Origin of the sequence: Pantoea rodasii (assembly GCF_002095465.1) — a bacterium.
Taxonomy (GTDB): domain Bacteria; phylum Pseudomonadota; class Gammaproteobacteria; order Enterobacterales; family Enterobacteriaceae; genus Pantoea; species Pantoea rodasii.
Genome location: NZ_MLFP01000007.1, coordinates 1 through 57,671, shown reverse-complemented (window position 1 = coordinate 57,671; position 57,671 = coordinate 1). Strand labels below are relative to the sequence as shown.

Annotated in this window: 45 protein-coding genes, 2 pseudogenes and 1 other annotated feature (1 of these 48 running past the window's edge); of the genes and pseudogenes, 21 read left to right on the top strand and 26 right to left on the bottom strand. The window is 55.3% G+C overall.

Features of this window, described 5'->3' with window-relative positions:
- Together rapA and rluA are read left to right on the top strand one after the other, a co-directional pair.
- On the top strand, nt 1–1,151 hold the 3' end of the coding sequence (gene rapA / locus HA45_RS11500) for an RNA polymerase-associated protein RapA (RefSeq protein ID WP_100704560.1). 1,756 nt of this gene lie to the left of the window's left edge; the window shows 1,151 of its 2,907 coding nt (coding positions 1,757–2,907); its start codon lies off the left edge, out of view; it ends in the stop codon at nt 1,149–1,151.
- A gap of 20 nt (nt 1,152–1,171) precedes the next feature.
- The gene (gene rluA, locus HA45_RS11495) at nt 1,172–1,831 is read left to right on the top strand and encodes a bifunctional tRNA pseudouridine(32) synthase/23S rRNA pseudouridine(746) synthase RluA (protein WP_100704559.1); all 660 of its coding nucleotides are present in this window, start codon (nt 1,172–1,174) and stop codon (nt 1,829–1,831) included.
- A gap of 67 nt (nt 1,832–1,898) precedes the next feature.
- Here rluA and djlA read toward each other — a convergent pair whose 3' ends face one another.
- The gene (gene djlA, locus HA45_RS11490) at nt 1,899–2,708 is read right to left on the bottom strand and encodes a co-chaperone DjlA (protein WP_100704558.1); all 810 of its coding nucleotides are present in this window, start codon (nt 2,706–2,708) and stop codon (nt 1,899–1,901) included.
- A gap of 181 nt (nt 2,709–2,889) precedes the next feature.
- Between djlA and lptD the strand changes: the two genes are divergently transcribed.
- Genes lptD through apaH form a run of 6 tightly spaced genes read left to right on the top strand, consistent with a single transcriptional unit; the run spans nt 2,890 to nt 9,720 of the window.
- Nucleotides 2,890–5,268: an LPS assembly protein LptD gene (gene lptD, locus HA45_RS11485; protein ID WP_100704557.1), complete on the top strand. Its 2,379-nt coding sequence runs from the start codon at nt 2,890–2,892 to the stop codon at nt 5,266–5,268.
- A 54-nt stretch (nt 5,269–5,322) separates the two neighbouring features.
- Nucleotides 5,323–6,618: a peptidylprolyl isomerase SurA gene (gene surA, locus HA45_RS11480; protein WP_100704556.1), complete on the top strand. Its 1,296-nt coding sequence runs from the start codon at nt 5,323–5,325 to the stop codon at nt 6,616–6,618.
- Nucleotides 6,608–7,600, top strand: a complete 993-nt coding sequence (gene pdxA / locus HA45_RS11475; protein ID WP_100704555.1) for a 4-hydroxythreonine-4-phosphate dehydrogenase PdxA — start codon at nt 6,608–6,610, stop codon at nt 7,598–7,600. Before surA ends, pdxA begins: the two co-directional genes overlap by 11 nt.
- The gene (gene rsmA, locus HA45_RS11470; protein ID WP_100704554.1) at nt 7,593–8,417 is read left to right on the top strand and encodes a 16S rRNA (adenine(1518)-N(6)/adenine(1519)-N(6))-dimethyltransferase RsmA; all 825 of its coding nucleotides are present in this window, start codon (nt 7,593–7,595) and stop codon (nt 8,415–8,417) included. Before pdxA ends, rsmA begins: the two co-directional genes overlap by 8 nt.
- A gap of 4 nt (nt 8,418–8,421) precedes the next feature.
- Nucleotides 8,422–8,799 carry a Co2+/Mg2+ efflux facilitator ApaG/CorD gene (apaG, locus tag HA45_RS11465; RefSeq protein WP_100704553.1) on the top strand — a complete coding sequence of 126 codons (378 nt, stop codon included), beginning with the start codon at nt 8,422–8,424 and terminating at the stop codon, nt 8,797–8,799.
- A gap of 51 nt (nt 8,800–8,850) precedes the next feature.
- Complete coding sequence (gene apaH / locus HA45_RS11460; protein ID WP_100704552.1) at nt 8,851–9,720, top strand: bis(5'-nucleosyl)-tetraphosphatase (symmetrical) ApaH; 870 nt, start codon at nt 8,851–8,853, stop codon at nt 9,718–9,720.
- A 185-nt stretch (nt 9,721–9,905) separates the two neighbouring features.
- Here the strand turns inward: apaH and folA are convergent, their stop codons facing one another.
- From folA to ribF, 10 genes are all read right to left on the bottom strand, one after another.
- Nucleotides 9,906–10,385, bottom strand: a complete 480-nt coding sequence (gene folA, locus HA45_RS11455) for a type 3 dihydrofolate reductase (RefSeq protein WP_100704551.1) — start codon at nt 10,383–10,385, stop codon at nt 9,906–9,908.
- A gap of 287 nt (nt 10,386–10,672) precedes the next feature.
- Nucleotides 10,673–11,815, bottom strand: coding sequence for a porin (locus HA45_RS11450; protein WP_100704550.1), 1,143 nt, complete (start codon nt 11,813–11,815; stop codon nt 10,673–10,675).
- Between the two features lie 241 nt (nt 11,816–12,056).
- Nucleotides 12,057–15,281: a carbamoyl-phosphate synthase large subunit gene (gene carB, locus HA45_RS11445; protein ID WP_100704549.1), complete on the bottom strand. Its 3,225-nt coding sequence runs from the start codon at nt 15,279–15,281 to the stop codon at nt 12,057–12,059.
- Nucleotides 15,282–15,294: 13 nt separating this feature from the next.
- Nucleotides 15,295–16,443 carry a glutamine-hydrolyzing carbamoyl-phosphate synthase small subunit gene (gene carA / locus HA45_RS11440; protein WP_100704548.1) on the bottom strand — a complete coding sequence of 383 codons (1,149 nt, stop codon included), beginning with the start codon at nt 16,441–16,443 and terminating at the stop codon, nt 15,295–15,297.
- A gap of 468 nt (nt 16,444–16,911) precedes the next feature.
- Nucleotides 16,912–17,727 (bottom strand): 4-hydroxy-tetrahydrodipicolinate reductase, encoded by an 816-nt coding sequence (gene dapB, locus HA45_RS11435; protein ID WP_100704547.1) that lies wholly within the window; start codon nt 17,725–17,727, stop codon nt 16,912–16,914.
- A gap of 222 nt (nt 17,728–17,949) precedes the next feature.
- On the bottom strand, nt 17,950–18,903 hold the full coding sequence (gene ispH / locus HA45_RS11430) for a 4-hydroxy-3-methylbut-2-enyl diphosphate reductase (protein WP_100704546.1): 954 nt from the start codon (nt 18,901–18,903) through the stop codon (nt 17,950–17,952).
- Nucleotides 18,884–19,354 (bottom strand): FKBP-type peptidyl-prolyl cis-trans isomerase, encoded by a 471-nt coding sequence (gene fkpB / locus HA45_RS11425; protein ID WP_100704545.1) that lies wholly within the window; start codon nt 19,352–19,354, stop codon nt 18,884–18,886. The genes ispH and fkpB overlap by 20 nt, the downstream gene beginning before the upstream one ends.
- 3 nt (nt 19,355–19,357) lie before the next feature.
- The gene (gene lspA, locus HA45_RS11420; protein WP_100704544.1) at nt 19,358–19,861 is read right to left on the bottom strand and encodes a signal peptidase II; all 504 of its coding nucleotides are present in this window, start codon (nt 19,859–19,861) and stop codon (nt 19,358–19,360) included.
- Nucleotides 19,861–22,680, bottom strand: a complete 2,820-nt coding sequence (ileS, locus tag HA45_RS11415) for an isoleucine--tRNA ligase (protein WP_100704543.1) — start codon at nt 22,678–22,680, stop codon at nt 19,861–19,863. The genes lspA and ileS overlap by 1 nt, the downstream gene beginning before the upstream one ends.
- A 27-nt stretch (nt 22,681–22,707) precedes the next feature.
- Nucleotides 22,708–23,646 carry a bifunctional riboflavin kinase/FAD synthetase gene (ribF, locus tag HA45_RS11410; RefSeq protein WP_100704542.1) on the bottom strand — a complete coding sequence of 313 codons (939 nt, stop codon included), beginning with the start codon at nt 23,644–23,646 and terminating at the stop codon, nt 22,708–22,710.
- Nucleotides 23,647–23,964: 318 nt separating this feature from the next.
- Here ribF and rpsT point away from each other — a divergent pair, with 318 nt between their 5' ends.
- Entirely contained in the window at nt 23,965–24,228 is a 264-nt protein-coding gene (rpsT, locus tag HA45_RS11405; protein ID WP_034826107.1) for a 30S ribosomal protein S20, read from the top strand.
- A 101-nt stretch (nt 24,229–24,329) separates the two neighbouring features.
- Here rpsT and nhaA read toward each other — a convergent pair whose 3' ends face one another.
- The 6 genes and pseudogenes from nhaA to tal all read right to left on the bottom strand — a co-directional run bounded on the left by nhaA (nt 24,330) and on the right by tal (nt 32,097).
- Nucleotides 24,330–25,508, bottom strand: a complete 1,179-nt coding sequence (gene nhaA / locus HA45_RS11400; protein ID WP_100704541.1) for a Na+/H+ antiporter NhaA — start codon at nt 25,506–25,508, stop codon at nt 24,330–24,332.
- A gap of 143 nt (nt 25,509–25,651) precedes the next feature.
- Nucleotides 25,652–26,791, bottom strand: coding sequence for a molecular chaperone DnaJ (dnaJ, locus tag HA45_RS11395; RefSeq protein WP_100704540.1), 1,140 nt, complete (start codon nt 26,789–26,791; stop codon nt 25,652–25,654).
- A 103-nt stretch (nt 26,792–26,894) separates the two neighbouring features.
- Nucleotides 26,895–28,804: pseudogene (gene dnaK / locus HA45_RS11390) on the bottom strand (molecular chaperone DnaK).
- Between the two features lie 213 nt (nt 28,805–29,017).
- Complete coding sequence (locus HA45_RS11385; protein ID WP_100704538.1) at nt 29,018–30,319, bottom strand: MFS transporter; 1,302 nt, start codon at nt 30,317–30,319, stop codon at nt 29,018–29,020.
- A gap of 113 nt (nt 30,320–30,432) precedes the next feature.
- Nucleotides 30,433–31,020 carry a molybdopterin adenylyltransferase gene (gene mog, locus HA45_RS11380; protein WP_100704537.1) on the bottom strand — a complete coding sequence of 196 codons (588 nt, stop codon included), beginning with the start codon at nt 31,018–31,020 and terminating at the stop codon, nt 30,433–30,435.
- 123 nt (nt 31,021–31,143) lie between these two features.
- Entirely contained in the window at nt 31,144–32,097 is a 954-nt protein-coding gene (gene tal / locus HA45_RS11375; protein WP_084933821.1) for a transaldolase, read from the bottom strand.
- A 213-nt stretch (nt 32,098–32,310) separates the two neighbouring features.
- Between tal and yaaA the strand changes: the two genes are divergently transcribed.
- Nucleotides 32,311–33,087 carry a peroxide stress protein YaaA gene (gene yaaA, locus HA45_RS11370; RefSeq protein WP_100704536.1) on the top strand — a complete coding sequence of 259 codons (777 nt, stop codon included), beginning with the start codon at nt 32,311–32,313 and terminating at the stop codon, nt 33,085–33,087.
- 63 nt (nt 33,088–33,150) lie between these two features.
- Here yaaA and thrC read toward each other — a convergent pair whose 3' ends face one another.
- From thrC to HA45_RS11345, 5 genes are all read right to left on the bottom strand, one after another.
- Nucleotides 33,151–34,434 (bottom strand): threonine synthase, encoded by a 1,284-nt coding sequence (gene thrC / locus HA45_RS11365; protein WP_100704535.1) that lies wholly within the window; start codon nt 34,432–34,434, stop codon nt 33,151–33,153.
- A gap of 3 nt (nt 34,435–34,437) precedes the next feature.
- The gene (gene thrB, locus HA45_RS11360; protein WP_100704691.1) at nt 34,438–35,367 is read right to left on the bottom strand and encodes a homoserine kinase; all 930 of its coding nucleotides are present in this window, start codon (nt 35,365–35,367) and stop codon (nt 34,438–34,440) included.
- A gap of 2 nt (nt 35,368–35,369) precedes the next feature.
- Nucleotides 35,370–37,832: a bifunctional aspartate kinase/homoserine dehydrogenase I gene (gene thrA, locus HA45_RS11355; protein WP_100704534.1), complete on the bottom strand. Its 2,463-nt coding sequence runs from the start codon at nt 37,830–37,832 to the stop codon at nt 35,370–35,372.
- Nucleotides 37,833–37,858: 26 nt separating this feature from the next.
- Nucleotides 37,859–37,981: a sequence feature (Thr leader region), on the bottom strand.
- The gene (gene thrL, locus HA45_RS29015; RefSeq protein ID WP_100704690.1) at nt 37,917–37,988 is read right to left on the bottom strand and encodes a thr operon leader peptide; all 72 of its coding nucleotides are present in this window, start codon (nt 37,986–37,988) and stop codon (nt 37,917–37,919) included. Its footprint overlaps the feature before it by 65 nt.
- 201 nt (nt 37,989–38,189) lie before the next feature.
- Entirely contained in the window at nt 38,190–38,879 is a 690-nt protein-coding gene (locus HA45_RS11345; protein WP_100704533.1) for a tRNA/rRNA methyltransferase, read from the bottom strand.
- Between the two features lie 608 nt (nt 38,880–39,487).
- On the opposite strand from HA45_RS11345, the gene arcA reads away from it, so the two are divergent.
- Entirely contained in the window at nt 39,488–40,204 is a 717-nt protein-coding gene (gene arcA / locus HA45_RS11340) for a two-component system response regulator ArcA (RefSeq protein ID WP_008108686.1), read from the top strand.
- 47 nt (nt 40,205–40,251) lie between these two features.
- Here arcA and creA read toward each other — a convergent pair whose 3' ends face one another.
- Entirely contained in the window at nt 40,252–40,725 is a 474-nt protein-coding gene (creA, locus tag HA45_RS11335) for a protein CreA (RefSeq protein WP_100704532.1), read from the bottom strand.
- Between the two features lie 194 nt (nt 40,726–40,919).
- On the opposite strand from creA, the gene robA reads away from it, so the two are divergent.
- Nucleotides 40,920–41,801, top strand: coding sequence for an MDR efflux pump AcrAB transcriptional activator RobA (robA, locus tag HA45_RS11330; RefSeq protein WP_100704531.1), 882 nt, complete (start codon nt 40,920–40,922; stop codon nt 41,799–41,801).
- Nucleotides 41,802–42,021: 220 nt separating this feature from the next.
- On the opposite strand, the gene gpmB is transcribed toward robA, so the two are convergent.
- Nucleotides 42,022–42,669: a 2,3-diphosphoglycerate-dependent phosphoglycerate mutase GpmB gene (gpmB, locus tag HA45_RS11325; protein WP_100704530.1), complete on the bottom strand. Its 648-nt coding sequence runs from the start codon at nt 42,667–42,669 to the stop codon at nt 42,022–42,024.
- A 51-nt stretch (nt 42,670–42,720) separates the two neighbouring features.
- Here gpmB and yjjX point away from each other — a divergent pair, with 51 nt between their 5' ends.
- The gene (yjjX, locus tag HA45_RS11320; RefSeq protein WP_100704529.1) at nt 42,721–43,239 is read left to right on the top strand and encodes an inosine/xanthosine triphosphatase; all 519 of its coding nucleotides are present in this window, start codon (nt 42,721–42,723) and stop codon (nt 43,237–43,239) included.
- On the opposite strand, the gene trpR is transcribed toward yjjX, so the two are convergent.
- Nucleotides 43,240–43,563: a trp operon repressor gene (gene trpR, locus HA45_RS11315; RefSeq protein WP_100704528.1), complete on the bottom strand. Its 324-nt coding sequence runs from the start codon at nt 43,561–43,563 to the stop codon at nt 43,240–43,242.
- A 44-nt stretch (nt 43,564–43,607) separates the two neighbouring features.
- Nucleotides 43,608–45,527 carry a murein transglycosylase gene (sltY, locus tag HA45_RS11310; protein ID WP_100704527.1) on the bottom strand — a complete coding sequence of 640 codons (1,920 nt, stop codon included), beginning with the start codon at nt 45,525–45,527 and terminating at the stop codon, nt 43,608–43,610.
- 256 nt (nt 45,528–45,783) lie between these two features.
- Here sltY and atzF point away from each other — a divergent pair, with 256 nt between their 5' ends.
- The 8 genes and pseudogenes from atzF (at nt 45,784) to urtE (ending at nt 57,555) form a co-directional block, all read left to right on the top strand.
- On the top strand, nt 45,784–47,580 hold the full coding sequence (atzF, locus tag HA45_RS11305) for an allophanate hydrolase (RefSeq protein WP_100704689.1): 1,797 nt from the start codon (nt 45,784–45,786) through the stop codon (nt 47,578–47,580).
- 2 nt (nt 47,581–47,582) lie between these two features.
- A pseudogene (gene uca / locus HA45_RS11300) lies at nt 47,583–51,199 on the top strand (urea carboxylase).
- A gap of 9 nt (nt 51,200–51,208) precedes the next feature.
- Nucleotides 51,209–51,907: a GntR family transcriptional regulator gene (locus HA45_RS11295; protein WP_100704525.1), complete on the top strand. Its 699-nt coding sequence runs from the start codon at nt 51,209–51,211 to the stop codon at nt 51,905–51,907.
- A 28-nt stretch (nt 51,908–51,935) separates the two neighbouring features.
- Nucleotides 51,936–53,204: an urea ABC transporter substrate-binding protein gene (gene urtA, locus HA45_RS11290; RefSeq protein ID WP_100704524.1), complete on the top strand. Its 1,269-nt coding sequence runs from the start codon at nt 51,936–51,938 to the stop codon at nt 53,202–53,204.
- A gap of 225 nt (nt 53,205–53,429) precedes the next feature.
- On the top strand, nt 53,430–54,995 hold the full coding sequence (gene urtB, locus HA45_RS11285; protein ID WP_100704523.1) for an urea ABC transporter permease subunit UrtB: 1,566 nt from the start codon (nt 53,430–53,432) through the stop codon (nt 54,993–54,995).
- Nucleotides 54,995–56,071, top strand: a complete 1,077-nt coding sequence (gene urtC, locus HA45_RS11280; protein WP_100704522.1) for an urea ABC transporter permease subunit UrtC — start codon at nt 54,995–54,997, stop codon at nt 56,069–56,071. The genes urtB and urtC overlap by 1 nt, the downstream gene beginning before the upstream one ends.
- Nucleotides 56,064–56,855 (top strand): urea ABC transporter ATP-binding protein UrtD, encoded by a 792-nt coding sequence (gene urtD, locus HA45_RS11275; protein WP_100704521.1) that lies wholly within the window; start codon nt 56,064–56,066, stop codon nt 56,853–56,855. Before urtC ends, urtD begins: the two co-directional genes overlap by 8 nt.
- Before the next feature lies 1 nt (nt 56,856).
- On the top strand, nt 56,857–57,555 hold the full coding sequence (gene urtE / locus HA45_RS11270) for an urea ABC transporter ATP-binding subunit UrtE (RefSeq protein ID WP_100704520.1): 699 nt from the start codon (nt 56,857–56,859) through the stop codon (nt 57,553–57,555).
- Nucleotides 57,556–57,671: the final 116 nt, after the last annotated feature.

Here is a 57,671-nt window from a genome sequence, read left to right as displayed (position 1 = left end):
ACCCGGATCTGCTGGAACAGCGCATCGGTCGTCTCGATCGTATAGGTCAGATGCATGACATCCAGATTCTGGTGCCGTGGCTGGAAAAAACCGCCCAGGCTGTACTGCTGCGCTGGTATCACGAAGGTCTGGATGCGTTTGAGCATACCTGCCCCACCGGCCGCACCATTTATGACAGCGAATACAGCAAGCTGATTGAGTATCTTGCCGCACCTGAAAATCCACAAGGGCTGGATGAGTTCATCACCGAAAGCCGTAAACAGCATGATGCACTCAAATCACAGCTGGAACAGGGCCGTGACCGCTTGCTGGAGCTGAACTCCAATGGCGGAGACGCGGCGCAAGCGCTGGCCAATGCGATTGCCGATCAGGATAACGACACCGATCTGGTTAACTTCGCGCTGAACCTGTTCGATATCGTTGGCATCAACCAGGAAGATCGCAGTGACAGCCTGATCGTGCTGACGCCATCCGATCATATGCTGGTGCCGGATTTCCCAGGCTTGCCTGAAGATGGCTGCACCGTGACCTTTAACCGTAATCAGGCGCTGTCGCGCGAAGATACCCAGTTTATTACCTGGGAACATCCGCTGATCCGCAATGGCCTTGACCTGATTCTGTCCGGTGATACCGGCAGCTGTGCGCTGTCGTTGTTGAAAAACAAAGCGCTGCCGGTGGGTACGCTGTTGGTGGAGATGATTTACGTGGTTGAAGCACAGGCACCGAAGAGCCTGCAACTCACCCGCTTCCTGCCACCAACGCCGGTGCGTCTGCTGATGGATCGTGCGGGTAACAATCTGGCCGGCAAAGTCGAGTTTGAAAGCTTTAACCGTCAGCTGAATGCCGTTAATCGTCATACCGGCAGCAAACTGGTCAACGCAGTACAGCAGGAAGTGCACGAGATTCTGACGCAAGCCGAGAAAGTGGTGATTCCAGAAGCCCAGGCGATCATCGCTGCGGCGAAGGTGGAAGCGGATGAGAAGCTGAGTGCCGAGCTGTCCCGTCTGGAAGCGTTGCGTGCGGTCAACCCTAACATCCGTGATGATGAGGTTGAAGCGCTGGAAAGCAATCGCGAGCAAGTGCTGGACAGTTTGGGCGATGCGGGCTGGCGACTGGATGCACTGCGTCTGATCGTTGTTACGCACCAATAATCGCTGAAGGCCACTACGACATGTTGATGGAAGCATACAATCCGCCGCTCGAACCCTGGTTACATATTCTGTATCAGGATGAGCATATTATGGTGGTGAACAAGCCAAGCGGCTTGTTGTCGGTGCCAGGCCGGCTTGAGGAGCACAAGGATAGCGTGATGACGCGTATCCAGCGTGATTTCCCCCAGGCAGAATCGGTACACCGACTGGATATGGCCACCAGCGGCGTGATCGTGGTGGCGCTGAATAAAGCCGCTGAACGAGAGTTGAAGCGGCAGTTCCGCGAACGTGAGCCGTCAAAGTACTATGTGGCTCGCGTCTGGGGCCATCCGGCGGCGGAAGAAGGGTTGATTGATCTGCCGCTGATTTGCGACTGGCCTAATCGGCCAAAGCAGATGGTGTGCTATGAAAATGGCAAAGCGGCGCAGACGGAATATCAGGTGCTGGAGTATGAGGCGAGCAACAGCGCCCGCGTGCTGCTCAAACCCATTACCGGACGCTCGCATCAGCTGCGCGTCCATTTGCTGGCACTGGGTCATCCGATTTTAGGTGACCGCTTCTATGCGCACGAAGAAGCACTGGCAATGGCACCGCGTCTGCAACTGCACGCGGAGTCATTAACGATTACGCATCCGGCGTTTGGCAACAGTATGACGTTTAAACAGCCAGCGGATTTTTAATCTGCAGGTTATAAAAAGGGCCATCAGCAATGACGGCCCTTTTCAATTTTCATCTCGATGTACCAGGCTATTTAAATCCCTTCTCCTTACGAATTAAATCGTAAGCGGCCTGAATCTCCTGCGCTTTCTGCTTCGCCATTTCCATCATTTCTGGCGGTAAACCTTTCGCCACCAGCTTGTCAGGATGGTGCTCACTCATCAACTTACGATAAGCGCGCTTAATGGTGGTGCTGTCATCGCTGCTTTTCACTCCCAGCACGCTGCAAGCATCTTCCAGCGTCGGGCCGCGTTGCGCCTGTTGATAAGCACCACCCTGCGATGAACCCCCGCCAAACTGCTGGCCGCCTTCCATCATGCGCAGGAACTGATCGAACTGTGCTCGAGAGATCCCCAACTCTTCAGCAATCACATACAACACCTGCCGCTCATTGGGGTGCAGTGAACCGTCCGCAAAGGCCGCCTGAATCTGAATTTCCAGAAACATCCGAATCAGGTCAAAACGGCCAAAACAGGCGCTGCGCAGTTCACGCAACTTATTACGCAGCGGATAGTCGCTCTGTTTGCCTTCACGAAATGCACGTTGTGCCGCAGTTCGCGCATCACCGTGCAGTTGCATGCGATCCATAAATAAGGAAGCAATCTGGATATCGGCTTCCGTGACGCGCCCTTTTGACTTGGTCAAATGGCCCATCACCTGAAAAGTGGTACTGAAAAACAGGGTTTGCCGCGCCTGGTTATTGGCGAAATAGCCCTGTCCTTTTACGCTGCGCACTTTGTCAAACATGTGGCCAATGATCAGACCCAGTACAATGCCCCAAAAGCCTGCCCCGGAAAGCAAGCCGAGAGCCAGACCAATAACTTTTCCCCAGTAGCGCATAAACTCCTCAATTCGCCATGCTTGCGGCTGAAAATTGCATTATCATACCTTTCATTTACTTCAGTGCCTAACAGCAACGCGATCAGACAAGGATTAACACTGGCACAACGCCGGGCAGTAAGTTAGTCTCTGAGCCGATTGTCGGCATGATGCCCGTTTTCATGGAAATCCCGAACCGCGTATGAAAAAACAGATCCCTACCCTGCTGGCAACCATGATTGGTGCAGCGCTCTACAGTCAGCAGACGTTCGCCGACGACCTCATGTCGCAGTGTATGCTGGGCGTGCCGAGCTACAACCGTCCACTGGTCAGCGGCGACACCAATTCCTTGCCTGTCACCATCAATTCTGACTCGGCCAAAGGTAATTACCCGAATGACGCGGTTTTCACTGGCAATGTTGATGTGCAGCAGGGCAACAGCCGCTTGCGCGCCGACGAAATGCAGCTGCATCAGCGCCAGCAGGATGGGCAAACCACACCGGTTCGTACCGTGGATGCGCTGGGTAATGTGCACTATGACGACAATCAGGTCATCCTGAAAGGTCCGAAAGCGTGGTCCAATCTGAACACCAAAGACACCAACGTGTGGAACGGTGATTACCAGATGGTGGGCCGTCAGGGCCGCGGCGTTGCCGATCAGATGAAACTGCGTGGCGACAACCGTTACACCATCCTGGAAAACGGCAGCTTTACCTCTTGTTTACCGGGTTCCAACAGCTGGAGCGTAGTGGGTACCGAGGTGATTCAGGATCGCCAGGAAGAAGTCGCTGAGATCTGGAACGCCCGCTTTAAACTCGGCAATGTGCCGGTGTTTTACAGCCCCTATTTGCAGTTGCCGATTGGCGATCGTCGCCGTTCCGGTTTCCTGATCCCGAATGCGAAGTACGGCAGTAATAACGGCTTCGAGTTTATGCTGCCGTATTACTGGAACATCGCACCGCAGGCCGATGCCACCATTACGCCGCATTACATGAGCAAACGTGGTCTGCAATTGCAGAACGAATTCCGCTATCTGACCGTGTTTGGTGCCGGTCTGATGGAGCTGGATTATCTGCCTTCAGATAAGCAGTACGATAACGATAAAGCGGTGCGTGGCATCGCCGAAAATGACAGCTCCGATCGCTGGCTGTTCTACTGGCAGCATGCCGGTGTTTACGAGCAGCACTGGCGCTTCAACGCTAACTACACTAAGGTCAGTGACCCGTATTACTTCAACGATCTCGACTCGAAGTACTACAGCTCAACAGATGGTTATGCGACGCAGAAATTCAGCTTTGGCTACGCGGATACCAATTGGGATGCAACGCTGTCGACCAAGGACTTCCAGGTCTTTGGCAGTACAGATTCTTCTAATATTTATCGCGCGATGCCGCAGCTCGACCTGAACGCCTATCAGAACGATATTGGACCGTTTGATGGCCGCATCTATGCGCAGGCAGTGAAATTCACCAACGTGAATAGCAAAATGCCTGAAGCAACGCGTCTTCACATTGAGCCAACGTTAAACTTGCCGCTTTCGAATGGCTGGGCCAGCCTGGATACCGAAGCGAAGTTCCTGGCGACGCACTACCAGCAAGACAATATTGATCGTTATAACAATAACGAAATCTCTGGTGTCGACAGCACGGGCAACCGGTTAGACAGCTCAGTCAACCGCACCCTGCCGCAATTCAAAGTTGATGGCCGTTTGGTGTTTGACCGCGATATGAACTGGGAACCGGGTTACACCCAGACGCTGGAACCGCGCGTTCAGTACCTGTATGTCCCGTATCGCAACCAGAGCAATATCTACCCGTACGACTCAACGCTGCTGCAAACTGACTACACCGGTTTGTTCCGCGATCGGACCTACAGTGGTCTGGATCGCATCGCTTCGGCTAACGAAGTTTCAACCGGTGTGACCACGCGAATTTATGATAACGATTTGGTTGAACGTTTTAACGTTTCTGTGGGTCAAATCTACTCGTTTACCCCGTCTCGTACCGGCGTAAACCAGACGAGTGAAGAAGATGATACCGGCAGCCTGGTGTGGGCCGGCGATACCTACTGGAAAATCAGCGATCGTTGGGGCGCGCGTGGCGGACTGCAGTATGACACGCGTCTCGATAACGTCGCACAAGGCAACGCCATCCTTGAATACCGTGAGGATGCCGATCGTATGGTGCAGCTGAGCTACCGCTACAGCAGCCCGGAGTACGTGGCACAGGCGTTGAACAACTCCAGCCTGCTGACAAACCCGATCTACAAAAACGGGATTTCACAAGTTGGCGCGACCGCGAGCTGGCCAATTGCTGATGCCTGGTCTTTGGTTGGCGGTTATTACTACGATACCCGCAACAGTCGTCCGGCTGAACAGCTGGTAGGCCTGCAGTACAGCTCGTGCTGCTACGCCATTCGTCTGGGTTACGAGCGTAAGATCAACGGTTGGGAAAACAACGACAGTAAGTATGACAACCAAATCTCATTCAACATTGAGCTGCGTGGTCTGAGTTCCAACTATGGCTTAGGCACCAATGAAATGCTGCGTCAGGGCATCATCCCTTACCAGCGCGCTTTCTGATGTTGTGATATTTGACAGGCTATCCCGCAGTGCGGAAACAACAATGGATAAAGTATGAAGAACTGGAGAATGCTGATTCTTGGTGTGGCGATTACCGCTAACACTGCGTTCGCAGCCCCACAAGTGGTTGATAAAGTTGCCGCCGTCGTGAATAACGGCGTGGTGCTGGAAAGTGACGTTGATAACATGATGCGCACGGTGAAATCACAGGCGCAGCAGGCTCATCAGCAGCTGCCAGATGATAAAACCCTGCGTCATCAGATCCTTGAACGTCAGGTTATGGATAACATCATTCTTCAGATGGGCGAAAAAGCCGGCTTGCAGATCAGCGATCAGCAGCTCGATCAGGCTATTCAAAATATTGCCGCACAGAACAAGATGAGCATGGATCAGCTGCGTAGCCGTCTGGCTTACGACGGCATGAACTACAACGATTATCGTGGTCAGATCCGTAAAGAGATGCTGATTTCTGAAGTACGTAATGGTGAAGTGCGCCGTCGCGTGACCATTCTGCCGCAGGAAGTCGATACGCTGGCAACGCAGATTGGTTCGCAGAATACGCAGGGCACCGAGCTGAATGTCAGCCAGATCCTGCTGCCATTGGCAGAAAACCCGACTCAGCAACAGGTTGACGATCAGGAAGCGCTGGCGCGCCAACTGGTAGGACAGCTGAAAGGCGGTGCGGACTTCGGTAAACTGGCGGTGACCTACTCTGCTGACCCGCAGGCGCTGAAAGGCGGCAACATGGGTTGGGCAAAAATTGAAGAGCTGCCGACCCTGTTCTCGCAAGCGCTGAGCACCGCGAAAAAAGGGGATATCGTTGGTCCGATTCGTTCTGGCGTCGGCTTCCACATCCTGAAAGTGAACGATCTGCGCGGTGAGAGCAAAAACATCTCTGTCACTGAGATGCATGCACGTCACATTCTGCTGAAACCTTCTCCGATTCTCACTGACGCGCAGGCACAAGCGAAGATCGAACAGATTGCAGCTGATATCAAAAGTGGTAAAACCACCTTTGCTGCGGCGGCAAAACAGTTCTCTGATGATCCCGGTTCTGCCAACCAGGGCGGTGATCTCGGTTGGGCGACACCAGACATCTACGATCCTGCCTTCCGTGATGCGTTACTGAAGCTGCAGAAAGGCCAAATCAGCGAGCCGGTGCACTCTTCATTCGGCTGGCATCTGATCCAGTTGATGGACACGCGTCAGGTTGATAAGACCGATGCGGCGCAGAAAGATCGTGCTTATCGTCTGCTGTTCAACCGTAAATTCGCGGAAGAGGCACAAACCTGGATGCAGGAACAACGCGCCAGTGCCTACGTGAAGATTCTGGACAACAATGGTCAGTAATTACCGTGTGGTGATCACGCCCGGCGAACCTGCCGGGATTGGTCCTGATCTGACCGTTCAACTGGCCCAGCGTGACTGGCCGGTTGAACTGGTGGTGTGCGCTGACGCTAATGTGCTGCGTCAGCGCGCCCAGCAACTCGGATTGCCGCTGACGCTGCGCGATTACCAGCCCGATGTAGCTGCGCAACCGCAGCAAGCGGGCACGTTAACGCTGCTGCAGGTTGATACAGCACTGCCTGTTACGCCCGGTGCACTCACTGTGGCGAATGGTCACTATGTGCTGGAAACGCTGGCGCGCGCCTGCGACGGTTGTCTCAACGGTGAATTTGCCGCATTGATTACCGGCCCGGTGCACAAAGGCGTGATCAACGATGCGGGGATTCCGTTCACCGGCCATACCGAGTTTTTCGCTGAACGCGCCGGTGGCGATCGCGTGGTGATGATGCTGGCAACCGAAGAGTTGCGCGTTGCCCTTGCGACCACGCATTTGCCGTTGAAAGATGTCTCTGACGCCATTACCCGCGACAGCTTGCATGAGGTGATTACGATTCTGCATCAGGATTTACAGCAGAAATTCGGTTTACCGCATCCCCATATCTTCGTCTGCGGCCTGAATCCGCACGCGGGCGAAAGCGGCCACATGGGCCGCGAAGAAATTGATACTATTATTCCGGCGCTCGACGAACTGCGTCAGCAAGGTATTCAGCTCACCGGCCCACTGCCGGCCGATACGCTGTTCCAGCCGAAATACTTACAGCATGCCGATGCCGTTCTGGCGATGTATCACGACCAGGGCTTACCGGTGCTAAAATTTCAGGGGTTTGGTCGCGCGGTGAATATCACCCTTGGCCTGCCCTTTATCCGGACTTCTGTCGACCACGGTACCGCGCTGGAATTGGCCGGTCACGGCAAGGCAGAACCGGGCAGCTTTATCACGGCGCTTAATCTCGCCATCACTATGATCAAGAGCAGTAATGAATAATCGCGTCCATCAGGGGCATTTTGCCCGTAAACGTTTCGGTCAGAACTTCCTGAACGATCAGTACATTATCGACAGCATTGTCTCCGCCATTCACCCGCAGAAGGGAGAAGCGATTGTGGAGATTGGTCCCGGCCTGGGTGCCTTAACTGAACCGGTGGGCGAACGCCTCGATGAACTGACCGTTGTTGAGCTGGACCGCGATCTGGCTGCACGTTTGCAGACCCATCCGTTCCTCGGGCCTAAGTTAACCATCTTCCAGCAAGATGCCATGACCTTTGATTTCTCGGCGCTGGCGCAAGAGAAAGGTCAGCCGCTGCGTGTCTTCGGCAACCTGCCGTACAATATTTCGACACCGCTGATGTTCCATCTCTTCAGCTATACTGGTTCGATTAAAGACATGCACTTCATGCTGCAAAAAGAAGTGGTAAACCGTTTGGTTGCCGGACCGGGCAGCAAAGCCTATGGTCGTCTTAGCGTGATGGCGCAGTACTATTGCCAGGTGATTCCAGTGCTGGAAGTGCCACCTGAATCCTTTACGCCGGCGCCGAAAGTCGATTCAGCCGTGGTGCGTCTGATGCCGTACGCACAGCCACCGCATCCGGTCAGCGACATGCGATTACTGAGCCGTGTCACCACGGAAGCCTTTGGTAAACGTCGCAAAACGCTGCGTAACAGTCTTGCTCATATGTTTGCCGCAGGTGCGCTGGATGAACTGAACATCGATGCCTCGCTACGTGCAGAAAATGTCACGGTGGCGCAGTATTGCCAACTGGCGAACTGGCTGGGCAAATATCAGGCAGAAAACCCGGAGAACTAAGTGTATGAGTGAACTGGCCCGCGTCTGTATCCATGTATTGAGCCAATATGTGGAATCGCAATCCTTGCCCGATGAGGATCGCTACGTGTTTGCCTACACCATCACCATTCGAAATCTGGGACGTGCCAACGTTCAGCTACGTAGCCGCTACTGGCTTATCACCAATGGCAACGGTCGTGAGACTGAGGTTCAGGGTGAAGGCGTGGTTGGCGAACAGCCGCACATTGCAGCGGGCGGCGAGTATCAATACACCAGCGGCGCGATCCTCGAAACCCCGATGGGCACCATGCAAGGGCACTATGTAATGGTCGACGATCAAGGTGAAGAGTTTCACGTTGAGATCCCGGTGTTCCGACTCGCCATTCAAACCCACATACATTAATCCCCCTCCGCCCGGCCTGTCCGGGCGGCGCGTTTTGATCGGACTGACGTAATGAGTACATACCTGATTGGCGATATTCACGGCTGTTATGATGAGCTACGTGCGCTGCTGGCGCAGGTCGATTTTGACCCACAGCAAGACGAATTGTGGCTGACCGGCGACTTAGTGGCGCGTGGTCCTGGCTCACTGGATGTGTTGCGCTATGTGAAATCGCTGGGGGATTGCGTGCGCGTGGTGCTGGGCAATCACGATCTGCATCTGCTGGCTGTGTACGCCGGCATCAGCCGTAACAAGCCGAAAGATCGCCTCACCCCGCTGCTGGATGCGCACGATGCCGATGAACTGATCAACTGGCTGCGTCGCCAGCCGTTGTTGCAAGTCGATGAAGAGAAAAAGCTGTTGATGGCGCACGCAGGCATCACGCCGCAGTGGGATCTCGACACCGCGAAACTGTGCGCGCGTGAGGTCGAAGCCGTATTGGCCAGCGATACCTACCCGCTGTTTCTTGATGCGATGTACGGCGACATGCCGAACAACTGGACACCAGAACTCAGCGGCCTGGCGCGCCTGCGCTTCAGCACCAATGCCCTGACGCGCATGCGTTTCTGTTTCCCCAATGGTCAGTTGGATATGATCTGCAAAGAAGCGCCCAATTCTGCCCCTCCTCCGCTGAAACCCTGGTTCCTTGTGCCGGGTAAAATCGGCACTGAGTATACGCAGGTATTTGGCCACTGGGCTTCACTGGAAGGCAAAGGCACACCCGATCACATCGTTGGCCTTGATACGGGCTGCTGTTGGGGCGGGACGTTGACGCTGCTGCACTGGGAGACACAGCAATACCATGTGCAGGCATCGAACCGGGAAAAGGCGATGGCAGAGAGCGCCGTGAGCGCACATCCCCCCTTGAGCGATATGCATTAAAAAAGCCCCACCAATTCACCATTGCGCGACATGCCATAAACAAAAAGCCCCGCAACCTGAGCGGGGCTTTTTTTTATTCACCGTCAATGATGATCCTGAAATTTCCCGGTTGCCATACATGGCGACACGACGACGAAATGACACGATTTTCATAGCGTGCGCATGGGTGCGCATCGGGACAAACATCAACGGCGGTCTAAAATCTCAAAGCAGTAGCTGTGCGAGTTCTGCTCATCGTTGTCGTGAAACTCACTGAAGGTTGACTGCCATTCATCCGGCTCGTAATCCGGGAATTGCGTGTCACCTTCCACTTCTGCATCGATGTGGGTCAGGTAAAGACGATCGGCACGCGCCAGCATCTGCTCGTAAACACGACCACCGCCAATCACCATGATCTCTTCCACGTCACCCGCAGCGTTGACTGCATCCTCCAGAGATGTCACCCAAGTGACGCCATCGTGGGTGCCAGGCTGGCTGCTGACCACAATATTCAGGCGTCCAGGCAGTGGACGACCAATAGATTCAAAGGTCAAGCGACCCATAATCACTGGCTTATTCAGCGTGTTACGTTTGAACCACGCCAAATCGGCTGGCAGGTTCCAGGGCATGGCGTTTTCCATACCAATAATGCGATCGGTTGCCAGTGCCGCGATCAGACTAATCATGTTAAAAGACCTACAGGAAAAAAATTGGCGCAATGATACGTAAAGGCGAAAGTTTCGTCGATAGGCCGACCCCGCTATTTGCGTAAAGCTCCTATGCGACCGCATTTTTGTTATTGGACAGAGTTTTACACCGACTTTCCCACCATACTTGGGAATAGACGCCATATTAGTCCGGCAGGACGCTACAACTCAGGGTGAAATGAGGCTTTGACGTGATGGAGTGTAAAGAAAACCGCACTGTATGCGACAAAGAAAAACGGCTCCCGCAGGAGCCGTTGTCACATCGATTAGAAATCGTAGCGCAGACGCACCAGGTTCATGTTACCCAGTGATTTGTCGGTGCTTGAGGTGATCACGTATTCGTAATCCACCTGGAAGCCGTAGTCGAGTTTGGTGCTGATACCAACGCCGTTGTCGATACGCTTGTAGTTACGTCCATTGACGAACTCCAGACGGTCACCCATGAAGTAAGGCTGGATAGACTTAACCGCATACTGATCGATAGCGAATTTGTAACCAGCGAAGTATTCCACGCCCCACGCATCATCCGCGAAGTAGTTGTTAACGGTGTTTTTCTTGGTTGGTGAGAAGTTCTGATACCAGCCTGCACCCGCAGACAGCGTCCAGGCATCTGGTGTCCAGCTCAGCGCGGTGCCGTAGATGTTCTGGTTGTAATCTTTGCTTTCACCGGTGCTTGGGTTGTGAATATCAGCACGGGTGTAGTTCCACGCCGTACCCCAAGCCAGGTCTTTGGTGATGTGATAGTTCACACCCAGCGAGCCGCCGCCGTTACGCTTGTAGCGCAGGCCGTTACCCGGCAGATAGTTGTTATCTTCAAACAGATATGACGCATAAACATCAACGTCGCCGAAGGTGTTTTTGTACTTCAGCATCTTACGTGAACGGTAAGAACCGTCGTAATCACCGTTGATACCGTTACCCGGTGCCTGGGCCAGCATGTCGTAGTCCCAGATATCGGTTTTCGCACCGACCACATCATAGTAAACGCTGTTCTGCTGGCCAAAGGTCAGCTGACCCCAGGTTTTGCTTTTCAGACCGGTGTATAGCTGACGACGCGTAGTGTTGTTCTGGCCATCGGCATAGTGGTTATCCCAACCCCACCAGGCTGGGAAGTTAACACCCAGCTCGTAGTAGCTGACCCAGCTGATGTCATCAAACAGATAGTAATCAGCAGAGAAACGGAAACGTGAACCGCCGTCGTAGCCATTACGCTTGTAAGATTGATCGCTGACGCCTGCCTGATGTTGGAACTGTGGACGAATACTGCCGCCCACTTTGAAATCAAGACGGCTAAGCGGATCGCCTGCCTGCGGATCCTGCTTCAGCAGGGTAATTTCCGCCTGGCTGGCGAGAGGAGCAGCAACTAACAATGCAGCCACTGCACTGAGGGTGAAAGCACGCATTTTCATTTTTTATATCCCAATTAAGGTGAGCGCTCTATTCATGAGCAAGCCGAATAGTACGGTGCGCTTACTGGGATCTTATTTATAAATTTGTGCGAATAATCCGACATGTAACCAGTACCGCATCAACTGATAAAAACTATGTCAAATCAATAGATTTTTCACATCTAAGCTTATTCAACCACCGATAAACAGGCGAAAAAAAACGGCCCCCTGAGGAGCCGTTATCTGCCGATCAACCTGTTGATTACCCTTTAATTAGGGCATGCATTTCCTGCACTGAAATCACTTTCTCAGTCGGATCCGCATTCAGCGACATCGCGGTAGCAAAACCACCGTTCAGCGTGGTGTCATAATGCACTTTATATTGCAGCGCACTGCGGCGAATCAGTTTGGAATCTTCAATCGCCTGACGACCTGCGGTGGTATTGACGATGTAGGTGTATTCGCCATTCTTCAGACGGTCCTGAATGTGTGGACGACCTTCATGCACCTTGTTCACCAGACGCGGGTTAATGCCTGCTTCACCCAGCACCACAGCGGTACCGTGCGTCGCATCCAACTCAAAGCCTAACTTCTGCAGCTTCGCCGCCAGGTCAACGATACGTTTCTTATCGCCTTCACGCACTGACAGCAGCGCACGACCGGTTTTCTTCATGTTGCTCTGCGCACCCAGCATCGCTTTTGAGAACGCTTCTGCGAAGGTACGACCGACACCCATCACTTCACCGGTAGAGCGCATTTCTGGGCCAAGAATCGGGTCAACGCCCTGGAACTTGTTGAACGGCAGCACCACTTCTTTGACTGAGTAGTAAGGTGGAATCACCTCTTTGGTGACGCCCTGCTCAGCCAGCGTTTTGCCAGCCATCACACGTGCGGCGACTTTCGCCAGCGGCACGCCGGTGGCTTTAGACACGAACGGTACGGTACGCGCAGCACGTGGGTTCACTTCAATCAGGTAAACTTCGTTGTCCTTCACCGCAAACTGCACGTTCATCAGACCGCGCACGTTCAGCTCAAAGGCCAGTTTCTCCACCTGCTGACGCATTACGTTCTGAATCTCAGTGCTCAGCGTGTAAGCCGGCAGTGAACACGCAGAGTCACCGGAGTGCACGCCTGCCTGCTCGATGTGCTCCATGATGCCGCCAATCAGCACACGCTCGCCATCGCAGATCGCATCCACGTCCACTTCGACGGCATCATCCAGGAAGCGGTCCAGCAACACCGGCGCATCGTTGGAAACGGATACGGCGTTCTGGAAGTAGCGCTTCAGGTCGATTTCGTCGTACACGATTTCCATTGCGCGGCCGCCCAGCACATAAGAAGGACGCACCACCAGCGGATAACCGATACCCGCCGCTTTCTCAACCGCTTGCTCCAGCGTCGCCACAGTGGCGTTCGCCGGTTGCTTCAGGTTCAGACGATCAACCGCCTGCTGGAAGCGTTCACGGTCTTCTGCACGGTCGATAGCATCCGGGCTGGTACCAATCACCGGCACACCCGCAGCTTCCAGCGCACGCGCCAGCTTCAGAGGAGTCTGGCCACCGTACTGCACGATGACGCCCTTAGGCTTCTCGATGCGCACGATTTCCAGCACGTCTTCCAGCGTCACCGGCTCGAAGTACAGGCGGTCAGAGGTGTCGTAGTCGGTTGAAACGGTTTCCGGGTTACAGTTCACCATAATGGTTTCGTAACCGTCTTCGCGCAGCGCCAGTGCCGCGTGCACGCAGCAGTAATCGAACTCAATGCCCTGGCCGATACGGTTTGGACCGCCACCCAGAATCATGATTTTGTCACGATCCTGGTTTGGATTGGCTTCACACTCTTCTTCATAGGTTGAGTACATGTACGCGGTATCGGTGGAGAACTCCGCCGCACAGGTATCCACACGTTTGTAAACCGGGTGCAGGTTGAACTGCTGACGCAGCTTACGGATTTCACTCTCCGCCACACCGGCCAGCGTCGCCAGGCGCAGGTCAGCAAAACCTTTACGCTTCAGCGCACGCAAGAAATCCGCGTTCAGTGAGTTAACACCTTCACGTGCAACCTGCTCTTCCAGACGCACCAGCTCTTCAATCTGCACCAGGAACCAGCGGTCGATGTTGGTGAGGTTGAACACGCCATCGACAGACATACCGGCGCGGAACGCATCAGCGATGTACCAGATACGGTCTGAACCGGCATCTTTCAGCTCGCGGCGGATGCGGGTTAAGGCTTCCGCATCATCCAGATCCACTTTCGGGTCGAAGCCGTTAGCACCGACTTCCAGACCGCGCAGCGCTTTCTGCATCGATTCCTGGAAGGTACGGCCAATCGCCATCACTTCTCCCACAGATTTCATCTGTGTGGTCAGACGGTCATTCGCACCGGCGAACTTCTCGAAGTTGAAGCGAGGAATCTTGGTCACAACGTAGTCGATTGATGGCTCAAACGATGCCGGCGTACGACCGCCAGTGATGTCGTTCATCAGCTCATCAAGGGTGAAGCCCACGGCCAGTTTCGCGGCGACTTTCGCAATCGGGAAACCGGTGGCTTTGGATGCCAGCGCTGAAGAGCGCGACACGCGTGGGTTCATTTCGATAACAATCAGACGACCATCTTTCGGGTTCACCGAGAACTGGACGTTCGAGCCGCCGGTTTCCACGCCGATTTCACGCAATACCGCCAGCGAGGCGTTACGCATGATTTGGTATTCTTTATCGGTCAGGGTCTGTGCCGGTGCGACAGTAATCGAGTCGCCGGTGTGGATACCCATCGCATCGAAGTTTTCGATTGAGCAGACGATGATGCAGTTGTCGTTTTTATCACGCACCACTTCCATCTCGTACTCTTTCCAGCCAATCAGCGACTCATCAATCAGCAGCTCATTGGTTGGCGACAGATCCAAGCCACGCTCACAGATCTCTTCGAACTCTTCACGGTTGTAAGCGATACCGCCACCGGTGCCGCCCATGGTAAAGGAGGGACGAATGATGCACGGGAAGCCAACATCTTCGGCCACGGCCAGCGCTTCTTCCATGGTATGCGCGATGCCTGAACGGGCGGTGCCCAGACCGATGCTTTTCATCGCCACGTCGAAACGGCGGCGGTCTTCGGCTTTATCAATCGCATCAGCCGTTGCACCGATCATGGTGACGCCGAACTCAGCCAGCACACCATGACGTTCCAGTTCCAGTGCACAGTTCAGCGCTGTCTGGCCACCCATGGTCGGCAGCACCGCATCCGGGCGCTCTTTTTCAATAATTTTGCGTACCACTTCCCAGTGAATCGGCTCGATGTAGGTCGCATCCGCCATTTCCGGGTCGGTCATAATGGTCGCCGGGTTGGAGTTCACCAGAATGACGCGGTAACCCTCTTCACGCAGCGCCTTACACGCCTGCGCACCGGAGTAGTCAAATTCACATGCCTGGCCGATAACGATCGGGCCAGCGCCAAGGATCAGGATGGATTTTATGTCTGTACGTTTTGGCATCGTGGGCTCCTGATTACTTCGCGTTAGAACGGTAAGCTTCGATCAGCTCAATAAAGTGATCGAACAGTGGCGCCGCGTCATGCGGGCCTGGGCTCGCTTCAGGGTGTCCCTGGAAGCTGAACGCCGGTTTGTCTGTGCGGTGAATGCCCTGCACGGTTTGGTCGAACAGTGAAACGTGTGTCACACGCAGATTCGCCGGCAACTGGCTGTCATCTACTGCAAAACCGTGGTTCTGCGCGGTAATCATCACGACATTGTTGTCGAGATCTTTCACCGGGTGGTTGCCGCCGTGATGGCCGAGCTTCATCTTCACAGTTTTCGCGCCACTGGCCAGGGCCAACAGCTGATGGCCGAGGCAGATACCGAACACCGGAATATCGGTTTTCAGGAAGGCCTGAATGGCGTTGATGGCGTAGTCACACGGCTCCGGGTCACCCGGGCCGTTCGACAGGAAAATACCGTCTGGGTTTAAGGCTAAGACGTCTTCCGCCGAGGTTTTGGCCGGAACAACGGTCAAACGGCAGCCGCGATCCACCAGCATGCGCAGGATGTTGCGCTTGGCGCCAAAATCGTAGGCCACCACGTGGAAAGGCAATTCTTCTGCCGTTTTCTGCTCAGGCAAATCCCCTTCCAGTGTCCAGCTACCCTGCTGCCACGCGTAAGTTTCCGCGGTGGTGACTTCTTTCGCCAGGTCCATGCCTTTCAAGCCAGGGAACGCCTGCGCTTTTTGCAGCGCTAAGGCCGCATCCGGATTATCACCCGCAATAATGCAGCCGCTCTGTGCACCCTTCTCGCGCAGCAAACGGGTCAGTTTGCGCGTATCGATATCGGCGATGCCAACAATGTTATTGCGCTGCAAGTAGGCTGACAGGCTTTCTTCGCTGCGGTAGTTGCTGGTGATCAGCGGCAGGTCACGAATAACGAGGCCTTGAGCATGGATTTGGCTGGATTCTTCATCGGCGGCATTAACGCCAACATTGCCGATATGGGGATAAGTGAGGGTAACAATTTGGCGGGAATAGGAAGGATCAGTGAGGATTTCTTGATAACCAGTCATTGACGTGTTGAAAACGACTTCCCCCACTGCCGAACCCGTAGCCCCGATGGCCCGACCGTGGAATTGGGTTCCGTCTTCCAGAACCAAGAGCGCTGACTTAATCAAAACATCCTCCAGGGAATAAACAGTCACAATATTTGCATATTAATTCAAAATACATGCCCGAATCAATGCAAAATCCGCGTGAGTGCTCGAATTTTGGCAAATTGCGCGCATTCTAATGATCGACCTGCTGCTTGTCTACCCTGAGGGTGAGTTTTTTTGTCTATTTCGGGCGATTGAATGTTAAAAGCGTTGAAAGGCGATAAAAGAGTGATAAAACCTGGAAAATAAACGGTTGCGCGGCGGCAATAATCGTAAAGTCGTGCTAGCGAGCATAAATTTTTGACCATTTGGTCAAAATTAGCCTTCTACCGACAAATAAATAGCCAATAACTTCATAAAAATAGCCTCACAGAGATAAAACGCCACGAAGCCTTTATTTTTACACAAAATAAAGGGCAGCTAACTAGCTGCCCTATTCAATCAACATCTTACCGATTGAAATAACCACATCACGATGGTTCACAACACTCACAACATCGATAAATCCAGCACGTCACGCATATCGTAAAGGCCAGATTTCTTAGTCTTTAGCCAGACTGCGGCTTTAACGGCACCATTAGCAAAGGTCATGCGGCTTGAAGCCTTGTGGGTAATCTCAACACGCTCGCCAATATCAGCAAACATGGCAGTATGTTCCCCAACGATATCGCCCGCGCGCACCGTGGCAAAACCAATGGTTTGCGCTTTACGCTCGCCGGTGTGTCCTTCACGCGCATAGACCGCGTGCTCATCCAGTTTCCAGCTCATGGCATCGGCAATCGCTTCACCCATGGCCAGTGCGGTACCTGATGGTGCATCAACTTTATGACGGTGATGCGCTTCGACGATTTCAATATCAGCGTAATCGCCCATCACTTTGGCGGCCTGCTGCAGCAAATTCAGCACCAGGTTAACGCCGACGCTAAAGTTAGCGGCAAACACAATGCCGATCTCTTCCGCAGCCGCGCGAATAGCTTCTTTGCCTGCGTCATCAAAACCGGTGGTACCAATCACCATCGCCTTACTGTGCTGACGGCAAAACGTCAGATACTCCAGCGTGCCTTCCGGGCGAGTGAAGTCGATCAGTACATCAAAATCATCGACCACTTTCAGTAGGTCATCGGTTATTGCTACACCGACTTTGCCGATCCCCGCCAACTCACCGGCATCAGAGCCCAGCAGCGAAGAGCCGCTACGTGCCAGCGCTGCGCCCAACACCACGCCATCGGCCTGCTGCACGGCCTGAATTAAATTGCGTCCCATGCGGCCCGGCGCACCAACGATAGCAATGCGGATATCACTCATAATTATTCATTCCTGATACAAATCTATGCATGCAAAGCGTAAACAGGTTAACGGTCAGATAACCGTCACGCCACAATAAAAAAGGGATATAAGAATTTTATGCCAGCCGCCAAACATTATCAGTAAATGCAATCCCACCGGCTGGAAGTGGTCAATTTGGACAACGGCAGATAAAGAAAAGGCCGAACAATGTCGGCCTGATTCAGATGCGGTTGCAATCGCTTACTGCACGTTGCGCACTTCGACGCGCAGCTCTTTTGGCACTTCAAACACAATGTTCTCTTCGCGCCCAATCAGCTCAATCGCCGCTTCACCGCCATACTCCTTCAGGCGCTGGATCACCTGCTGCACCAGAATATCCGGAGCCGAGGCACCCGCCGTGACGCCAATAATCTGCTTGTCTTTGACCCACTCTTCCTGGATGTCATCGGCTGAATCAATCAGCTTCGCCAGTTTACCCGCACGCTGTGCCAGTTCGGCCAAACGGTTAGAGTTAGAGGAGTTCTTTGATCCCACCACCAACACCACTTCCGCATCTCGTGCCAGCACGCGGACGGCTTCCTGACGGTTGGTGGTGGCGTAGCAGATGTCATCTTTACGCGGGCCGATGATCGCCGGGAAGCGCTGACGCAGCGCATCAATCACTTCAGACGTGTCATCCACGGATAAGGTGGTCTGCGTCATAAAGCACAGATTCGCCTCATCTTTGACACTCAGCTTGAATACGTCTTCCGGCGATTCCACCAGATACATGCCGCCGTTGGGGTTGTTGTATTGCCCCATGGTGCCTTCCACTTCCGGATGGCCGGCATGACCAATGAGAATGGCTTCCACACCTTTACGACTGGCGCGCGCCACTTCCATATGCACCTTTGTCACCAGCGGACAGGTGGCATCAAACAGCATCGTGAGATTGCGCGCTTTCGCTTCCGCCCGCACCGCCTGAGAAACGCCGTGAGCAGAGAAGATCAGAATGGCATCGTCCGGCACTTCGCTGATCTCTTCGATAAAGATTGCACCGCGCTCGCGCAGGCTGCTGACCACATAGCGGTTATGCACCACTTCATGACGCACATAAATCGGCGCGCCGTACATCTCCAGCGCGCGCTCCACGATACTGATGGCGCGATCCACGCCTGCGCAGAAACCGCGAGGGTTAGCTAACAGGATTTGCATCACTGGCCTCCAGTACCGGATCGATCTCCAGCACTTCAATTTCGAACTGAATGCGCTGGCCGGCCAACGGGTGGTTGAAATCTACGGTGATTGAATCACCCGAAATTTCACGAATGACGCCCGGCATTTCGCTGCCACCTCTGCCGCTGAACAGCATAATGGCACCCACTTCCGGCTCTCCGGCATCGTTAAAGTCACGGCGCGAAAAGTACTGAACCAGGTCCGGGCTGATGCCACCAAAGGCATCATCAGGTGCCAGCGTAAAGGCGTGCTTATCGCCAACTTTACGCCCCACCAACTCGTTCTCCAGCGCCTCTGACAGGCTGCCATCACCCAGACAGAACAGCGCAGGTTTGCCGTTGGCACGCGTGGATTCGGCCGTAGAGCCATCCTCCAGCTTGAGTGTGAAATGCACCAGCAACGCGCTATCGCGCTGTACGGACTCAGTCATTTGTTACCCTTTCTCTTTGACCTGTTTGTCTTTCGGGGTGAGGAAACCCTCCAGCACCACCAACGCTGCACCAATACAGATGCCGCAGTCAGCGATGTTAAAGGTGGCGAAATGCCAGTCACCGATATAGAAGTCGATGAAATCCACCACGAAACCGTGGTAAGCACGGTCAAACAGGTTACCCAACGCCCCGCCGATAATCAGCGCGTAGGCAATATTGGCTATTTTGTTGTGAGCCGCATTGCGATACATCATGACCACCAGCGCGACCGCAATCGCAATGGCGATACCGGCGAAGAACCAGCGCTGCCAGCCGCCTTTATCCGCCAGGAAGCTGAACGCCGCGCCATAGTTGTGCGCGTAGAACAGATTCAGAAACGGTATCAGCGGTTTGGTTTCATGCAGCATCATGTTGCTCATGATCCACTGCTTGCTGGCGAAATCGATCGCGATGACCACCAGCACCAGCCATGACCAACGTAATCCGGTAGAGCACAGCTTACTCATCAGGCAAATTTCCGCACTTCACCGTTGCCGGCTACGTTGGTGTAACAACGTCCACAGACCGCAGCATGCTCCGGATTCTGGCCGACGTCAGTAGTGTAATGCCAGCAGCGTGGACATTTCTCGCCTTCTGCTTTGTGCAGCGCAATTTTCAGACCTTTCAGTACTTCGCTCTGCTGTGCTTCATCGCTGGCGGTGACGTAATCTGCCACGGTCGCGCCGGAAGTCAGCAACACAAAGCGCAGTTCATCGCCCAGCGCCTGCAGTTTGGTCGCCAGTTCGGCGTCCGCGTACAGTGTTACCGTGGCTTCCAGTGCGCCGCCGATACGTTTATCGCTGCGCGCCTGCTCAATCACTTTGTTGACTTCGCCACGCACTTTCAGCAAGTCATCCCAGTAAGCATCGTTCAGTGCTTCGTTATCCGCCAGACCAAACAGGCCTTCATACCACTCTTCGGTGAACACGTATTTAGCGCGATCGCCCGGCAGGTAGCCCCAGATTTCGTCAGCGGTGAAGGACATGATCGGTGCCATCCAACGTACCAGCGCTTCAACAATGTGCCACAGCGCGGTCTGGCAGCTGCGACGCGCCAGGCTGTCGCCTTTGGCGGTGTACTGGCGGTCTTTGATCACATCGAGATAGAACGAGCCCATCTCGATGGAGCAGAAGTGCATCAGGCGCTGTACCACTTCGTGGAAATCGTAGTTGTCGTAAGACTGCACGATGTCTTGCTGTGCAGCCAGCGCGCGGCCCACGGCCCAGCGATCGACCACAACCATCTCTTCCGGCTTCACGCAATCCGTCGCCGGATTGAAGCCCGCAAGGTTAGCCAGCAGGAAACGCGCGGTGTTACGGATACGGCGATAGCTGTCCGCAGCACGTTTCAGGATTTCGTCGGAAACGGCCATTTCACCGGAGTAATCGGTAGAGGCCACCCACAGACGCAGAATATCCGCACCCAGTTTGTCCATGACGTCCTGCGGCGCCACGGTGTTACCGATAGACTTGGACATTTTACGGCCCTGACCATCGACGGTGAAACCGTGCGTCAGTACCTGACGATAAGGCGCTTTGCCTTTCATCGCGGTGGAAATCATCAACGATGACATGAACCAGCCGCGATGCTGATCTGAGCCTTCCAGATACATATCCGGGGTATGGCCACTAAATTCTGAACGCGCATCCACCACGGAATAGCTGGTTGAACCGGAATCGAACCACACATCCAGCGTGTCCGGCACTTTGACGTAGTTGTAGGCATCGTCGCCCATCAGATCGCGCGCATCAAGATCCCACCACGCCTGAATGCCATCCTGCTCAACGCACTTCGCGACTTTCTCCATCAGCTCCAGCGTATCCGGATGCAGCTGCTCGGTCTCTTTGTGCACGAACAGCGCCATTGGCACGCCCCACGTACGCTGACGCGAGATACACCAGTCTGGACGGTTCGCCACCATCGCTTCGATACGCGCCTGGCCCCAGTCCGGGATCCACTGCACGCCTTTGATCTCTTTCAGCGACTGCGCACGCAGGCCTTTCTGATCCATGCTGATGAACCACTGCGGAGTGGCGCGGAAGATGATCGGGGTTTTGTGACGCCAGCAGTGCGGATAGCTGTGCAGCAGTTTCTCAACGTGCAGCAGTGCGCCTTTCTCTTTCAGCAGCTCAACGATCATGTCGTTGGCTTTAAAGACATTCACGCCGTCCAGCGTTGGATAGGTGCCTGGCAGATACGCGCCATCCGGCCCGACCGGGTTAGCGGTTTCCAGACCGTATTTCTGACCAATCACATAGTCATCCGGGCCGTGGCCAGGTGCGGTATGTACTGCACCGGTACCCGCTTCCAGCGTAACGTGTTCGCCCAATACGACTTTGGACTGGATATGCTCAAGGAACGGATGCTGGAACAGCTGCAGCTCAAGCGCTGCGCCGTTGCATTCGCCCAACACCGTCCACTCAGTGATGCCCGCGCGCTTCATCACGCTCTCAACCATCTCTTTAGCGAGAATCAGGCTGCGGCCTTCGATCTGCAGCAGCTGGTATTCGAACTCCGGGTGCAGAGAGATACCGCGGTTGGCAGGCATGGTCCACGGCGTTGTGGTCCAGATCACCAGTGAAATTGGCCCTTCGGAGGCAGCAACACCGAATTTGGCGCGCACCGCATCGGCATCCAACGCGTTGAACATCACGTCAATGGAAGGTGAAGTTTTGTCGTAATATTCGACTTCCGCTTCAGCCAGCGCTGAACGGCAATCCATGCACCAGTGCACCGGCTTCGCGCCTTTGTGCAGATGGCCGTTGCCAATGATTTTACCCAGCGCACGGATGATGTTGGCTTCGGTTTTGAAATCCATGGTCAGGTACGGACGATCCCAGTCGCCCAGTACGCCCAGACGGATGAAGTCCTTCTTCTGGCCTTCAACCTGTTCTGCAGCATAGTTGCGGCAGGCGGCACGGAATTCCGCGGCGGTCACTTTCTCGCCTGGCTTACCGATCATCTGCTCAACTTTGTGCTCAATCGGCAAGCCGTGGCAGTCCCAGCCAGGAACATACGGCGAGTCATAGCCCGCCATGCCTTTCGACTTAACGATAATGTCTTTCAGAATCTTGTTAACGGAGTGACCAATATGAATGCTGCCGTTCGCATAAGGAGGGCCATCATGCAAAATAAAGGTTTTTTTCCCTTTCTTGGCTTCGCGGATGATGCCGTACAGGTTGTCATCAGTCCAACGTTGCAGCATTCCCGGTTCGCGTTTGGCCAGGTCGCCACGCATCGGGAACCCCGTTTCCGGCAAATTCAGGGTAGATTTATAGTCACTCATCAGATTCTCGGTTCCGTATTTCGGTCATTAAGCCGGTGCGTTAAGCCCAAAGAATTGGCGGGCCGTCACCACATCTTTCGCAATTTGTTCTTTCAGCGCGTCCAGCGAAGCGAAACGCTGTTCGTCGCGAATCTTCTGTTTCAGCACCACATCGATGTGGTGCCCATAAAGATTCATATGTGTGTCGAGCAGGTGAACTTCAAGCTGCTGACGCAGACCTTTTACCGTGGGGCGTGTGCCAATATTGGCGACGCCGGGAATGGGCTTCTCGCCCAGGCCTAAAACTTCAACCGCAAATACGCCTTTCACCGGCGTTACCGTGCGGCGTAAAGGGATATTTGCGGTGGGAAAACCAATGGTGCGCCCCAGTGCATCGCCGTGCACCACGCGCCCTGAAATGCTGAATGGATGGCCCAACAGCGCTTCCGCCTGCGCAAAATCATCCTGCGCCAGTGCCTGGCGTACTGCAGTGCTGCTGATACGCTTGCCGCCATCACAATAGGTTTGGGTGCTGATGACTTCGAAGCCATACTCGACACCGGCTTTCTGTAATAACAGGAAATCCCCCTGGCGACCAGCGCCAAAGCGGAAATCGTCACCCACGGCCAGGAACTGCACGTTGAGCTTATCGACCAACAGTTCGGCGATAAAACTCTGCGCGGAGTGCGCGGCAAAGCGGCGATCAAAGCGGACACACAGCACAGCATCGACGCCGGCTTGTTCGAGATACTTCAATTTTTCACGCAACCGCGTCAGACGTGCTGGCGCTTTGTCACCGGCAAACAATTCAAGCGGTTGCGGTTCAAACAGCATCACCACCACCGGCAGGTTGCGTTGACGTCCCTCAGCAATCAATTCCGCCATCAAAGCCTGATGGCCGCGATGGACGCCGTCGAAATTGCCAATGGTCAGGACGCAGCCGCGATGCTGCTCTTTCAGATTATAAATACCGCGGATAAACTTCATGGCTGACTCAAACCGGTGGAAATCGGCGGATTATACCCTTGAATGGCCTTCAGGTTAACCCGTATACGTTCCTTTCCTGCTTCTGTTGCAGTGTAATACGCATGCAACCCCTTGCTCAGGCAGGTATTGAAGATTTTTAGTGCGAAATACTGTATTCGCGGACGTGTTGCTGGTAGAATCCTGCGCCATCAATTACGTAATCAAGCGCCGTTGTTAAAACGACGCTTATTTGCACAAATCCATTGACAACAGAAGGCGCAAAAGGCATAGTCCTCGGCCTTTGATTTGTCCATATAGATCACATTTGGGAGTTGGACCTTGGCTAATATCAAATCAGCTAAGAAACGCGCCGTAACATCTGAGAAACGTCGCAAGCATAACGCAAGCAACCGTTCAATGATGCGTACTTTCATCAAGAAAGTATACGCGGCTATCGCAACAGGCGACAAAGCTGCTGCGCAGAACGCATTCAACGAAATGCAACCAATCGTGGACCGTCAGGCTGCTAAAGGTCTGATCCACAAAAACAAAGCTGCACGCCATAAAGCAAACCTGGCTGCACAGATCACCAAACTGGCTTAATCGCCATTTAGGTAATCGCTTTGTCAAAAGAACCGGCGCTTAGCCGGTTTTTTTATGCCTGCAATTTGGCAAAAAGAGAGGAGGCCTTAGCCTCCTTTTCTTTAACGTAGCTTCATCCGCAGCAGGGTAAATCCGATCACCGCTGACAGCAGCGACCCGCTGAGAATCCCCAGTTTCGAGAACGTCACCAGCTCCTCATGCGCCGCATCAAAGGCCAGCGAGCTGATGAATATCGACATGGTAAAGCCAATGCCACACAGCACGCCTATCGCCATGATATCGCGTATCGTGGTGCCACTCGGCAATACCGCCAGCCGCCACTTCACCGCCAGCCAGCAGAACAGCGTGATACCCAACGGTTTCCCGATTAGCAGACCAAGAATGATGCCCAGCGGCTCCGGTGACAGCACATCACCGAAGGTAATACCGCTTAACGATATCCCGGCATTGGCGAAGGCAAACAGCGGCAGAATCAGCCAGTTGACCCACGGCATCAAACCGTGCGCCAGATGTTCTGCAGGAGAGTGCCCTTCCTTCTCTTCCAGCGGTACAAAGAAGCCGACCACCACACCCGCCAGCGTGGCATGTACGCCGGATTTCAGCACCGCTGTCCACAGCACCATACCCACCAACATATACACCGCAATATTGCGTACACCACAGCGATTCAGGATGGCCAGCAACACAATCGCACCCGCCGCCACGCTCAACGACAGCACAGACAAATCGCTGGTGTAGAACAGCGCGATAATCACAATCGCGCCGAGGTCATCGATAATCGCCAACGCCATCAGGAACACTTTCAGTGCAGTAGGTACGCGACTGCCGAGCAGCGCCAGCACGCCAAGTGCAAAAGCAATGTCGGTAGCGGTAGGGATCGCCCAGCCGTTACGCGCAATCTCATCACCGTGGTTGAAGAACAAGAAGATCAATGCCGGCGCGACCATGCCGCCCACGGCAGCAATCACCGGGAAGATGGCGCGATCACGACTCGCCAGTTCGCCGGTCATCAGCTCACGTTTAACTTCAAGACCGATCACCAGGAAAAACAGCGCCATCATGGCATCGTTAATCCACAGCAGCAGGTTTTTGCTAATATCCAGCGCACCAAAGCGAATCTGTACCGGTTCAGCCAGGAAAGATTGGTAGCCGCCAGCGGTAGACGGGTTATTAGCAAGAATCATTGCAGCGACCGCTGCCAGAATTAATACGATACCGGTACTGGCATCGCTCTCGATAAAGCTTTTGAGTAAGCTTCGAATATTGCGGGGTTTGTTCACAACTCCTCCTGAGTAGGGACATGTCGCCCGGTAGTTTAGCGGCGTAACCACCTCGTTAAAAGCGTAATAAAGCCAATGAGTAAAATGCAGGCATAAAAAAGCGGAGAGCTTCCTCTCCGCTTCATTATGGCTCGCTAACCCGATTAACGGGTCAGGTCGTCAAAGAACTTTTTCACGCCGTCGAAGAAGCTTTTGGAGCGCGGGCTGTTTTTCTCACCCGATGGGCCACCAAAGCTCTCTTCCAACTCACGCAACAGCGCTTTCTGTTTGTCGTTGAGGCTAACCGGCGTTTCCACCACCACACGACACAGCAAATCACCGACCGCGCCACCGCGTACCGATTTCACACCTTTACCGCGCATGCGGAACAGCTTGCCGGTTTGCGTTTCCGACGGCACTTTCAGCTTCACGCGACCGTCCAGGGTTGGCACTTCAATCTCGCCACCCAGGGCTGCCATCGCAAAGTTGATCGGCACTTCACAGTACAGGTTGTTATCTTCACGTTCGAAGATCGGGTGTTTCTTCACCGATACCTGAACGTAGAGATCGCCTGCTGGTGCACCGTGCTCACCGGCTTCACCTTCACCGCTCAAACGAATACGGTCACCGGTATCCACACCCGCCGGGATTTTCACTGACAGCGTTTTGCTGCGCTCAACACGGCCATGACCATGACAGGCGTTGCACGGATCTTTAATCACCGAACCGCGGCCATGACAGGTTGGACACGCCTGCTGCACAGTGAAGAAACCCTGACGCATCTGTACCTGACCAGCACCATGACAGGTCGAACAGGTCTGCGGTTGCGTACCCGCTTTAGCGCCGCTGCCGTGGCAGACATCACACTCTTCCAGCGTTGGAATGCGGATCTCTTTGGTCACGCCGCGTACCGCTTCTTCCAGCGACAGCTCCATGTTGTAGCGTAAATCGGCGCCACGGGCAGCGCGCTGACGGCGGCCACCCCCAAAAATATCGCCAAATACGTCGCCAAAGATATCGCTGAAGTCAGCACCACCGCCGCCACCGAAGCCGCCACCACCACCGCCCATGCCACCTTGTTCGAAGGCTGCATGACCGTACTGGTCATAGGCCGCGCGCTTTTGCGCATCGGTCAGGATTTCGTAGGCTTCTTTAACTTCTTTAAACTTCGCTTCGGCTTCTTTGTTATCCGGGTTACGGTCCGGATGGTATTTCATCGCCAGGCGCTTATAGGCCTTTTTGATTTCACGCTCATCTGCGGATTTAGAGACGCCTAAGATCTCGTATAAATCACTCTTAGCCATTTTGTTCTGCCCTTAACATGATCGCACGGGCGTGGAGAGATCTCCTACGCCCGTGCTGGTTTCAACGACTGTCAGGCCAGTCGTCGCGCCCGGTCAGGGGCAATTATTTTTTATCTTTAACTTCTTCGAATTCAGCGTCGACAACATCGTCATCTTTCTTCGCTGAAGCGTCGCCAGCATCTGCTGCGCCCGCCTGGCCTTGCTGCTGCGCCAGTTCCATCAGTTTGCTTGAAACTTCCATCAATGCCTGCATTTTGGCTTCGATTTCCGCTTTGTCTTCGCCTTTCAGCGCAGTGTTCAGCTCGGTCAACGCAGACTCGATCGGCGCCTTGTCTTCAGCAGACAGTTTGTCACCGGCTTCATCCAACTGCTTACGGGTGCTGTGAGAAATCTGGTCACCCTGGTTGCGGGTCTGAACCAGCTCTTCGAACTTACGGTCAGACTCGGCGTTGGCTTCTGCGTCGCGCACCATTTTTTCGATCTCTTCTTCGTTCAGACCTGAAGAAGCTTTGATGGTGATCTTCTGCTCTTTACCGCTGTTTTTGTCTTTCGCAGACACGTGCAGGATACCATCGGCATCGATATCGAAGGTCACTTCGATCTGCGGCATACCGCGCGGTGCAGACTGAATACCGTCGAGGTTGAACTGGCCCAGAGATTTGTTATCACCTGAACGCTTACGCTCACCCTGCAGCACGTGAATTGTCACGGCAGACTGGTTATCTTCAGCCGTCGAGAACACCTGGCTGTGCTTGGTTGGGATAGTGGTGTTCTTGCTGATCAGCGCCGTCATCACGCCACCCATGGTTTCGATACCCAGCGACAGCGGGGTAACATCCAGCAGCAGAACGTCTTTCACTTCACCGGCCAACACGCCGCCCTGAACCGCAGCACCCACAGCTACCGCTTCATCCGGGTTCACGTCTTTACGTGGCTCTTTACCAAAGAACTCAGTCACTTTGGACTGAACCATTGGCATACGCGTCTGACCACCGACGAGGATCACGTCGTTAATGTCAGAAACAGACAGACCAGCGTCCTGCAGAGCAACTTTCAGTGGCTCGATAGAACGGGTCACCAGATCTTCAACCAGTGATTCCAGTTTCGCACGGGTCACTTTGATGTTCAGGTGCTTAGGACCGGTCGCATCTGCCGTGATGTATGGCAGGTTAACGTCGGTCTGCTGCGCTGAAGACAGTTCAATTTTAGCTTTCTCAGCGGCTTCTTTCAGACGCTGCATGGCCAGCGGATCGTTGTGCAGATCGATACCCTGGTCTTTCTTGAATTCTGCCACCAGATAGTTAATCAGACGGCTATCGAAGTCTTCACCACCGAGGTGGGTATCACCGTTGGTCGCCAGAACTTCGAAGGTTTCTCGCCATCAACTTCATCGATTTCGATGATAGAGATATCGAAAGTACCACCACCCAGGTCGTATACCGCGATAGTGCGGTTGCCCTGACCTTTATCCAGACCGTAAGCCAGAGCGGCTGCGGTTGGTTCGTTGATGATACGTTTTACGTCCAGACCTGCGATACGACCGGCATCTTTTGTTGCCTGACGCTGTGCATCGTTGAAGTAAGCTGGAACCGTGATAACCGCTTCGGTTACGGCTTCACCGAGGAAATCTTCCGCGGTTTTCTTCATCTTTTTCAGCACTTCAGCAGAGATCTGCGGCGGTGCCATTTTCTGGCCTTTCACGTCAATCCATGCGTCGCCGTTGTCAGCGCCGGTGATTTTGTACGGCATAATTTTGATATCACGCTGCACTTCTTCGTCCTGGAAACGACGGCCAATCAGGCGTTTAATCGCGAACAGTGTGTTCTGCGGGTTGGTCACCGCCTGACGTTTAGCCGGCTGACCGACCAGAGTTTCGCCATCTTGTGTATATGCAATGATTGACGGTGTGGTGCGATCGCCTTCGGCGTTTTCAAGCACACGTGCTTTACCACCATCCATAACCGCAACACATGAGTTGGTTGTACCCAAGTCAATACCAATAATCTTACCCATCTAAACGTCTCCCACTTAAATTCTTTGTCAATTAGCGTTGTTAGCAGAGATGCGGCCAAACTGGCCTTTTTCAACTGCTGTGACAGGCTTTTTTTGCTGCCTGACATCACTCGATGACAAGTAAATGGGGCCGCTTCAGAGCGCATCAAGGGTTAAAACTAAAATAAATTTTAAAAAAATGCACAAAAGAAAAAGGCGCTTACGCGCCTTGAGTTACACATTCACCTGATTGAGCAGGGTCGATCGCTGCTTTTCGCTCTGTAACCAAAGCCCCACCAGCAGGCCGATCAGCGCCAGTGCCAGCACGTACCAGGCGGGTGCCATTGGGGTTAACTGCATCATCAACGTCACGCTAATCGGTGTCAGACCGCCGAAAATCGCATAGGCCACATTGTAGGAGAATGAGATGCCGGTGAAACGTACCGCCGCCGGAAACGCTTTCACCATCACAAACGGCACCACGCCCACGACACCGACGCTCAATCCAGCCAGTCCGTACCAGACAAACAGCATCTCTGGCGAACCGCCCAGTTGATGGAAGAAGTTCCAGCTAAAGATGGCCAGCAGCAACGAACCGCCGATCAGCGTTAACGCCGCACCGAAGCGATCCACCAGCCAGCCAGCCACGACGCAGCCGATCAGCAACATGATGGTGGCAACGCTATTTGCCTGCAGACTTAATGCCGCCGGAATCGCGTGCTGCTTCTGCATCAACGTGGGTGCCATTAAGATCACCACCACAATGCAGGCCGAGAGCAACCAGGTCAGCAGCATCGAAATCACAATGCCGCGCTTATGGCTGGCGAGAATGGTTTGCAGCGGCAGCTTGTCAGACAGCGCTTTGCGCTGCTGCATCTGCTTAAACACCGGCGTTTCATGTAACCAGCGGCGCAGATACATCGCCAGCAAGCCGAATACGCCACCGAGGAAGAACGGAATACGCCAACCGTGATCGCGAATCGCGGCAGGAGAAAGCGTGGTGTTGAGTACTGTTGCCACCAGCGAGCCCAGCAAGATGCCGGCGGTCAAACCCGCCGTCAGCGTGCCACAGGCAAAACCAATGCGCTTCTCTGGCACATGCTCTGCCACAAACACCCACGCGCCCGGCACTTCGCCACCAATCGCGGCGCCTTGCAGCACGCGCATCAGCAGCATCAAGATCGGCGCTGCGATACCAATACTGGCATAGGTCGGCAGTGCGCCCATCGCCAGCGTCGGCAGCGCCATCAGCAGAATGCTCAGGCTGAACATCTTCTTGCGCCCGACTTTGTCACCAAAATGTGCCATGACGATGCCGCCTAATGGGCGCGCCAGATAACCGGCGGCAAAAATCGCAAAGGTCTGCATTTGTCGCAGCCACTCAGGGATATCCGGCGGGAAGAATAGCTCACCAATCACGGCAGCAAAGAAGACGAAGATGATGAAGTCGTAGAATTCCAGCGCCCCACCGAGGGCAGCCAGCGACAGGGTTTTATAATCCTGGCCGTTGAGACGGCGCGTTGTGTGTGCATCCATAATCGAGCGGTATCCAGAGGCAAAGTCAGAATAGTTGTAAAGCTGGGATTACTATACCGTCAATATTTCGCCACACCAGTACCGCTGGATTTTATGCCTGAAAACGGCAATTTTCAGACGTTTGTCTCACGCCTCGCGCTTTTGGGGCGAAATGCTGCTACCACTTCCGGCTTGGTCTCCACATAAGGCCCGTCCAGCAACTGTAAACAATAAGGTACAGCCGCGAAGATGCCCGGCACTTTTACCGCGCCATCTTCCGCTTTCAGCCCTTCCAGCGTCTCTTTGATGGATTTGGGCTGACCCGGCAGATTGAGGATCAGCGACTGTTTGCGGATCACCCCCACCTGACGCGAAAGAATCGCCGTCGGCACAAACTGCAGGCTGATTTGACGCATTTGCTCACCAAAGCCCGGCATTTCACGATCGGCGACCGCTAAAGTGGCATCAGGCGTGACATCGCGGCGCGCCGGACCGGTGCCGCCGGTGGTCAACACCAGGTTGCAGAACAGCTCATCGACCAGCTCACAGATCGCCTGCTCAATCATCGGCTGCTCATCGGGCACCAGACGGGTCTCGATTTCAAACGGTGTGGTAAGCGCACTGGCGAGCCAGCTTTCCAGCGCCGGAATGCCCTGATCCTGATAAATGCCGTTAGCAGCACGATCGGAAACGGAAATTAATCCAATACGTAAAGTATCCATTAAGTTATCGCTGTGGTTGACCGCAATGCGGCAATTGAAGGGGAATGCAAAAAGGATAATACAAAGCGGAAGCGAGGGGAAAGCGTAAAACCGTGGCGACGGGTGCCGCCACGGACTATCACCTTACAGCAGTTCGGCGATCATCTTCTCAAGTTTGCCCTGGTCGATGGCAAAGTTGCGGATACCTTCAGCCAGTTTGGTCACGGCCATTGGATCCTGGTTGTGCTGCCAGAAAAACTCGGCTTCAGTCATTTTCGCTGGACGCGCTTTGACTTCACCGGTGTAGCTCAGCTTACGCTCAACCGCACCTTCGCTCTCTGCCAGCTCTTTCAGCAGGTTAGGAGAGATGGTCAAGCGGTCACAACCGGCCAGCTCGATGATTTCACCAACGTTACGGAAGCTGGCACCCATTACCACAGTTTCATAACCGTGCTGTTTGTAATAGTTGTAGATTTCCGCCACAGACACCACGCCTGGATCTTCATGCGCAGCGTACTCTTTCTTGTCGGTGTTCTGCTTGTACCAGTCGAGGATACGGCCAACGAAAGGTGAGATCAGGAACACGCCCGCTTCCGCACAAGCACGTGCCTGCGCGAAGGAGAACAGCAGGGTCAGGTTACAGTTGATGCCTTCTTTTTCCAGCTGCTCAGCAGCACGGATGCCCTGCCAGGTCGAAGCCAGTTTAATCAGGATACGGTCGTTGCTGATGCCAGCATCGTTGTACAGTTTGATCAGGCTGCGCGCCTTGGCGATGCTCGCTTCGGTGTCGTAGGAGAGACGTGCGTCAACTTCAGTAGAAATACGGCCTGGGATCAGTTTCAGAATTTCCAGACCAATGTTGACGGCCAGCTTGTCAGAAACCAGTGCCAGCTGCTCTTCTTTGTTGCTGCTCTGCTGACGTGCCCAGGTAATGGCTTCGTCAATCAGTTTGCGGTATTCAGGGATTTGAGCGGCGTTGAGGATCAAAGAAGGGTTGGTGGTCGCATCTTGCGGCTGATAAAGCTTCATCGCCGCGATATCACCGGTGTCGGCGACCACAGTAGTCAGCTGACGCAAGGAAGTAAGTTTGTCCGTCATGGTTCTCTTTCTCTTAGGTTGACTGTCAGGGTGTAAAAGGCTGTTGGGATAATATCACGCACAATTCACTGCGCAACATCACGAAGTGCCTCATTACGATAGCGCTAACAAATGGGAGCGATTTGCCGATCCGTGCAGCTTTTTTGCTACACTCGTCGCAACGTAAATCCCACCAATCCCCTGTAAACAGGCGGGTCAACAAGGACAAACACCATGCTGATGGTTATCTCGCCAGCGAAGACACTGGATTTTGAAAGCCCGCTGGCGACGCAGCGCTTTTCGCAATCAACACTGTTAGAAAAATCACAACAGCTGATCGATGTTGCGCGCGATCTCTCACCGGCGCAGATCGGATCGCTGATGGGCATCAGCGACAAACTGGCGCATCTGAATGCCGATCGCTTCAATCAGTGGCAGCCGCCCTTCACGCTCGACAATGCACGTCAGGCGATTCTGGCGTTTAAAGGTGACGTGTATACCGGCTTACAGGCTGAGACCTTCAGTGAGGCGGATTTCGATTTCGCTCAGCAGCATCTGCGCATGCTGTCCGGTTTATACGGCGTGCTGCGCCCGCTGGATTTGATGCAGCCTTACCGCCTGGAAATGGGCATCAAGCTGGCCAACCCGGCGGCGAAAGATCTCTACGGTTTCTGGGGTGATTTACTGACGCAGAAGCTGAATGATGCGATGGTCGAGCAAGGCGATGAAGTGTTGATCAACCTCGCGTCCGATGAGTACTTCAAAGCGGTGAAGCCGAAGCAGCTGAACGGTGAGTTGATCAAGCCGGTGTTCCTCGATGAGAAGAACGGCAAGTTTAAAGTGATCAGTTTCTACGCCAAGAAAGCGCGTGGCCTGATGAGCCGCTATGTGATTCAGAACCGCCTGAGCAAGCCAGAGCAGCTGAAACAGTTTGATGTTGATGGTTACTGCTTTGCGGCTGATGAGAGCAAAGGTAACGAGCTGGTGTTTAAGCGCCACGAACAGAAATAAAAAAAGGTCGCCATCATGGCGACCTTACTCTTCAAAACGCGCATGGTCGCGCGCCTGTTTACATTACTTCATCAAGAACTTACGCAGTTCAGCAAAGTCCGCCGTCATATTATGCGACAGCAGCGGCAGCTCAGCGCGCTCTGCCAGCTCTGGCGGCAGCGGCAGTTCCTGACCCAGAATCTCGTCCACGCTCTCTTTGAACTTGGCCGGATGCGCGGTGCCGAGGAACAGACCAAATTCGCCTTCCTGCAGGTTGTCGCGCAGCATGCGATAGGCAATCGCCGCGTGCGGTTCTGAGATATAGCCAATTTCTGCCAGCTCACGCATGGTGGCTTTCGTAGTCTCATCCGATACCGCACCCGACACCAAATCGGTCAGGCGCCATGTTTTACGACGGAACAGCTCTTCCACGCGCGGCCAGTTGTTCGGCTGGCTAACGTCCATCGCATTCGACAAGGTCGCCACCGTCTTATTAGGCAGCCATTCGCCCTTATCAAGGAAGCGTGGCACGGTGTCATTGGCGTTGGTGGCGGCGATAAAGCGCTTAATCGGCAAGCCGAGTGATTTCGCCAGCAGGCCTGCCGTCAAATCGCCAAAGTTGCCGCTCGGCACTGACACCACCAGCTGATTACGCTGCTCTTGTGGCAACTGCGCCACCGCTTCGAAGTAGTAGCAAATCTGCGCCAGCAGACGGCTGATGTTGATCGAGTTCGCTGAGTTCAGGCCAATCGCCTTCTTCAGTTCTTCATCATCAAACGCCTGTTTCACCAGCGCCTGGCAGGCATCGAAATCACCTTCCACTGCGATGGTTTCAATGTTGCCGCCCAGCGTACAGAACAACTTTTCCTGCAGCGGGCTGATTTTGCCCTGCGGATAGAGAATCACTACGCGCACGTTTTCCATGCCGTAGAACGCATGGGCCACGGCGGCGCCGGTATCGCCAGAGGTCGCGGTCAGAATGGTGATCTGCTCATCCGCGCCCGACACATAAGAGAGCATCTGCGCCATAAAACGGCCGCCGAAGTCTTTGAACGCCAGCGTTGGGCCATGGAACAGTTCGAGGCACGCGACATCAGCACTGACTTTCGCCACTGGCGCCGGGAAGGCAAAGGCGTTTTTCACGCGCTCAGCCAGCTGGTGTGCAGCCACTTCATCGCCAATATAGGCAGAGAGGATTTTGGTGCTGCGGCTGACGAAATCCATCTCCAGCATCGCATCGATGTCAGTCAGTTCGAATTCCGGCAGTTCGAGCGGGAAGAACAGCCCTTGCTGCGAGCCGAGGCCCTGTTTAACGGCCTGAGCAAAACTAACCTGCTCGTTGTGATCCTTAAGGTTGTAGAGTTTCATGCGTTATCCCAAGTTACGTGCGCCAGCCGTATCAAGACGGCAGATATGGACGAAGCCTTCATCATTCTGCAGATAGTGCTGGCTCAGCCAGTCTGCCATCCGCTGTGCCGTTGCCATCTCGTTGCAAACGGCGAAAAGTGTCGGGCCGGAGCCCGAAATACCGCAAGCCAGTGCGCCAATATCGGCCGCCGCTTTACGCGCTTCGGCAAAACCTGGCAGCAGTTTGGTGCGATAGGGTTCGGCAATCACATCCTGCATAAGTTTAGCTGCCAGCAGCGGCTGACGGGTATGACAGGCGTGAATAAAGCCGGATAACAGGCGGCCATGCTTGATGGCATCTTCTTTGCGGTACTGTGCAGGCAGAATCGCGCGCGCTTCAGCGGTCGAGACTTTGATGCCCGGATAAGCCATCACCCACAGCCAGTCGTCAAAGCACGGCACCTCCTGACTGATGATCCCGTTCTCTTCAATCATCAGCTGCACGCCGCCGAGGAAGCACGGCGCGACGTTGTCAAAGTGCACGCTGCCGGAAATACGCCCTTCCAGCTCGCCCATCAAGGCCAGCAGTTCGGTATCGCTCAACGGCTTGCCGCAGAACTCGTTCATCGCCATCAAACCGGCCACCACCGAGCAGGCGCTGGAGCCCAGACCTGAACCGATCGGCATGTTCTTTTCCAGCGTCATCGCCACCGGAACCTGTTTACCAATCGCCTGGCAGAAACGTTCCCAGCACTGATAAACGATGTTCTCTTGCGGGTTGGCTGGCAGCTTGCTGACAAAGCGCCCGGTGTTCACCAGACTAAAGCTGTCGGCCGCTTCGACTGACACGCAGTCACCCAACAGGGTGCCATCCACCGGCGAAACTGCCGCGCCCAGCACATCAAAGCCGACGCTGACGTTACCTATCGAGGCCGGTGCATAAATTTTTACCATCATCAAACTCCCAACTTCCACGACAGTGTACGCAGCAAGTCGGCAAATACGCCGGCCGCTGTGACATCATTCCCCGCGCCGTATCCACGCAGAACCAGCGGGATCGGCTGATAATAGCGGCTGTAAAACGCCAGCGCGTTCTCGCCGTTCTTCACTTTGTACAGCGGATCGTTACCATCCACCGCATCGATTTTCACTTTACAGACGCCGCCTTCTTCAATGGCGCCGACGAAGCGTAACACTTTACCTTCATCACGCGCTTTGGCAACGCGGGCGGCAAAGGCATCATCCAGTTCCGGCAGGCGCGCCATAAACTGCTCAACATCGGCGATATCGGTGAGTTCAGCCGGCAGCAGCGGTTCGATCTCGATATCGCTCAGCTCCAGCTGATGGCCCGCTTCACGTGCCAGAATCAGCAGCTTGCGAGCAACGTCAGTGCCCGAAAGGTCGTCACGCGGATCCGGCTCGGTGAAGCCCATCTCACGCGCCGTTTTGGTGGCTTCCGACAGCGAAACGCCTTCATCGAGCTTGCCGAAAATAAAGGACAGCGAACCGGAGAGGATACCGGAGAATTTGATCAGCTCATCACCGGCATTCATCAGATTTTGCAGGTTTTCAATCACCGGCAAACCGGCACCGACGTTGGTGTCATACAGGAACTTACGACGCGATTTTGCCGCGGCCGCACGCATCTGCTGATAGTAATTCCACGATGAGGTGTTGGCCTTTTTGTTTGGCGTCACCACGTGGAAACCTTCAGCAAGGAAGTCAGCATACTGATCGGCCACCGCCTGGCTGGAGGTACAGTCCACGATCACCGGGTTCAGCAGGTGATACTCTTTCACCAGGCGCATCAGACGGCCCAGGTTAAACGGATCTTTCGCTTCGCTCAGGGCCCCTTTCCAGTTGCTGAGATCGATGCCGTGCACGTTGGTTAACAGCGCGCGCGAATTGGCGATACCGCACACGCGCAGGTCGATGTGCTTCTCTTTCAGCCACGCCTGCTGACGATGCAGCTGCTCCAGCAACGCCGCGCCGACACCGCCGACGCCCACCACGAACACTTCGATCACCTGATCGGTGGCGAACAGCATCTGATGCACCACGCGCACGCCGGTGGTGACTTCATCATTGCTCACCACCACGGAGATAGAGCGCTCAGAGGAGCCCTGCGCAATCGCCACGATGTTGATGTTGGCGCGCGCCAGCGCCGAGAAGAATTTGGCCGAGATGCCGCGCAAGGTGCGCATGCCATCGCCGACCACGGAAATCACCGCCAGCTGCTCCAGCACGTCGAGCGGATCCAGCAGGCCATCTTTCAACTCCAGATAGAACTCTTCTTCTAATACGCGACGCGCACGCGCCTGCTCGCTTTGCGGTACGCAAAAGCTGATGCTGTATTCAGAAGAGGATTGAGTGATCAGCACCACCGAGATTCCGGTGCGCGACATCGCGGCAAATACGCGCGCCGCCATGCCGACCATGCCTTTCATACCCGGACCGGAGACGTTAAACATCGCCATGTTATTCAGGTTGGTGATGCCTTTCACCGGGTTCTCATCCAGCTCGCCCTCGCCACCGATCAAAGTGCCGGGCGCTTGCGGGTTAGCGGTGTTTTTGATCAGGCAAGGAATCTGGAACTGGGCAATCGGCGCGATGGTGCGCGGATGCAGCACTTTTGCACCGAAGTAAGACAGCTCCATCGCTTCCTGATAAGACATTGATTTCAGCAGGCGCGCATCCGGCACCTGGCGCGGGTCGCAGGTATAGACGCCGTCGACGTCAGTCCAGATTTCGCAGCAGTCGGCGCGCAAACACGCTGCCAGCACCGCCGCCGAATAATCGGAGCCGTTACGGCCCAGCACCACCAGTTCGCCCTTCTCATTACCGGCGGTGAAACCGGCCATCAGGATCATGTGATCGGCGGGAATCTGGCTGGCGGCAATGCGGCGGGTGGATTCGGCGATATCAACCGTGGATTCGAGGTAATGGCCAATCGCCAGCAGTTTCTCTACCGGATCGATCACCGTGACTTTATGGCCGCGCGCCTGCAGCAGCGCTTCCATAATGGCGATAGAGAGTTTTTCACCACGGCAGATGATGGCGGCATTCACCGCATCCGGGCACTGGCCCAGCAGGCTGATGCCGTGCAGCACTTGTTTCAGCTGGGCAAATTCCAGCTCGATGCGGGTTTTCAGGCCATCAAAATCGAAGCCCGGCTGCGCGTCGGCCAGGCCCTGCAGCAGATCGGCAAAAATACGTTCGGCATCGCTGATATTCGGCAGTGCGTCCTGGCCGCTGATGGTTTTCTCAATCATCGCCACCAGATGGTTGGTGATTTTCGCTGGTGCAGAGAGCACGGTGGCAACCTGTCCCTGTTGCGCATTACTTTCCAGAATATCCGCCACGCGGAGAAAACGTTCCGCATTGGCTACTGAGGTTCCGCCGAATTTCAGCACTCGCATGATTGAAGCTCTCCTGAATTTTTGCCGAAAAAAAAGCCCGCACTGTTTAGGTGCGGGCTTTTTTCTTTGTTTTTCCTGTATGCGTCAGCCCGCACCGTTACCTGTGGTAATGGTGGTGGTAATAATAATTGTGATGTTCAGGCTGAGATTACGCATTTAGATTTTTCTGTCTGTCTTTGTCTTGTCCGTCTGCCTTCCAGAATTAAAGCAAAGGGCACGTTAAGTCAACGAATTTGTCTTAGCCGCAGTTAAACCACGGCTGCGCAGAGTTCGGTTTCAGCGCGAAAATCATATCGGGATCGTTCGACAGATCGCCCTGTTTCCCGATCTGTCACTATCAAAGCCGATATTCACCGATTATTTATCTATAAGTTTTTTTTCTACATCGTGCAGCAGGCGATGCAGCATGGCGCTATCACGCTGCTCCAATAAGCCAATTCGCTGATCGATCCAGTCGGCCATTTTGGCATCGTCGCTCACGTCCAGCTTCACTAACAGTTGATGGAAGCGTTCGCGCAGCGCCTGTAGCTGATGTTCGTTGGCCACTTCTTTCACCTCTGCCGCCACCTGATTCAGCGCCGAGAGCTGATAACAGAACACCATCACCGCCTGGCCAAGATTCAGCGAAGGATAGTCATTCGCCATCGGGATGCCGGTCAGCAAATCGACCTGCTCCAATTCCTCATTGGTTAAGCCACTGTCCTCGCGGCCAAACACCAGCGCGATACGACTCAACCACTGGCGCTTCTCCTGCAGGATGGTTTCCACCTGCGTCGGCGTGGCGTAATAGCGGAACTTCGCCCGGCTGCGCGCGGTGGTCGCTACGGAGAAATCCACATCCGCCAGGGCATCACTTAGCGTGGCGTAGGTTTTGACGTTATCGAGGATCTCACCCGCACCGTGGGCAACGCGACGTGCAGCAGGGTCTTGCCAGGCATCGCTGGCGACAATGCGCAGTTCACTAAAACCCATGGTTTTCATGGCGCGGGCTGCCGCGCCGATATTTTCCGGACGCGCGGGTGAGACAAGGATCAGGGGGAAATGCATGATTTATCCATCGAACGGTTAACAACTCGCCTTATGTTGGCATGCAGTGACGAAAATACCAACCACACGGGCGAGAGAAAATAAGATGTTAACGATGTTAAAAGAGGATAAAATCCAGAGGTAGATGAAATTGTGGGATATAAGCAAAATTTCCCGACTTAATTAATATAAATCTATTGTTTTTCATATTATTAAAATATTATTTCCTGCAAGTTTTAGTTTTGCTGTTATGCAGCCGAAATGTAGCAAAAATGCTGCTTTTTGTGAGCTAAGCTTGCATTCCTGGAGAAGTTTTTCATAAAAGTGTTAACGTGCTACACTTGCATTTGATATAAGTCAACGAAGCGTTGTTTTTATGCTTATCGGTTGTTGTTGGTGCTGTTAGGTTGCTGTTAATACGGTTAGGATAAGCGGCAGTCCGATACATACGGGGCTCGCAAATATTCATCCTGACTGGCTGAGCTAACACTGAAGTTGACGTTGATGGATGGTGTATTCCGAAGATTATTTCGTACATCGGTTGCGCACGGCCACTGTTCTGTTGAACAGTTTTTGCGACCGCCGTACGCCCTGTTTTCGATTTGTTGGCAAATTTTAGGTAGCGAAACATGCAGACCCCGCACATTCTTATCGTTGAAGACGAACTGGTCACGCGTAACACCCTCAAAAGCATTTTTGAGGCAGAAGGTTACGTGGTCTATGAAGCCACCGACGGTGCCGAGATGCACCAGGTTCTGACGGAAAATGACGTCAATCTGGTGATCATGGACATCAACCTGCCAGGTAAAAACGGTTTGCTGCTGGCGCGCGAGCTGCGTGAACAAGCAAACGTTGCCCTGATGTTCCTGACAGGTCGTGATAACGAAGTAGATAAAATCCTTGGCCTTGAAATCGGCGCCGATGATTACATTACCAAGCCGTTCAACCCACGTGAGCTGACGATTCGTGCACGCAACCTGCTGTCGCGTACCATGAATCTGGCGATGCCAAGTGAAGAACGCCGCACGGTTGAAAGCTATCGCTTTAACGGTTGGGAGTTGGATATCAATAGCCGCTCACTGATCAGCCCGAACGGCGACCAATATAAGCTGCCGCGCAGTGAATTCCGCGCCATGCTGCACTTCTGCGAAAACCCGGGCAAGATTCAAACCCGTGGCGATTTGCTGAAGAAGATGACCGGTCGCGAGCTGAAGCCGCATGACCGTACCGTGGATGTCACCATCCGCCGCATCCGTAAGCATTTCGAATCCACACCGGATACACCTGAAATCATCGCCACCATTCACGGCGAAGGTTACCGCTTCTGCGGCGAACTGCAGGACTGAGTGGATAGCAGGAAAAGAAAAACGCCCATCCGGGCGTTTTTTATGGCTTAGTGCCAGGGCATGATCGGCACCGCGCTCAACGCGTTTTTCGGCGAACCGTCTACCACTTTATCTGAGTAGCTCAGATAGATCAGCGCATGGCGTTTCTGGTCGAAGAAGCGCACCACCTGCAGCTTCTTAAACACCAAAGAAGTGCGCTTTTGGAACACCACTTCACCTTGCGCCTTGCCTTGTGAAATTTTATCGCTAAGCTCTACAGGCCCAACCTGCTGGCAGGAGATGGCCGCGTCGGAAGTATCTTCCGCCAGACCCAATCCGCCTTTAATCCCACCGGTCTTAGCCCGGCTGATATAACAGGTTACATTTTTTACGTCGGGGTCATCGAAGGCTTCCACCACGATCTTATGATCGGGGCCAAACATCTTGAATACCGTGTCAACCGAGCCAACTTCCTCGGCCTGGACACCCGCGCTGAACACACCCGTAACAAGCGTGATTATAAGAAAGCGAGTTATTGTCATTGAGTTACCATTGCCAATCGAATAGATGAGACTGTAATGTACTGTCAATCGAACCCGGAACCAAACCTAAACGGGTTTAAACCCGCATTGATTTAGCACAGCCGATTAATCATCAGCCCCCACGCTTTTGTGCATTTCGTGCTATTATTCGACGACTTCATAGTTGCGCCACCAGAGAGTTATGAGGATGTTTTATGGACCAAGCCGGTATCATTCGCGATTTGCTTGTCTGGCTGGAGAGCCATCTGGATCAACCCCTTTCATTAGATAATGTTGCGCTGAAAGCGGGCTACTCCAAGTGGCACCTGCAGCGTATGTTCAAGGAAGTGACGAGCCACGCCATCGGTGCTTACATCCGCGCGCGTCGTCTGTCGAAAGCCGCTGTGGCACTGCGCCTGACCAGCCGCCCGATCCTCGACATCGCTTTACAATATCGCTTCGATTCGCAGCAGACGTTTACCCGTGCGTTTAAAAAGCAGTTCAACCAAACGCCAGCCTGGTATCGTCGCTCATCAGAGTGGAATTCTTTCGGTATTCGCCCGCCGATCCGTCTTGACGATCATCACATGCCGGAGGCAAGTTTCGTCACGCTGCCGGAAACCGTGTTGGTCGGTCAAACGCAGAGCTACTCCTGTACGCTGGAGCAAATTTCCAGTTACCGTGACGAGATGCGCATTCATTTCTGGAAGCAGTTCTTGCTGGAAACCGATACCGTGCCGCCGGTGCTGTACGGTCTGCATCAGGTGCGGGCCAGCCATGAGAAGGATGATGAGCAGGAGATTCTTTACACCACTGCGGTGCCAGCCGATCAACAGGCAATGAGTATGCAGTCGAATCAGAGCGTCATCGTTGAAGCCGGAGATTATGTGCAGTTCACCTATAACGGTGCGCGTAGCGCGTTAGGTGAGTTTATTCTGCTGCTGTACGGAACCTGCATGCCGACGCTGGGGCTGGTGCGCCGTCAGGGTCAGGATATCGAGCGCTTCTTCACCCACGGCGGTAAGAAACGCAGCGAGCCGCCAACGGAAATCCGTTGCGAATATCTGATTCCGATTCGTCCACAGCAGAGTCGCTGATATGAAAATGCCGTCATGATGACGGCATTTTTTTGGCTTCAATAACAGCCGGTCGTCATAAATGACGACCCTACGATTTTAGAGCGTGCGCATTAATCACGAACCCGCAATTTGACAGGGTGCGTATTCATCACGCCTCCACAAATTTATAGGGTGCACATTCATCACGCCCCGCGAATTTGTAGGGTGCGCATTCATGCGCACCGATACCAGAAGACGATTAACGCTGTAATTCGTCCAGCGCGGGTGCATCCAGATGCGACACATCGCCTGCCGTCTCCACCACCCAACCCGCTGCCAGCCACGCGCTTTGCTGATGATCCACGCGGGAGATAGAGCAGTTACGCAGGCGTAAACGACGTTCAGCGTGCGCAGGTAATCCCAGCAGGGTACTCACCAGCACGCCCAGCGCCATGCCGTGGCTGACAATCAAGGGACGACTGCCCGCCGGCAGTTCCAGCAAAGCATTCAACGCTTCGTGCATGCGCGTGGCCATCTCCAGCATTGATTCACCGCCGGGAATACGACCGCCTTCGGTGCCATCCACCAGCGTCTTGCGCCAGCTTTCCTCTTCCGGGGTTAACCCATCGAGCGGACGCTGCTCCAGACAGCCCATATTCAACTCACGCAGGCGCGCATCGACCTTCACCGTACAGCCGCAGGCATCCGCAATAATTTCTGCGGTGCGACGCGTACGGCCTAAATCGCTGGCAATCACATGCGTGATCCCCTGCGATTTCATCCGCTCACCCACTTGCTGAGCCTGTTGCTCACCTTTTTCCGTCAGCGGACTGTCGGATTGCCCTTGAATGCGTCGGGCCGCATTCCATACCGTTTCACCGTGACGAACAAGATAGACCTGTAGCATGCTTAATTTCCGTTATACTGCGACAAATTTGCCTTGAGGGTTCAAACAATTATGTACCATGTTGTCGCAGCCACCATCAACCCGGCAAAAATTCGCGCGATTGCTCAGGCGTTCAACGACGTCTTTGGTGAAGGATCCTGCCATATTGAAGGGGTCGAGGTCGAGAGCGGCGTTGCCGCGCAGCCGTTAAGTGATGCCGAAACGCGAACTGGCGCACGTACCCGCGTGGCGAACGCCCGCCAGCAGCGTGCTGAAGCTGACTATTGGGTCGCGATTGAAGCCGGCATTGAAGGCGACTGCGCCTTTGCCTGGATGGTGATTGAAAACGCCCAGCAGCGCGGTGAATCGCGTTCTGCCAGCTTCACCCTGCCACCGGTGGTGTTAGCCGGATTAGCTGACGGGCACGAACTCGGTCACGAGATGGCGCGCTTAACCGGCGTGGAGAACATCAAGCAAAAAGGCGGGGCCATTGGTGCCTTCACCAACGGTTTACTCAGTCGTTCCAGCGTCTATCATCAGGCACTGATTCTGGCGCTCTGCCCGTTTACCCATCCGCTTTATCAGCAGTAGTTATTGGCGGCCTAAGCGCGCTTCCAGCCAGCGTTTCAGCTCGGGAGGCGCTTCTTTCAGACTGTTGGAGCCACGCGTGATAGTGGCGATTCCCACGCCCAACTCATTCTTCAGCTCGCGCTGGCTCATGTCGCCGTTCATCAGCTCTTCAATAATACGCAGGCGTGTGCCAAAGGCTTCACGTTCATCGGGCGTCATCATCAGTTGCAACAATGGCAACGACACGCCGTCCGCGAAAGCGTTTTGCATTAAATCGATAAAACGCAGCCAGTTATCTTCAACAGGCTCAGCCGAATCTGGCTGGGAGGAAAGGGGTTGGCTCATGAAGGGCTTCCGTACTCATTGACGAGTACGGAAGCATAGCACAGCTAGTAACGGCGATTCCACTCACCATCAGCGAGAATCTTATCCGGCTTGCCCATGAAGTAACGGTAGTAGGCATCATAGGCCAGTACATTTTTCACGTAGCCGCGGGTTTCAGAGAACGGGATGGTTTCGATAAACGCCACCGCATCCAGTTTGCCGCCGCTGTTGTTCAACCAACTGCGCACCCTGCCCGGCCCGGCATTATACGCCGCCGAGGAGAAGATGCGGTTCTGGTCGAACTGCTGGTAGACGTACTCCAGGTACTGTGTACCAATCTGGATATTAGTCTGCGGATCCAGCAATTGGCTGCTGTTCACATAACCGGGGATGTTGTACATCTTCACGGTATGCGCCGCTGTCGCTGGCATCACCTGCATCAAACCGCTGGCCCCGACCGGTGAGCGCGCTTTCGGATTCCATGCACTCTCCTGGCGGGAAATCGCCATGGCATAGCTCTGTGGAATGCCTTTATCACTGGTGTATTGCTGATACAGATTGCGCCACGCCAGCGGGAAACGCTCCTTCAGGCTATCCCACATTTTCGCGGTAATCGTCGCCTGCACGCTGAGATCCCACCAATCTTGCTCGTTGGCGTAACGCGCCAGCATCTGCTGCTGTGAATGGGTTTTGCTGGAGATCAGATTGGCCCATTCGCTGCGTGCCAGATTATCCAGTCCCCAATACATCAGTTCACGCACGCGAGCCAGTTCTGGTCCCTGCACCAATGAATTGTCTGCCGCCGGAGCCTGATCGACCTGCAACGGATACTCCACGCCAAGGCGCTGTGCCGCCACCATCGGATAGAACCCACGCGCCTGCATCAGCTTACGCAGAATTTCATCAGCCTCGTCTTTACGCCCCTGAGAAATCAGCAGATCGGCCTGCCAGTATTGCCACTCATCTTTCTCTTTGGCTTCTACCGGCAAACGCGCGATCCAGGTGTTCAGTCCACGACGATCGTTCTGACTCAGCGCCAGACGCACACGACGTTCCACCAGCGCTGTGGATTCGCTGTTCATCACCACCGCATCACGCCAGCGCGCCTGCTCAGAAGTCAGATCCGCGCCCATCATGCGCCACACCACGGTTTCTTTCAGATCCTGCTCTTCGGCCTGGCTCATTTTCTGTGCCTGCACCAGCTGTGGGATCATCATGCGCGCATTATCCATGTCTTCACGCGCCACGCGGGCAAAGGCATAGCTAGTGGCCATGCGGGTAAAATCGGTCGGACCGAGGCTGCTGGCAAAAGAGGTGACAGTTTGCGGGTTCTGCTGCAGCGCAATCAGTGCGCTGGAGGTAGTTTGATAATCCGCCGGCAGCGTTTTGGCCAGATAATTCACCAGGCTGTCGTTGCCGGCTTTCATCGCCAGGCGAATACGTTCGAGGATGGTGATTGGCGACATCTGTCCAGACGCTTGCCACACCGAGAACAGCTGATCGCAGTCGTTCGGTAACGCTGAACCGCGCAGCCAAATCGATTTAGCGCCATCAAACGCAGCCTGTTGCTGGCCGGTGGCCCACTTGGCGTAATACCAGTTACAGCGTGCCTGCACTGGTTTCGGTTCATCCGGGCTGAAGCTCAATACGCCCTGCCAATCCTGACGATGTGCCAGCACATTGACGAAGCGCGTTGAAAGCGAACGCGCCGGTGGCAGCGTCGGATATTGCTGAATAAAGTTCTTCACCGCCAGCGGCGTCTCTTGATCGAGATCCTGCGCCAGCAAACGGTATTGCAGATACGGATAGAGCGGATAATCCTGCAGCGTTGGCATCAGCTGCGAGACCTGGTCCATTTGGTTATTATCCCAGGCTTGTTTGATTTGCGCATAGCGCTGTCGTTGTTGATCCAGCGAGTCGGCCCACACGCTGCTGGCCGTGCTGACCAGACAGATCCCTATCATCCAGTTACGCCACTTCTCCACTCTGCTCTCCTCTTCGCTGCGATCCAGCTCATGCCAGACTTAACTCATGCTAACCAGGCCAACGGTCTCTTGCCATGTTCTTCACAAAATTTACGCAGGCGCACCGTGATTGCACACCGTCTGCGCCGTGGCTGTGCAAATTATCATCACAAAATCTTATGTCATATCAATTAGCTACAACTATTCATTCACTTACAAAAATGGCACGCGCTTTGCTCTGTTGAATTCCATCTTGTATACCAGTTGGAATTCACTCATGGCAGCAACCTTTGGATACACGCTTCAGGATTGGCAGCACCGCTATCAGCAGGACCCGCAGTGCATTAGCGCGCTGTTGGCAGCCCACCTCGACGCCATCGACCAGCAGGATAATGCCTGGCTGTATGTCGCCTCGCCCGCACAGCTGCAAGCGCAAATCGAGCCCTTGCTGGCCAGTTATTTGCGTAATCCCGCTGCGCTGCCGCTGTTTGGCGTGCCGTTTGCGGTGAAAGACAATATTGATGTGGCAGGCTGGCCGACCAGCGCCGCCTGCCCGGCGTTCACTTACACCGCAGAAGCCGATGCCTTTGTGGTCGCACAGTTAAAAGCGGCCGGTGCGGTGGTGATTGGCAAAACCAATCTCGACCAGTACGCCACGGGCTTAGTCGGCACGCGCTCGCCGTTTGGCGCAGTGAGTAACACCTTTAATCCAGAATATGTCAGCGGCGGCTCCAGCTCCGGTTCTGCTTCGGTGCTGGCACGCGGCCTGGTAGGCTTCTCGCTGGGCACCGATACCGCCGGTTCCGGTCGCGTCCCGGCGGGCTTTAATAACATCGTCGGTCTGAAACCCACCAAAGGTTGGTTCTCAGCCAGCGGCGTGGTGCCAGCCTGCCGTCTGAATGACACCATCTCCGTCTTCGCCCTGACGGTGGAAGATGCCTTCGCCGTTGCCACCGCCGCAGGCGGCTACGATGCCGGAGATGCCTACTCACGCAGCAATCCGCATACCGCGCCTGGCAGCTTAAAAGCGCAACCCGATTTTGCTATCCCCGCGTCGCCAGAGTTCTTTGGTGATAAGCAGGCGGAAGCCGCGTGGTTGAGTGCGCTGGAGCAACTACAAGCGGGCGGCGCGACGCTGCATCCTATCGACTTCACTGCATTCCACCAGCTGGCGGAACAACTCTATTACGGCCCGTGGGTGGCCGAGCGCACGGTGGCTGTCGGCGAAATGATCAACCGCCCGGAAGAGATGGATCCAGTGGTGTACGGCATTGTCAGCAGCGGCCTGAAATACACCGCCGTCGAAGCTTATCAGGCGGAATACCTGCGTGCCGAGCTGACGCGTCAAATCCAGCAAACCCTGGCGCAGTTCGATGCGCTAGTGGTGCCGACTTCACCCACTATTCACACGCTGGAAGAGATGAAACAGGAGCCAGTGCGCTTCAACTCGCAGTTCGGCACTTACACCAACTTTACCAATCTCGCCGACCTCAGCGCGCTGGCGCTGCCTGGTCCGTTCCGCGCCGATGGCCTGCCAGCGGGCATCACGCTGATTGCACCGGCCTGGCAGGATCGCGCGCTGGCGGGCTTTGGCCTTCAGTGGCAGCAGCAGATGGCGCTGACATTAGGCGCCACCGGCAAAGCTCAGCCTTCTCAATACACTGCATTCCCGGTTTCTGCCGATCACGTGCGCGTGGCCGTAGTCGGAGCGCATCTCACCGGCATGCCGCTCAATTTCCAGCTCACCACCCGCGATGCGGTGTTGGTGGAAGAGACACAAACCGCCAGCAACTACCGCCTGTTTGCGCTGCTCGATGGCCCGATCAAGAAGCCCGGCCTGCTGCGTGGCGACAGCGGTGCGGCGATCACGGTGGAACTGTGGGATATCCCGCTGGCGCGCTTTGGCGAATTCGTAGCGGAAATCCCGGCCCCGCTCGGCATTGGCTCACTGACGCTGGCTGATGGTCGCGTGGTGAAAGGCTTTATCTGTGAACCGGCAGTGCTGTCACAGGCGCTGGAAATTACCGAATTTGGCGGCTGGCGCAACTGGCTGGCCTCTCAGGGGAGTAAATAATCATGTTCAGCACCGTACTGATTGCTAACCGTGGCGAAATTGCCTGCCGCGCGATTCGCACCCTGAAAAGCCTTGGCGTGAAGAGCGTCGCCGTCTATTCCGATGCCGACCGTAACGCGCGCCATGTCAAAGAAGCCGATGTGGCGATTGCGCTCGGCGGCGACAAAGCCAGCGACAGCTATTTGCGTATTGATAAAATTCTCGCCGCCGCCAAAGAGACCGGCGCAGAAGCCATCTGGCCGGGCTACGGCTTCCTCTCCGAAAGCCTGCCGTTTGCTGCCGCCTGCGAAGAAGCCGGTATTGCGTTTGTCGGCCCGACTGCTCAGCAGATTGGCGAGTTTGGCCTGAAGCACCGCGCACGCGAGTTAGCCGCCAGCGCAGGCGTTCCGATGACACCCGGCACGCCGCTGCTGGATTCACTGGAAGAGGCGCTTAGCGCCGCTGACACTATCGGTTATCCGGTGATGCTGAAAAGCACCGCAGGCGGCGGCGGTATTGGCTTAACCCGCTGCGACGACGCCGATGCGCTGCGCAATGCGTGGGAAAGCGTGCGTCGTCTCGGCGAACAATTCTTTAGTGATGCAGGCGTATTTCTGGAGCGCTTTATCGACCGCGCGCGCCACGTTGAAGTGCAGATTTTTGGCGATGGCACCGGCAAAGTGATTGCCCTCGGTGAGCGTGACTGTTCGCTGCAGCGCCGTAACCAGAAAGTGGTGGAAGAGACCCCGCACCGAACCTGCCGCAGGCGACGCGTGAAGCGCTGCTGTCATCCGCCGTGCGCCTTGGTGAGTTAGTCAATTACCGCAGCGCCGGCACCGTGGAATACATCTATGACGCTGAGCAGGACGCGTTTTACTTCCTCGAAGTGAACACCCGCCTGCAGGTGGAGCATCCGGTGACGGAGTGCGTGACCGGGTTGGATTTGGTCGAGTGCATGCTGCAAGTCGCCGCCGGTGATGCCATCGACTGGGCACGCCTGCAACAGGCACCGCAAGGCGCGTCGATTGAAGTGCGTATCTACGCGGAAGATCCGTTGAAAAACTTCCAGCCGAGTCCCGGCACGCTGACCGGCGTCCTTTTCCCGGATGACGTGCGCGTAGATGGCTGGATCGATACCGGCACTGAAGTCTCAGCGTTTTACGATCCGATGATCGCCAAACTGATTGTTCACGCCGATACGCGCGAAGCGGCGCTGGCGAAAATGCAGCAGGCGCTGGATGCCACACAGCTGCACGGCATCGCCACCAACCTCGATTATCTGCGCCAGATTGTCGCCACCGAAGCGTTCAGCAGCGGCAAAGTCTGGACGCGTTTCCTCGACAGCTTTACGCCGTCCGCCAGCGTGATTGAAGTGCTGCAACCCGGCACCTTCAGTAGCATTCAGGATTTCCCTGGCCGCCTCGGCTATTGGGACATCGGCGTACCGCCTTCGGGCCCGATGGATGACTTCGCTTTCCGCCTCGCTAACCGCATCGTCGGCAACCACGACAGCGCCGCCGGACTGGAATTTACTCTGCAAGGCCCGACGCTGCGTTTCCACAGCGATGCGGTGATTGCCCTGACCGGAGCCGATTGCCCGGCAGAGCTTGATGGCATGCACCTCGATTACTGGCAGCCAGTCAGCGTGAAAGCCGGCCAGACGCTGACGTTAGGTCGTGCCCAAAGCGGTTGCCGCACCTATCTAGCGGTGCGTAACGGCTTCGACGTGCCTGAATACCTCGGCAGCCGCTCTACTTTCTCACTCGGCCAGTTTGGCGGTCATGCCGGGCGCACCCTGCGCGTCGCGGACATGCTGCCAATCTCTCAACCGCTACTGGCTGCCTGCACTACGCCAGCGCCGGTCAGTGAGCCGCAAGCACTGGATCACGCGCTGGTGCCACACTACGGCACCGAGTGGCGCATCGGCGTGTTGTACGGACCGCACGGCGCACCGGATTTCTTCACTCAGGCGGCTATCGATGAATTCTTCGCCAGCGACTGGCAGGTGCACTACAACTCCAACCGCCTCGGTGTGCGTTTAGTCGGGCCAAAACCGACCTGGACGCGCGCCAACGGCGGTGAAGCTGGGCTGCACCCGTCTAACGTACACGACTGCGAATACGCGATTGGCGCGGTGAACTTTACCGGCGATTTCCCGGTGATCCTGACCCATGACGGCCCAAGCCTTGGCGGCTTCGTCTGCCCGGTGACCATCGCCAAAGCCGAACTGTGGAAAGTCGGCCAGGTGAAGCCGGGCGACAGCATTCGCTTCCATCCGATCAGCGCCGACGAAGCGGTGGCGCTGGAGAAAGCCCAGGCGCACAGCGTGGAAACCCTGCGCAGCACCCATGCGCCAGCCTTTGAGGTGCCCTCACTGGCCGCCAGTGATATTGGCTCTGCCACTTTGCTCGCCGCCTTACCTGCTACGGCTGCCACGCCAGCGGCGGTTTACCGTCAGGCCGGTGATAAATATGTGCTGATTGAGTACGGCGACAACGTGCTGGATCTGGCGCTGCGTCTGCGTGTGCACCTGCTGATGAATGCGCTGCGTGAACGTGCGGTGCCCGGCGTCGAAGAGCTGTCACCCGGCGTTCGCTCCCTGCAAGTGCGCTATGACAGCCTGATCCTCAGCCAGAAACAGTTGATGAATCTGCTGCTGGAGTTAGAAGCCGGACTCGGTGATGTCAGCCAGCTGAAGGTGCCTTCCCGCATCGTCTGGATGCCGATGGCGTTTGAAGACAGCGCCACGCTGGGTGCGGTTGAGCGTTACCAGGAAACCGTGCGCGCTACCGCGCCATGGCTGCCGAACAACGTTGATTTTATTCAGCGCATCAACGGTCTGGAAAGTCGTGAAGCGGTACGCGACACGATTTTCGATGCCAGCTATCTGATCCTCGGTCTTGGCGATGTCTATCTTGGCGCGCCGTGTGCAGTACCGATCGATCCACGCCATCGCCTGCTGAGTTCCAAATACAGCCCGGCGCGTACCTTCACCGCTGAAGGCACGGTGGGTATCGGCGGCATGTACATGTGCATCTACGGCATGGATTCCCCTGGCGGCTATCAGCTGGTGGGCCGCACGCTGCCGATCTGGAACAAATTCCTCAAGAACGATCAGTTCGCGGCAGATGAACCGTGGCTGCTGCACTTCTTCGATCAGGTGCGCTTCTATCCGGTGACCGAGGACGAACTTACCCTGTTGCGCGATGACTTCCGCGAAGGCCGCGCCACGGTGCGTATCGAAGAAACCCTGTTTGATTTCGCCGCGCATGGTCAATTCCTCGCGGAGCATGCCGATTCGATTACCGACTTCCGTCAGCGCCAGTCCGGCGCTTTCGAACAGGAAGTGACGCTGTGGGCGCAGGAAGAACAGAACGCGCCGCTCACCAGTGAAGAGACGCTGATGGTGGCGGAAGCCGATGACGATGCGCTAGCGGTTTGCGCCGATATGAACGGCAACATCTGGAAAGTGCTGGTGCAGCCGGGTGACGCGGTGGAAGCCGGTCAAACGCTGATCATCGTTGAAGCGATGAAAATGGAACTGGCAATTATCGCGCCGCAGGCCGGCACGGTGAAACGCATTGCCTGCCAGGCAGGACGTCCGGTCAGTCCGGGCGACACCCTGCTGTGGCTGGAATAAGGAGCACGCATGAATCAAAGCCCACGTAGCAAAGGCCGTCCGGAAGCGCTGGCGGAGAAGGTTTATCAGGCGCTGAAACAGGACATTTTTGAGTTCCGTTTAATGCCGGGTGACCGCTTTAGCGAAAACGAAATCGCCGATCGGCTCGAGGTGAGCCGCACGCCGGTGCGTCAGGCGCTGTTCTGGCTGGAGCGCGAGGGCTATGTGGAAGTGTGGTTCCGCAGCGGCTGGCAGGTGAAGCCGTTCGACTTCGAGTATTTCGAAGAACTGTATGACTTCCGCACCGTGCTGGAGCGCGAAGCGGTACGCCGTCTGTGCGCGCTGCCACCGCTGGCCTGTGCCGAGATACTGACCGAACTGAAAAGTTTCTGGATCGATGCGCCTCGCCTGGAGGATGGCAAAGCAGTATCGGCGCACGACGAAGCCTTTCACATGGCGCTGGTGGCCGCCGCGGGCAATCAGGAGATGGCGCGCATCCACGCAGAATTAACCGAAAAGATCCGCATTATCCGCCGTCTCGACTTTACGCGTGACGACCGGGTGGATGCGACATACCGAGAACACGCTCAGATTTTACGGGCGATTTTCCAGCAACAAACCGAGGAGGCACAGCGCATTTTAACCGACCACATCGCCGTCAGTAAGGCAGAGGTCAGAAAGATCACATTGCATATGTTACAGCAGGCCCGGCTTCAACCCATTGAATAAAAACACTAACACATTTAGAGGGTTAACGATGAAAAGACGTTCGTTGCTAAAAGCTTTTGCGCTCTCCGCCACCGTGGCCAGTTTGGGCTTTACCTTTGGTGCCCAGGCCGCTGATACCATCAAAGTCGGCATCATGTCGTCGCTTTCCGGCACCATGGCGATCTCTGAGACACCGCTGAAAGACGTGGCCCTGATGACCATTGATGAGATCAACGCCAAAGGCGGCGTGCTGGGCAAGAAGCTGGAACCGGTCGTGGTCGATCCGGCGTCTAACTGGCCGCTGTTCGCGGAAAAAGCGCGCCAGCTGCTGACGCAAGATAAAGTCGCGGCGGTGTTCGGCTGCTGGACCTCGGTCTCACGTAAGTCAGTGCTGCCGGTGTTTGAAGAGCTGAACGGCTTGCTGTTCTATCCGGTGCAGTATGAAGGCGAAGAGATGTCGCCAAACGTGTTCTACACCGGCGCCGCGCCAAACCAGCAGGCGATTCCGGCGGTGGAGTACCTGATGAGCGAAGACGGCGGCAGCGCCAAACGCTTCTTCCTGCTGGGTACCGATTACGTCTACCCGCGCACTACCAACAAGATACTGCGCGCCTTCCTGCACACTAAGGGCATCCAGGATAAAGACATCGAAGAGGTCTATACGCCGTTTGGTTATAGCGATTATCAGACCATCGTTTCTAACATCAAGAAGTTTTCTGCCGGTGGCAAAACTGCAGTGATCTCCACCATTAACGGTGACTCTAACGTGCCGTTCTACAAAGAACTGGCCAACCAGGGCATCAAAGCCACGGATATTCCGGTGATCGCCTTCTCTGTTGGCGAAGAAGAACTGCGTGGCATTGATACCAAACCTCTGGTCGGTCAGTTAGCGGCGTGGAACTACTTCGAATCAGTCGATAACCCGACCAACACCAAATTCGTGGCGGATTACCGTGCCTATGCCAAAGCGCACAACCTGCCGAACGCGGGCACCGTGGTAACCAACGACCCGATGGAAGCGACCTACGTCGGCATTCATATGTGGGCGCAGGCGGTAGAAAAAGCAGGCACCACCGATGTGGACAAAGTGCGTGCGGCAATGGCCGGACAGAGCTTTAAAGCGCCAGACGGTTTTACCCTGACCATGGATAACACCAACCACCATCTGCACAAGCCGGTGATGATTGGCGAAGTGGAAGAGAACGGCCAGTTCACCGTGGTGTGGCAGACCGATAAAACGGTGCGTGCCCAGCCGTGGAGCCCGTACATCGCCGGTAATGATAAGAAGCCGGATTATCCGGTGAAGTCGACCAAGTAATACGCAAAGTGCGCGCTGCTGTCGTAACACCGACTCTCTGCCATCGGGACAGGTCGAAGGCAGCAGCCGCATCCGGATCCACTCTCACAGAGTCAGGGAGAGGATGCCGAATGTGATTAACCGCGTTAAGTCTTTGCTGGATCGGTCCCCTCTTTCACTTGCGGGAGAGGGTTCGGGTGAGGGCTTCAGCCGCACCCAAGCCTCACGACAAACAGGATCATCATCATGACAATCCGCCGTTATCTTTGCTGTCTGCTGCTGCTCCTGCCGTGGCTCGCCCAGGCGGGCGATGGCGCTGATTTCGCCGCCGCCAGCCGCACTGATCAGGCCAATCTGCTGCAACAGTGGGCTGCCGCACCGCAGGCCAGCCGCTTGCCGCTGCTGCAGGCACTGCGCAACGAAAGCATGGTCATCGACCAGAACAAACAGCCGTTCAGCAAACAGGATGACAAACTCATCCCGCTGGACAGCGCACAACAGCCGACGGGTGACACCAAAAAGCTGTTTATGAACAACCGGCTGCGCGTGTTAATCGCCAGCGCCCTCGCCGCCCACCAGCTGGTGAGCGACGATCCCGCCATTCGCCTGCGCGCTGCACAACAACTGCAAAACGACGGTGCCGCCGATCAGCTGCCGCTGATTGAACAGCGCCTCGCGGTGGAGAAAGACACTCAGGTTCACGCGGTGCTCGCTATGGCGGCGGCCAACCTGCAACTCGCCAGCCCAGATGCCAGCGTGCGTCTCAAAGCCGTCACGCTGCTCGGTGAATCCAGCGATCCCAATATGCAGGCCAGTCTCAATCGCTTAACTCAGGCCAGCAACGAACCCGATGCGCAGGTGCGCGCCGCTGCCACTGAGAGCCTGCAACAGATTAAACATCGCCTGATGTGGGGCGATATTTTAGGTCAGGCGTTTACCGGCCTGTCTCTAGGCTCGATCCTGCTGCTGGCCGCGCTTGGCCTGGCGATCACTTACGGTCTGCTTGGCGTGATCAATATGGCGCACGGCGAGATGCTGATGCTCGGCGCTTACGCCACCTGGTTTGTACAAAACCTGTTCCAGCAGTTCGCACCGCAGTGGCTGGCGTGGTATCCGCTGCTGGCGCTGCCCGTTGCGTTCCTGGTTACCGCCGGGATCGGCATGCTGTTGGAGCGCACCATCATTCGCCATTTATACGGTCGCCCATTGGAAACCCTGCTCGCCACCTGGGGCATCAGCCTGATGCTGATCCAGCTGGTGCGCATGCTATTTGGCGCACAAAACCTGGAAGTGGCTAACCCGAGCTGGCTCTCCGGTGGCTTGCAGGTGCTGCCTAATCTGGTGCTGCCTTACAACCGTATTGCGGTGATCCTGTTTGTGTTTGCTGTACTCGGCCTCACCTGGCTGCTGCTGAACAAAACGCGCCTGGGCCTTAGCGTGCGCGCCGTGACGCAAAACCGCGCCATGGCCGATTGCTGCGGCGTGCCGACCGGGCGCATCGATATGCTGGCGTTCGGTCTGGGTTCCGGTATCGCCGGGCTGGGCGGTGTGGCGCTGTCGCAGCTCGGCAACGTCGGGCCGGAACTCGGCCAGGGTTACATCATCGACTCCTTCCTGGTGGTGGTGCTGGGTGGCGTGGGCCAACTGGCGGGCACCGTGGTGGCCGCCTTTGGCTTGGGCATTCTCAACAAAGTGCTGGAACCGCAGATTGGTGCGGTGCTGGGCAAAATCCTCATCCTCGTGTTGATCATTCTGTTCATTCAGAAACGTCCACAGGGCCTGTTTGCTTTCAAAGGAAGGGTGATTGACTGATGAGCCAACCCATAACCTTAACGCTGGCACGTAAAGCGCCACGCCTCAGCATTAGCCTCGGCATCGTCATCACCCTGCTGTTGCTGGTGCTGCCGTTCTGCGCCCTGCTGCCCGCCACGCACCCGCTGGCGATCTCCACTTACACGCTAACGCTGGTAGGGAAAATTCTCTGCTATGCCACGGTGGCGGTGGCGCTGGATCTGGTGTGGGGCTACGCCGGATTGCTGTCTCTCGGTCACGGTTTGTTCTTCGCCCTCGGCGGCTACGCAATGGGCATGTACCTGATGCGTCAGGCTTCCGGCGATGGCTTACCGGCGTTTATGTCGTTCCTGTCGTGGAACGAACTGCCGTGGTTTTGGGCGGGTACGCAGCACTTTGCCTGGGCGCTGTGCCTGATCATGCTGGTACCGGGTTTGCTGGCGCTGGTGTTTGGCTTCTTCGCCTTCCGCTCAAAAATCAAAGGGGTTTATTTCTCGATCATGACGCAGGCGCTGACCTACGCGGGCATGCTGCTGTTCTTCCGTAATGAAACCGGCTTTGGCGGTAACAACGGCTTTACCGGCTTCACCACCCTGCTCGGCTTTAACGTTACCGCCACCGGCACGCGCATTGGGCTGTTCGTCGCCACCGTGCTGCTGTTGTTAATCAGCCTTGGCATTGGCTTCGCACTGGCACGCAGCAAGTTTGGCCGGGTGCTGACGGCGGTACGCGATGCCGAAAACCGCCTGATGTTCGTCGGTTACGACCCTAAAGGCTTCAAGCTGTTTGTCTGGACGCTGTCAGCGGTGCTGTGTGGCCTGGCGGGCGCACTGTATGTGCCGCAGGTCGGTATCATCAACCCCAGCGAGATGTCGCCGACCAACTCGATTGAGGCGGCTATCTGGGTGGCGCTCGGCGGGCGCGGCACCTTGATTGGTCCACTGCTCGGCGCGGCGATTGTGAATGGCGCTAAGAGCTGGTTTACCGTGGCATTCCCCGAATACTGGCTGTTCTTCCTCGGCCTGATGTTTATCCTCGTCACGCTGTTCCTGCCGCGTGGTGTGATTGGCCTGCTGCGCCGGAGGCGTGATGACTGAACAACTGTTTACCCAACCTCATCCGGCAGACCGCCATCGCGATCAGAGCGATCCGGTGCTGCAACTGGAGAAGATCAACGTCTCGTTTGATGGCTTCCGCGCGCTTACCGATCTGTCACTGAAGATCGGCGTCGGTGAACTGCGCTGCGTGATCGGCCCCAACGGCGCAGGCAAAACCACGCTGATGGATGTGATCACTGGTAAAACTCGTCCTGACAACGGGCAGGTGATCTACGACCAGGACACCGATCTCACCAGGATGTCGCCGGTAGAGATCGCCCGCGCCGGCATTGGGCGTAAATTCCAGAAACCCACGGTGTTTGAGGCACTCACGGTGTTTGAAAATCTGGAAATTGCGCTGAAAAACGATAAATCGGTGTGGGCCAGTTTGCGCGCCAGGCTGAACGGCGAGCAGCAGGATCGCATTGATGAGGTATTGAAACTGCTGCGCCTCGGCGGTGAACGCCAGCGCAAAGCCGGGCTGCTGTCGCACGGTCAGAAGCAGTTTCTCGAAATCGGTATGTTGTTAGTGCAGGATCCGCATCTGCTGCTGCTGGATGAACCGGCTGCAGGCATGACCGATGCAGAAACCGAGTACACCGCCGAGCTGTTTCGCAGCCTGGCAGGCAAGCACTCGCTGATGGTGGTCGAGCACGATATGGGGTTTGTCGAGACCATCGCCGATCACGTCACAGTGCTGCATCAGGGTCAGGTGCTGGCTGAGGGATCGTTACGCGAAGTGCAGGCGAACGATCGGGTCATTGACGTTTATCTGGGGCGCTAACATGTTGCAGGTTTCCGAACTGAATCAATATTACGGCGGCAGCCATATTTTGCGCGGCCTCTCTTTTGCAACCAAACCAGGCGAAATTACCTGCCTGCTGGGGCGCAACGGCGTGGGTAAAACCACGCTGCTGAAATGTCTTATGGGGCTGATTCCGGCCAAATCCGGTGAAATTCGCTGGCAGGATAAGGTGATCAACAGCCGTAAGCCGCACCAGCGCGTGCAATCGGGCATTGCTTATGTGCCGCAGGGCCGTGAAATCTTTCCGCGCCTGACGGTGGAAGAGAACCTGCTGATGGGGCTGGCACGCTTCTCGGGATCGCAGGCCAAAACCGTGCCCGAAGAGATCTATCAGCTGTTCCCGGTGCTACGCGAGATGAAAGCCCGACGCGGCGGCGATCTGTCCGGCGGACAACAGCAGCAGCTGGCGATCGGTCGGGCGCTGGCATGCAAACCGCAGCTGTTGATCCTGGATGAGCCCACCGAAGGGATCCAGCCATCAGTGATCAAAGAGATCGGTGCAGTGATCCGCCAGTTAGCCCAGCGTGGTGATATGGCGATCTTGCTGGTGGAGCAATTTTACGATTTCGCCGCCGAACTGGCCGATCAGTATCTGGTGATGTCACGCGGAGAGATCGTGCAACGCGGCGCGGGATCAAATATGGAAGCGGAAGGCGTGCGCGGGTTGGTGGCGATTTAAAGGTCGCCTGCGCACTGGGATACAGAGCGCCATAAATGGCGCAATGCTTGTCAGTTAGGTGGCGGATGATAACGCAGTCTGGTGCCAGAGCACCTCTGCCCCGAAGCAACCCCAAG

Bases quoted from the DNA above. Each gene is read 5' to 3' on its own strand.
- rluA (WP_100704559.1), top strand. From the start codon at position 1,172: ATGTTGATGGAAGCATACAATCCGCCGCTCGAACCCTGGTTACATATT.
- djlA (WP_100704558.1), bottom strand. From the start codon at position 2,708: ATGCGCTACTGGGGAAAAGTTATTGGTCTGGCTCTCGGCTTGCTTTCC.
- lptD (WP_100704557.1), top strand. From the start codon at position 2,890: ATGAAAAAACAGATCCCTACCCTGCTGGCAACCATGATTGGTGCAGCG.
- surA (WP_100704556.1), top strand. From the start codon at position 5,323: ATGAAGAACTGGAGAATGCTGATTCTTGGTGTGGCGATTACCGCTAAC.
- pdxA (WP_100704555.1), top strand. From the start codon at position 6,608: ATGGTCAGTAATTACCGTGTGGTGATCACGCCCGGCGAACCTGCCGGG.
- rsmA (WP_100704554.1), top strand. From the start codon at position 7,593: ATGAATAATCGCGTCCATCAGGGGCATTTTGCCCGTAAACGTTTCGGT.
- apaG (WP_100704553.1), top strand. From the start codon at position 8,422: ATGAGTGAACTGGCCCGCGTCTGTATCCATGTATTGAGCCAATATGTG.
- apaH (WP_100704552.1), top strand. From the start codon at position 8,851: ATGAGTACATACCTGATTGGCGATATTCACGGCTGTTATGATGAGCTA.
- folA (WP_100704551.1), bottom strand. From the start codon at position 10,385: ATGATTAGTCTGATCGCGGCACTGGCAACCGATCGCATTATTGGTATG.
- HA45_RS11450 (WP_100704550.1), bottom strand. From the start codon at position 11,815: ATGAAAATGCGTGCTTTCACCCTCAGTGCAGTGGCTGCATTGTTAGTT.
- carB (WP_100704549.1), bottom strand. From the start codon at position 15,281: ATGCCAAAACGTACAGACATAAAATCCATCCTGATCCTTGGCGCTGGC.
- dapB (WP_100704547.1), bottom strand. From the start codon at position 17,727: ATGAGTGATATCCGCATTGCTATCGTTGGTGCGCCGGGCCGCATGGGA.
- ispH (WP_100704546.1), bottom strand. From the start codon at position 18,903: ATGCAAATCCTGTTAGCTAACCCTCGCGGTTTCTGCGCAGGCGTGGAT.
- fkpB (WP_100704545.1), bottom strand. From the start codon at position 19,354: ATGACTGAGTCCGTACAGCGCGATAGCGCGTTGCTGGTGCATTTCACA.
- lspA (WP_100704544.1), bottom strand. From the start codon at position 19,861: ATGAGTAAGCTGTGCTCTACCGGATTACGTTGGTCATGGCTGGTGCTG.
- ileS (WP_100704543.1), bottom strand. From the start codon at position 22,680: ATGAGTGACTATAAATCTACCCTGAATTTGCCGGAAACGGGGTTCCCG.
- ribF (WP_100704542.1), bottom strand. From the start codon at position 23,646: ATGAAGTTTATCCGCGGTATTTATAATCTGAAAGAGCAGCATCGCGGC.
- dnaJ (WP_100704540.1), bottom strand. From the start codon at position 26,791: ATGGCTAAGAGTGATTTATACGAGATCTTAGGCGTCTCTAAATCCGCA.
- HA45_RS11385 (WP_100704538.1), bottom strand. From the start codon at position 30,319: ATGGATGCACACACAACGCGCCGTCTCAACGGCCAGGATTATAAAACC.
- mog (WP_100704537.1), bottom strand. From the start codon at position 31,020: ATGGATACTTTACGTATTGGATTAATTTCCGTTTCCGATCGTGCTGCT.
- tal (WP_084933821.1), bottom strand. From the start codon at position 32,097: ATGACGGACAAACTTACTTCCTTGCGTCAGCTGACTACTGTGGTCGCC.
- yaaA (WP_100704536.1), top strand. From the start codon at position 32,311: ATGCTGATGGTTATCTCGCCAGCGAAGACACTGGATTTTGAAAGCCCG.
- thrC (WP_100704535.1), bottom strand. From the start codon at position 34,434: ATGAAACTCTACAACCTTAAGGATCACAACGAGCAGGTTAGTTTTGCT.
- thrB (WP_100704691.1), bottom strand. From the start codon at position 35,367: ATGGTAAAAATTTATGCACCGGCCTCGATAGGTAACGTCAGCGTCGGC.
- thrA (WP_100704534.1), bottom strand. From the start codon at position 37,832: ATGCGAGTGCTGAAATTCGGCGGAACCTCAGTAGCCAATGCGGAACGT.
- HA45_RS11345 (WP_100704533.1), bottom strand. From the start codon at position 38,879: ATGCATTTCCCCCTGATCCTTGTCTCACCCGCGCGTCCGGAAAATATC.
- arcA (WP_008108686.1), top strand. From the start codon at position 39,488: ATGCAGACCCCGCACATTCTTATCGTTGAAGACGAACTGGTCACGCGT.
- creA (WP_100704532.1), bottom strand. From the start codon at position 40,725: ATGACAATAACTCGCTTTCTTATAATCACGCTTGTTACGGGTGTGTTC.
- robA (WP_100704531.1), top strand. From the start codon at position 40,920: ATGGACCAAGCCGGTATCATTCGCGATTTGCTTGTCTGGCTGGAGAGC.
- gpmB (WP_100704530.1), bottom strand. From the start codon at position 42,669: ATGCTACAGGTCTATCTTGTTCGTCACGGTGAAACGGTATGGAATGCG.
- yjjX (WP_100704529.1), top strand. From the start codon at position 42,721: ATGTACCATGTTGTCGCAGCCACCATCAACCCGGCAAAAATTCGCGCG.
- trpR (WP_100704528.1), bottom strand. From the start codon at position 43,563: ATGAGCCAACCCCTTTCCTCCCAGCCAGATTCGGCTGAGCCTGTTGAA.
- atzF (WP_100704689.1), top strand. From the start codon at position 45,784: ATGGCAGCAACCTTTGGATACACGCTTCAGGATTGGCAGCACCGCTAT.
- HA45_RS11295 (WP_100704525.1), top strand. From the start codon at position 51,209: ATGAATCAAAGCCCACGTAGCAAAGGCCGTCCGGAAGCGCTGGCGGAG.
- urtA (WP_100704524.1), top strand. From the start codon at position 51,936: ATGAAAAGACGTTCGTTGCTAAAAGCTTTTGCGCTCTCCGCCACCGTG.
- urtB (WP_100704523.1), top strand. From the start codon at position 53,430: ATGACAATCCGCCGTTATCTTTGCTGTCTGCTGCTGCTCCTGCCGTGG.
- urtC (WP_100704522.1), top strand. From the start codon at position 54,995: ATGAGCCAACCCATAACCTTAACGCTGGCACGTAAAGCGCCACGCCTC.
- urtD (WP_100704521.1), top strand. From the start codon at position 56,064: ATGACTGAACAACTGTTTACCCAACCTCATCCGGCAGACCGCCATCGC.
- urtE (WP_100704520.1), top strand. From the start codon at position 56,857: ATGTTGCAGGTTTCCGAACTGAATCAATATTACGGCGGCAGCCATATT.